The organism is Dielma fastidiosa, from assembly GCF_000313565.1.
Lineage (GTDB): Bacteria > Bacillota_I > Bacilli_A > Erysipelotrichales > Erysipelotrichaceae > Dielma > Dielma fastidiosa.
On record NZ_HE578925.1, the window covers coordinates 57,672 to 115,342 of the forward strand.

A 57,671-nucleotide genomic window follows, 5' to 3' on the forward strand; every position below is an offset into this window, starting at 1 on the left:
GTTTTCGTGGATACGAAAAGGAACCGTGGCACAGTCGAGGTCTGCGCATCATGCCTGTAGATAATTACTGTGTGTTTTACATTCCAGATGCAGAGTATGCTGTCATTACCATAATTCGTGTAATGTATGGTGGTCGAGATATTGACGCACAGTTAAAAAAGTATACAAATCAGAAGTTATAAGGAGAAGTGAAAACAAATTGTTTACCAAATTAATTTTTCAAAATGGAAGAAAAAGAATCATATTTTAAGTATCAAATGGATGGATTTAATGATCCAGATTTAGAAAAGTTTCAATTTTATCCTATTCACCTGTGATTAAAAAGGAATTTGTACGCAGTAAATCGGAGGAAGAATATATCGATTTATATATTGAAGCGGCAAAAATAATAGCAGAGAATAGTAGGGTTCAAAATACTGTTATAAAGTTTTATTTTACAAATTTATTCTGACAGTTAAGTTGTTTCATTTAATAATCACTTCCAAAGGCCATACATTACCAACGCATGTATACACTTCATATAAAAATGAGGATTAATTATTGTATCCTCATTTTTTGATTTATTGGCTCTATAACTTTTTTAGGGGTCAACCCACTACCTATAACTTTAGCGGGGTTGTTCAAAAATCCCTTTAACTCTATGCACAAACTTTATGAGCATATAGGAAGCCGAATGCAGAATGATGATTGGGTATGCTTTTTAGGTATTAATTCATAGAGAAAATAGGCATTAGACATAGACGACGGCTGTAATTATAATAGAAGCAATGATTGTAGATGACGAAAGAAGGTTTTGGTAAAGAAGGGTTGATGCGTATGTGAATTACATTGAGAATAGAATGTTCTGAATACATTTAAAAATGTAGAAAAATTTGTTTAGGTCTGCAAGCCTATCAACTTGAAATTAAAATTAAAAGGGGGGTAAATCAAATGAAAAACAATCTTAAGAATTTAACAATTACGGCAATGCTTTTTGCGCTAGGTATGGTGCTGCCGTTCTTTACCGGGCAAATACCGCAGATTGGCGGTATGCTGCTTCCAATGCATTTGCCAGTATTTTTATGCGCATTAATCTGCGGCTGGCAGTATGGCCTTCCTATGGCTTTTCTATTACCACTGCTGCGTTCAATGTTTTTTGGGATGCCGCCAATTTATCCAACAGCGCTTGCAATGGCTTTTGAATTAGCTGCTTATGCGTTTGTATCTGGCTATTTATATGAAAATTCTAAATGGCAGTGTGTTAAAGCATTATATAAATGTCTATGTGTATCAATGATTATAGGCCGTATCGTTTGGGGTATTGCGCAAATACTGCTGCTAAGTATTTCCGGTACAGCATTCACTTTTCAGGCATTTATTACCGGTGCCTTGCTGAATGCTGTTCCTGGTATCGCACTGCAGCTTATGCTAATTCCTGCCGTGATGGCGGCCTTGAATCGTGCTAAGGTAGTACCGTTTAAGCATGAGATAAAACAAACAGCAGGCTCAATGGCTAATTAATGAGTGAAGCAGGGTTAAAAATCCTTTTTAGCTTAAACGAAAAGGAGGTGAATCAATGATTGTCAGCATGATGCGTGAATGAATCTATCTTTATTTATGAAAGCTTGAAGATATCATGCTTTTTGATCTTTTGGTCAGTATAAATTAGGTATCACTGCCAGCATTTCTGGGATTTTCTCGCCATAATGTATGGTGCAATTCCTATTACTGCTTCATTTTATAATAGCGGAATTAAGGAAGATCATTTAATGGAGCAGGTTCAAAGATTAAGTATTATATCAATTAAATAAAAAAGACTTGCGCTGGAGTTAACTCCAAGGTGTATAACTATGATGAAGGAGAATCTTTTAAAAACTTCAAAATTCAAAATCTTATTGTTATATTAAAAGTTTAATTTAAGCAAATTTGAAAGGGGACGCGTTATGAAAGCAAAAGTTTATTTTACACCAGAAATTACAGCAGCCAGTTTGATTAAAATCTATGAGGCATTAGGCAGAAAGCTTCATGGAAAAGTAGCCGTAAAAATTTCAACCGGTGAACCGGGCGGCCATCATTTTCTGAATCCATTATTAATTAAGGACTTGGTAAAGCAGCTTGATGGTACAATTGTTGAATGTTGTACGGCTTACGAGGGAAAACGCATGGATCCAAAGGATCACTGGGAAGCTATTAAACAGCATGGATTCAGTGAAATTGCGCCTTGTGATATTATGGATGAAAAGGGTGAGATGGAAATACCGGTTAATGGCGGTTTCCATTTGACTAAAAATATTGTCGGTGAGCATTTTAAGGACTATGATTCATGGCTGATTCTTTCTCACTTTAAAGGTCATGCTATGGGCGGTTTTGGCGGCGCACTTAAAAATATGAGTATAGGGATCGCATCGACCGATGGAAAGACAAATATCCACACGGCTGGCAAAACATCTGATCACACAAAGTTATGGGAGAATCTGCCTGAACAGGATGCCTTCTTAGAATCGATGGCTGATGCTTGCAAAGGTGTTGTTGATGCTGTCGGTGAAGAAAATATTGTCTACATCAGTGTGGCTAATAATCTGTCTGTGGATTGTGATTGCGATGCTCATCCACATGCACCTGAAATGGCGGATCTTGGTATTTTTGCTTCATTAGATCCGGTCGCCTTGGATCAGGCTTGTTATGATGCTGTCATTAATTCGCCGGATTCAGGCAAGGCTGCGCTGATTGAAAGGATGAACAGCCGTCATGGTATTCATACTGTTGAAGCGGCCGCCGATTTAAAGCTAGGCAGCCGTGACTATGAAATTATCAATTTATAAATAGGATAAGGTGAAATATATGGAATATCGAAGACTTCCCCACGGTGATGAACAAATCAGTGTTATAGGTCTGGGTACCAGCTCATTAGGTGAATCGGACGAATCGGAAATTATTGGTGTTATTGAACATGCGATGCAAAACGGCATCAACTATATTGATTTGGCAGCCGGCCATGCGAAAACATTTGAAGCAGTAGGCAAGGCTATCAAAGGTAAACGTGATCAGGTCTATCTTCAGATTCATTTTGGCGCTTTATATGATTCCGGAGCGTATGGCTGGAGTACAGATCCTAAGGCAATAAAAAAATCAATCGCCTGGCAGTTAGAGAAATTAGGGACTAACACGATCGATTTTGGTTTTATACATTGTCTTGATGAAGCGGCTGATCTTGAGGCATTTAAGCGTCATGGCATTATCGAACTGCTGCTTTCGTTAAAGGAACAGGGTATTGTAAAGCATTTAGGCTTATCTTCACATACACCAGCCTTAGTTCATAAAGTGTTGGATATGAACTTAATCGATATGGTTATGTTCAGTATTAATCCGGCCTATGATAATCAATATGGTGATTATGCAATCGGTGAAAACAATGAACGAATGAATTTATATCGCCGCTGTGAAAAGGAAGGGGTGGCTATTTCAGTCATGAAGCCATTCTGCGGCGGGCAGCTGCTGGATGCTAAAAAGTCACCTTTCCATCATGCTTTAAGTGAAGTTCAATGTATTCAATACGCCTTGGATAAACCAGCGGTTGTTACAGTGTTGCCGGGGGTGCGTAATTTGCGTGATCTGCAAAGCATTTTAAACTATTTGAATGCTTCTGATGAAGCGCGTGATTATTCTGTACTCGGCTCATTTGAGGCCATCAAGCAGCAAGGCAAATGTGTCTATTGCAAGCACTGCCATCCTTGTCCTGCCGGCCTAGATATTGCGTTAATTAATAAGTATTATGATTTAGCTTTACTGGATGATGAGCTGGCTAAGGATCATTATCATCATCTGGCGAAAAAAGCCAGCGATTGTATACAGTGCGCTCATTGTAATACCCGCTGCCCGTTCAGGGTGAATCAGATGGATAGGATGAAAGAAATATCAGCCTATTTTGGTGAGTAAGATAAGTTCTAATCAATTGTATCTTCGATTTAAATGTGTTATTCTACATTTAGAAAGTGAGGTACATTTATGGATAAAACAAGCTTAGATTTTGTGATTGAAAAAACGCATGAGTTAATGAAGGCATCAACTTGCTGCAATGAATTGAAAGCGGCTGCGCAGGCATGGCTTGATGCTTTAGGAACTGATCATGAGGCAGCTGAAACAGTACGGTATTTTGATGTATTGGCAGAAGATATTGAAACTATTGATAATTTAATCGCTTTTGCTGGATCAGACGCTGGTGTACAGTATTTTGGCGCTGAATTGGCCCATAATATTGTTGCTCACGGTAAAGAAATCAAAGCGGAAGGGGCTGTATATTGTGACTGCCCGGCTTGCGCGGCTGCTGAATTGATTTTAGCAAAGAAGGATAGCTTGCTTAAATAATGAATACGGAAACACTGATCGTTAAGATTGGTGTTTTTGTTATAATGCGTTCAGAATCCTCAACATGTGATTGCCAGTTATACAAAATAGTTATTATAAATAATAATATAAGGCGAAATTTAAGAGATATTTAGTTGCAAAACAAAGCCTATATCAGTAATTTGATAGTTAAATTCAGAAAGGATAAATGTGTGTGCGCATGGCTACAATCATAGATGTAATGCTGTCAATTAAAAGAGAAAGAACCATTCTGTTTTATCATAAGGATACAAATCAATTTGATAATTATCCAATATCAAAGACTGAAATGGAGAATCTGACTGATGATGCTTTAATTCCTGAATATGACTATAATAATTTTAGACTGCCATCATACGAAGAGATTGGTCACAAGGAAATTATGCGTTTGTATGTGAAAGATTGCGTGGAAGATAAAGTAATGAGAACTGCATTATTTAATATTTTAAGAAGAGATGATTATGTGGATGCTTTCTTAGAGAAACTACAAGAATTAGCTTTATATGATGATTTTTTAACAATTTGCGGTGATATTTATAATCAAATCTTTGAAGAATGGGCATCCAAAAATGATTTGCATTTTAGCTAAGAATTTATTAACATGAAATGGATATGCAGTTTAGATATTAAGTCACTGAGGAAGGTTTGATTGAAATAGTTAATATTTTACAATTAATTGGAGATGTTTATGACATTTACATAGATTTTGTATTCTTTAAGCATAAGCTTTTTAGCAACTTCCTGTATAATTACATATGATAAAAACAAGAAAAGGACAAATGAAAACCAGCCTGCAAGGACTAAATTTTTCTTAGGTTTTTTAATGAATATTTCTGTAATCAAACTATTGACAGGCAAATTACACGGTGCTAGAATGATAGCGTATACAAAATATAGATAGGACTGTCACTTCTTTAGAAGGCATAACCTTAATAGCTATTTAGTTATTTTTTAGGGCGCCGTAAAGAAGTTTTTTTTATAAGGTGGTGAGTGAATGCTTGTTAAAAAAAAGATAAACAATAATTTTGCTATTTGTCTAGACTCAAATGGTCAAGAAATTATTGCTTACGGCAAGGGGATAGGTTTTGGTAAAATGCCTTATCAGCTTGAAGATTTAAGCTTAGTAGAACGTACTTTTTATGATATTGATAATCATATGGTATTACTTGCTAATCAAATACCTGAAAAAACATTTGAAGTTGCAACGAAAATAGTGGATATTGCGAATCTTTATCTAAATAACAGCTTCTCTTCAAATTTGATATTTTCTTTGGCGGACCATATCACATTTGCAATTGATAGACTCAATAAAGGTATATTTATAGCAAATCCTTTAGGAAAAGATATTAACTTTTTATATGAAAAGGAACTGCAAGTAGGTCGGATAGCACTTAATATAGTTGAAAATGAGTTAGGTGTTCGACTTCCAGATAAAGAGGTTACAAATATTGCCATTCATTTTATTGAGGCAGAAGTATATTCAAGCAATACTGCTGAATTTCAAAGTAAAGAACAAGTGATAACTGAAATAATGGATTTGCTTGAGAAAGAGATGGAGATATCAATAGATAAAAATGATGCAACTTATATAAGATTTGTCACTCATCTGGAATATCTGTTGAAAAGAAGTCCATCTAAAGTGGAAACATCAAGTAAGAATATGCAGTTGTTTGAGCAGTCAAAAGCAGAATTTACAGAAGCTTATCAGGGGGCTATGTTAATTAGTGATTATATTTATGCAAATCTAAAATGGTTGCCAAACGAAGAAGAGTTACTGTATTTAATTATACACATTAATAGACTTTGTTCAAAAGCGGATTGTCACCTTTAAGGGCATCACCGGCATATAAAATTCAACTGGATTTTTTATGTCGGTTTTATTTTGAAACAATATGTTTCATTTTACAAGTATGGAAGCTCTCTCTGAAATATGTTTAAGTATTTTAACAAATCTAAATGAATTTAAATATATCTGATGGCCGTGAGGTATATTTTGAAAGGAACGGCAAGAAAGGAATTTATCAATTATCCTATATTGATAAAAATAAGAACAGTATGAATAGAATTAATGATAACTATCAAAATCTATGTGAAAATATTCTGACTAATATTGGCGGCAAAGATAATATTTTGTCGGTAACCCATTGTGCAACGCGTCTACGATTCACATTAAAGGATATTGGTCTTGTGAAGCAGGAAACGATTAAGAAACTGAAAGGTGTGATTGGTACGCAAGTTTCAGCGGGTCAGTTTCAGATTATCATTGGTCAACATGTTCCTGATGTATATGATGTGTTTATAACATTAGCAGGAATCTCAAAGGCAGAGCCGATTAACGAAAATTTAGATGCGAATCTCAATAAATTATCATTTAAAAATATTCTAAATAGAATATTTGAAACAATATCTAGTTGTGTTATTCCAATTTTCCCAATTTTTATTGGTGCAGGGTTAATCAAGATGCTTGTTGCAATTTTAGGCCCAGGTTTACTCAATGTGTTTTCAGATACGAGCGATGTTATGGTCCTATTAACATTTGTCGGCGATGCTGGATTTTATTATTTCCCAATATTTGCTGCATGGTCTGCTGCTAAGCGGTTTGATGTAAGTATTCCAATTGCATTATTCTTGGCTGCAATTCTGGTCCATCCTACATTAGTGGGTATTGTGGCTAATGGTGAACCATTCACCGTGTATGGTATTCCTATGACACTAGTGAATTATTCAAGTCAATTTATTCCTGTAATTCTAATGGTTTGGGTATTATCGTATGTACAGCGATTCGTCGATCGGATTTGTCCGGTTGTCATTAAAGTAGCATTCCTTCCACTTCTTTGCGTTTTGATTATGCTGCCTATTACTTTATGTGTACTTGGCCCGATTGGTACATATTGTGGCATTTTGATTGAAAATATCGCGAACCTATTAGCCTCTACAGTTGGACCTTTAGCGGTCGGTTTAATTGGTGGAGCTTGGTACTTCTTGGTTGCTTTGGGTATGGATAAAGCTTTAGTTCCTGTGATTTTAAATTCTTTTGCTTCACAGGGCTATGATAATTTGTTCTGGCTCAGCGCTGTTGTTGCTACATATGCTTTAATTGGTGTTGCTTTTGCATATTTCATTCGCTGTAAAAAAGAGGATCGAGCAATGGCAGGCTCCAATGCAATCACAATAGCTTTAGGTGGAGTTAGTGAGCCAACCATTTATGGATGTATTTTTAGATTTAAAAGAGCAATGATTTATCTGTTTACTGGTGGCTGTGTAGGTGGTATCCTTGCTTCACTTTTACAAGTAAAAGCATATACACTAGGCGCTGGTAACATTCTATTCTTTACCATTTTTGCAGGAGGGGATGGTAAAAGTCTAATTCCTGGTATTATTTGCTGTATTGTAGCTTTTGCTATAAGCTTTGGACTTGGACTTGTTTTTGGCTTTCCCACAAATAAATCTGCCGAATAACTATAGCCTAGAGTATTAAAATAATAGAAAGAGGTAATAACAAATGAAAATATTGATAGCGCATATGACATCCGAATGCAATGAACATATTTCACATACAGTAGATCTAGATGAGTTTTTACTATTATATGGAAATGACTGTATTAACGCCATGCACATACAAGATGTTTTTGAAGCAGAAAATATAGAAATCATCCCTTCAATTTATGCAAGCTTACATCCGAATGGGATGATAAAAAGAGAAGCCTATGAATTTATCGCAGATAAAATACTGGAAACGATAAAAGCAAATTTAAAAGAGATTGATGGTATCTATTTACAACTGCATGGTGCAAGTGGAATTGTAGATTTAGAGGGTGTATCAGGTGAACACGCTTTGATTTTACGGATTCGTAGGCTTGTAGGGGAATATATGCCTATAGCGGTTGTGATGGATCCTCATGGCAATTTAACAAAGACATTTGCTGATAATGTTAACATTGTCCGATGTTACCGTGAATCACCGCATAGTGATCAGATAGCTACAGAAAGACTCGTCGCTGAAAAATTAGTTCATTTATTAAAGCACCGTAGAGGCATGCATCCTATTCTGCGCAAATTGCCAATTATGGTTGGCGGTGAACGAAGTGTATCAGCTAAGGAGCCTGTTCGCACAATCAATCAATTAATGGATGAGGCTGAAAAAGATTCAAGAGTATTTTCATGCTCTTATCATGTTGGATATATTCGACATGACGATGATAAACTAGGTGCTGCAGTAGTAGTAATCCCTAATACGGAAAAAGACATTGAGTATTGTTCTAAAATTGCCGACAAAATATCTCATTATGCTTGGAATCATCGTATGGAATTCAAGTTCAGTGGAAATTTTGCAGAACCTGTTGAAGCAGTTGCTCAAGCCATTAAATATTGTGAAAGTAATAAAGAAGAAAAAGGGACTGTTGTTATTACAGATTCTGGCGATAATTGCGGTGCGGGAGGTTACGGACAAAATACAATTATGCTGCAAGAACTTCTAAATGGAGATTTGAAAAAGCATAGAATACTTATTGCAGGGATTAATGATAAATATGCCCATGAATACTTAGCAAATAAAAAAATCGGGGAGAATGTTAAGTTTGAATTGGGTATAAATGAAGATGAGTTTTCAAAGCCAGTGAAAATACAAGGTACTTTGCTCAGTATTGGTGATGCGGTCTATGGCTTAACGCATGAACATGTTGTTGGAAAAAACTACACGGTACGATTAAGCGATAAACCTATTGATATCATTGTCCTTGATCATAATATTCAATACGGTAATATGGGTCAGTTTGAAAAAGCTGGTCTGCATTTTCATGATTATGATGTGGTTGTCGTAAAAATGGGTTATTTGGACACTTATCTGATTCCAGAAACTGCTTATCATATTATGGCATTAAGTGATGGCCCGACTAATCAGAGGACTGAAAATATTTCTTTCAAAAAAATCGCACGGCCAATGTGGCCCATTGATGATTTTGATGAATTATATTATCTATAATTAAACATCTAATCGATTGAAATTTGAAAGCAAGTAGCTGCATTATACCTAAGTTGTAGTTACTTGCTTTTATTATAAAATTATGAAGGAAAGCGAATAATCGTTTAGTTGTTGATAACGGTTGGCTAAAATGGTAAAATTTGAACACATGTAAATGTATCTGAATTTGATAGCGATGCAAAATAGAAGGAGATTGTTATGCAAAGAAATTATCCCAAGGTAGTTATTTCAAAAGAAGGTGAAGAATGGCTGAATAAAGGGCAGATGTGGATGTACCGCAATAATGCTGTAAATCTTGATGAAACAATAGAGAATGGCTCGGTGGTAGATATTGTAACGACCCAGGGCGATTATATGGGGACAGGTTTTGTATCTATGGACAGTCATATTACAGTGCGGATTCTTTCTAAAGATTTGCATGATGTATTTGACCGTGCTTTTTTTAAGCAAAGAATTCAATTTGCCTATGCTTTTCGTAAGACTTTGGAAGCAGAAAATCTCACCAACTGCCGATTGATTTTTGGTGAAGCAGATCAGCTGCCGGGATTAACCGTGGATCGCTATAATGATATTTTGGTTGCGCAAATCAGCTCTTTTGGTATGGATAAAATCAAGGATATGCTTTATGAAGTATTACTTGAGGTATTAAAAGAAGATGGACAGGATGTGAAGGGAATCTATGAGCGCAACGATATTAAGGTTCGCACGAAAGAAGGACTGCCTTTAGAAAAAGGGTATTGGCGGCAGGCTCAATTACCTACTAAGACAGTTATTAATGAGAATGGTTTATTGCTGAATGTTGATGTGGAAAATGGTCAGAAGACTGGTTACTTTTTAGATCAGAAATCGAATCGTGTCTTGCTGCGCAAAATGGCACATGGTAAAAGAGTGATGGATTGCTTTACACATACGGGTGGCTTCGCTTTAAATGCGGCTTATGGGCAGGCATTGGAAGTTGTAGCGGTGGATGTTTCACAGACGGCGCTGGATCAGGCGTATGAGAATGCTAAGCTGAATCATTTGGAAGATCGGATGTCATTTGTTAAGGCGGATGTCTTTGATTATTTAGATGAATGTGAAAGTGGATGTTTTGATATCATTGTTTTAGATCCGCCGGCGTTTACCAAATCAAGAAGAACTATTGATCATGCATACAGCGGTTATAAAAAAATTAATATGAAGGCCATGAAGCTGTTAGGTAAGGGCGGCTATTTAATCACTTGCAGCTGTTCACGCTTTATGGAAATTGATAATTTTGAAAAGATGCTGAGAGAGGCTGCTCATGAATCAGGTGTAACGCTGAAGCAGGTTTCGGTTACTCAGCAGAACCATGATCATCCTATTTTATGGACCATGGAAGAGACATCGTATTTGAAGTTTTACATCTTTCAGATAATATAAGTTTTTTGAGTGTTAGAGGGCTGCGTGGCTCTCTTTTTTGATGAAACCTCAATCATGAAGTTGGATAAATCTGAATATTCATCAAGTAAAGGATAGCTGGATTTGTTCTTCCTTTATGAAGATTTTGTATCTGCTCCATTCAAAGTTTTAGGATGTGGTATAATATAAATATATGTGGGAATTATATTCTGTTAACCATATAAATGAGTGCAGTGCGAATGTGAAGCAAACATGAAATCTCTGGAGGATTCGCACTAAAAATTAACGAATAATAGTGAAATATAGGTGGTTGATAACTAAAAATAAAGAGTATGAATGTGATTTAATGATAATTTTGTTGGATTATTGGTAAAATAATTATTTTTTATATATTATTTTGCTGTCGAGAGTCACATGGCTCTCGTGGATTGAAATAAGCAGCGCAGAAGATACGCCTTGATTTTTTGCGGTCGAGAGTCACATGGCTCTCGTGGATTGAAATTTATTTATTTGAAGCAGAGGTTACAACCAAAAAGGTCGAGAGTCACATGGCTCTCGTGGATTGAAATCATTTTGTATATTGGTGTTGTCATGAAAACACAGTCGAGAGTCACATGGCTCTCGTGGATTGAAATCTAACATACAGACAACGATCCATGACAATCGCTGCGTCGAGAGTCACATGGCTCTCGTGGATTGAAATTTAAGCGTATTAGCGCCGTATGCGTTCCCCCGGCGTCGAGAGTCACATGGCTCTCGTGGATTGAAATACCATTTACCTTAACATTCATGCCCTCATAATCTGTCGAGAGTCACATGGCTCTCGTGGATTGAAATTAAACTTATCAAATGGCAGTCTTATAATTGAAAGTCGAGAGTCACATGGCTCTCGTGGATTGAAATCTTTATTATGAATAAGATGCAGTCACCTGGAGGTGTCGAGAGTCACATGGCTCTCGTGGATTGAAATTTGACACATCAGATGCCCATTGATGCCCTTACAGTCGAGAGTCACATGGCTCTTGTGGATTGAAATTTCTGATTATGAAGATGTGAGTGCGTAATTGATTGTCGAGAGTCACAGGACTCTCGTGAATTCAAATTAAATACCAGTGGACATATAATAGTCAAAGGCTGGTCGAGAGTCGTAAGACTCTTTTTAATATAATTGTCATATTTTATATGGAATCTAATCATGTTAAAATGATTTCAGGAGGGAAGTATATGAACAATAATGAAATCAATGCAGCATGGTTTATTTATAAATACCATTGCAATCCAGAATCAATCAAAGTGGTTATGATAAATGAGGTTGTCCCTGAGGATGAAAACGATGATTTTTATGTACCTAATTCATCCTATTCTCAGTCAATCATTGGATTGTTCAGCAATGCTGGAATGTTGTGTGATATGCAGGAGCTGCTTGAAAAGGGAATCTATGTATGTAATGCTGTTAAAACACCTAAAGAGCAATCTGTTATACCTATACTTCAAATAAAAGATTCATTGGATGAGCTGGAAGCTGAACTTGCCCTTTTTGATAATTTAAAGGTTATCATGCTGATGGGAGATGTTGCACGCAAAGCTTTTAATAAGATTGCAAAAAAACAGACAGGGAAAAATGTCATACCTTCAGGGTCAACATACAAGCTGCGTCATAATGAATATTATTATCATGATATCAGGGTGATGCTCTCTTATATTTGTACAGGCGGTAATTTATTGATTGAGAAAAGCAAGGTAACTATGATTAGTGAAGATATACAGCTTATGTTGAGTATCATTGGTGATTGTCATGAGTGAAAAAGCTAAAATGATTCATGGTGAGCCTTACAATCCTATTGATCCAATGCTTGTTCTTGAGCGTGACCGTGCCAGCCGTATCTGTGCGCGTTATAATAGAAAAACATATCATGAATACGACATGCGTAATCGATTAATGCGAAAATTAATCAATACCAATGGGAATTTCTGGGTTAAACCGCCCTTTCACTGTGACTATGGGTATAATATTACGCTAGGACAAGATGTAATGATCAATTATGGCTGTGTATTTCTTGATGTTTGTCCGATCGTAATTAAAGACAAAACTTTAATTGGGCCAAACGTCCAGATTTATACGGCTTGTCATGCGACCGATCCAAAACAGCGCTTAGCAGGAGTTGAGTTTGGGAAATCTGTGACTATTGGTTCTAATGTTTGGATTGGCGGCGGCAGCGTCATTTGCCCGGGTGTAGAAATTGGCGATAATACAGTAATCGGGGCAGGAAGTGTCGTAGTGAAAAGTATCCCTGCGAATGTAATGGCCTGCGGTAATCCTTGCGTAGTAAAAAAATCATTAAGTAATGACTAACATAAGAATGGTTGTAAATTATTAAGATAATATTGAGAAGTGCGGGTGATTAGGATCATCGGCATTTTTTATAAGCAATTGTGGTTGGTAAGCGGTGTTTACAAGCATTGTTGTTGACAAAGTTAAATGTATCTGATAAAGTTACAGTATAAAGTGTAACAGGTTAAGTTACAGATAGGTAGAAATGCCTATGGAAAGGGTTAAACTATGAAAAATTATACTGATGTTATCATTGGCTTTGGCAAGGGCGGAAAAACGCTGGCGGGAAAATTGGTAGCTTCAGGCCATCAGGTCGCATTGATAGAAGCATCTAAGAGGATGTATGGCGGCACTTGTATCAATGTAGCCTGTATTCCTTCTAAATTTTTAGAGAATAATGCCCGTCTTTCAATGGCAAAAGGCGGCAGCTTTGAAGAAAAAGCAGCTTTCTACAAACAGGTTATCGCCGAAAAGAAACAGCTTATTGCGGCGCTTCGTGAAAAGAATTATCAGAAAATTGCCGGCAGTGTAGATGTGATTGACGGCCATGCATCATTTATTGACAGCCATACAATTCAAGTTGAAAGCAGTGAAGGAACGGAAGAAATCAAAGCCGATCGTTTCTATATTAATACTGGCGCGCGCCCGTTTGTACCGCCGATTAAAGGGCTGAAAGAAAGCCGTTATGCTTATTTGAGTGAAACCATGATGGATAATGATCGGCTGCCAAAAGAATTAGTAATTATAGGCGGTGGTTATATCGGGGTTGAGTTTGCTTCTTATTATGCTAATTTTGGTTCTTCAGTAACTGTACTTTTAGATGGCAAAGACTTTTTGCCAAGGGAAGATCAAGAGGTTGTCGCATTAGTTGAACAATCATTTGAAAAACGGGGTATAAAGCTGCTTCGTGAAGCAAAGGCTGAAGAAATTATAGATGAAGAGCAGCATGCTTTGGTTAAAGTAAATGTCAAAGGTGAAGAAATTGTTTTATCTGCTGATGCTATTTTAACCGCGACTGGCCGCCGGCCTAATGTTGAAGGATTAAGGCTTGAAAATGCCGGTGTTGAATTGACGGAAAGAAAAGCTGTAAAGGTTGATCAGACATTAAAAACAACCGCTGAAAATATTTGGGCAATGGGAGATGTTACCGGCGGTCTGCAATTTACTTATATCTCACTCGATGATTCGCGGATTGTGGCTTCTCAGCTGATGGGTGATCATCAGCGTACAACCGAAAACCGCGGCAATATACCAACCAGCATTTTTATCGATCCGCCATTCTCAAGAGTGGGACTGAGCGAAAAAGAGGCATTGGCCGCTGGTTATAAAATTAAGGCTGCCCGTATGCAGGCAATGGCAATTCCTAAAGCTAAAGTGCTGAAAAAAACGGACGGTATGCTGAAAATGATTATTAACGCTGAAACAGATCAGATTTTAGGCGCTCATTTCTTCTGTGCTGAATCACATGAATTAATCAATCTAGTCAAGCTTGCGATGGATTCAGGTTTACCTTATCAGACACTTCGTGATAATATATATACACATCCGACAATGAGTGAGGGACTGAATGACTTATTGTCCAATGTGCAATAATTAAAAGGAGTGAATTGCATGACAGGTGAATTAAATGTAGCCGTTCACGCACTGGTCTATCTTTATCACAAGGATACACTGCTGCCAAGTGATGGTTTGGCAGCCAATGTTTGTACTAATCCTGCACGTATCAGAAAAATCATGGCTAAAATGAAAAAAGCTGGTTTTGTTGATACCAAAGAAGGGATCAGCGGCGGTTATTTTCTGATTCGCAGCGGTGAAGAAATCACAATTAGGGATGTCTGTGAAGCACTGTCTGACAGAATTGTCAAATCGGCATGGTCAAGCGGTGATCCTTCAATGGAATGTCAGGTAGCATCTGGCATGGCTAAGGTTATGGATAATATCTATAATCAGCTGAATGAGCACTGCCTGAACATGCTTGCAGAAATTACGATTAAGGATATCAATGATCAATTATTTAATTAGCAGATAATAAGCAGAGTAATATGAAGCCGGCACTTGTTCCGGCTTTCTTTTTCTTCGTTTCAATGCTAGAATAAGAAGGGTTTAAAAGTGAGGTACTTATGAGAGAAAAAGCGAAAGCTCAGGCGGGAATGCTTTATGATGCTAATTTTGACGAAGAATTGTTAAAAGAGCGGGCGGCGGCAAAGGAATTGCTGTATGAAATTAATCATCTGCGTCCAAGCCAGCACTCAGATAAGGATCGCCTGTATAAAAAGCTGATTGGAAAGCTTGGTGAACGTTTCTTAATTGAATCACCCTTTCATTGTGATTATGGCTATAATATCGAAATTGGTGATGATTTTTATGCAAATGTCAATCTTGTCATTCTTGATGGTGCCAAAGTTAAAATCGGCAATCATGTGTTTATTGCACCGAATGTCGGCTTATACACAGCCGGTCACCCGCTGAATATAGCAAAGCGCAATGCAGGCCTTGAATATGCCTATCCCATTACGATTGGCAATAATGTCTGGATTGGCGCGGGTGTCAGCGTATTGCCTAATGTTGTCATCGGTGATAATTGTGTAATCGGCGCCGGCAGTGTAGTGACCCATAGTATCCCGCCAAATTCATTGGCAGTGGGAAATCCATGCCGGGTGATTCGTACATTAAATGAGGAGGAAAGCGAATGAAAGCAGCAGTTACAACGGAAAATCAGGAAGTATTTCAGCATTTTGGAAAATGCCAGACGTTTACTTTGGCAGTTATTGAAAACAATCAGATTCTATCAAAAAGTATGCTTGATGCACAGGGCAATGGTCATTCAGCATTAGTTGGTTTATTACAGGCACAAGGCGTAGATACATTAGTCTGCGGCGGCATCGGTCAGGGAGCCGTTGATGCTTTATCGGCGGCCGGTATTCAAGTGATCCGCGGCTGTCAGGGCAGAGTATCAATGATTCTAGAACTGTTGGCCCAAGGTTTATTAAAAGATAATCCTTCACAGGTTTGTGATCATCATGATCATGATTGTAAAGAACATACTTGTTAGGAAGTTACAATAAATATTAAATGGAGAGGTAGATTTATGAGTGTAAAGAAAGTATGTTTAATTAATGATATTGCCGGTTATGGCCGTGTTGCATCAACAGCGATGATACCCGTTTTATGCTCACAAAACATTATGAGCAGCATCCTGCCAACCGCTTTAGTCAGCAATGTGCTTGATTATGGTAAATTTCATATTGAAGATTTAAAAGAAGTGATGGCTAAAACCATTGATGTATGGAATCAGCTGGATTTTCATTTTGACGCAATTGCGACCGGTTTTGTAAATTCTGACGGGGAATTTGAGCTGATTGAGAATTATTTGCGTCAGCAGCAAAATACATTGATTTTAGTTGATCCTACGGTGGGTGATGACGGTCATCTCTATCCCGGGCTTGATCCGCATATCGTTGACCGCATGCGCTCTCTGATTGCCTGTGGTCATGTAATTACACCTAATATGACGGAAGCGGCTTTATTGTTAGGTGAGGATTTAAGGGACATTGATGAATCAAAAATCGATCAATGGGTAGAGCGCCTAAGGGAAATGGGGGCTGAATCAGTCGTGATTACCAGTGTGTTTTTGAAGGATGATCCAAGGGGTTATATGTTTGGGTATGATCATGATACACAAAAGCCTTTCAAATTAACATTTACACCTATTGATGCACGTTTCCCCGGCACTGGCGATGTTTTTGCCGCCGTGCTTTTAAGTAAACTGCTCAGCGGGCATTCATTGAAGGAGGCATGTCAGATTGCTTCAGATTTCATTTATGACTGCATCAATGACAGCATGCTGGCAGACTATGATCATATCGAGGGCATGCTGGTAGAAAAAAATCTCTATCGCATCATGGAGCTTGATCATGTCAAGGGCTAAGATTCGTTTAACGCTGATTAAAAAACTGGGTAATGGTCAATGCCATTATAATCATCAGGTTGGTGACTGTTTTGATTTCGATACGGATCGGGGCAAGCTTTGTCCAATGGCAATGCATGTTGCCTTTCCTTATGTAGATATTTTACGGTATGGCGGTCAAATTCCCGGGAATCCGCATAACGAATGTGTATTTTCATGTCCGGATGTCGATATTCTGAATGTTTTTAAAATCGAAAAGATTGATGAATAAGGTTCACCATTGCTGGGTATCTTAAGGGTGGAGGAAATGAACCTATGAAACAAAAATCTTTAATTTTTATACTCAGCAGTATGCTTGTTTTCACATTAAGCGGCTGTTCATGGTTTGATCGTAAAGATTCTTCAGCTAATAACAATAATACGACCAACAATGCATCCGAAAATGACGCTTCTAAGAATGATGCGAATAAGAATAACGCGTCAAATAATGATGCCGATAAGACAGCAAAAACGATTCAGGATATGATGAACAGCTTTGAATCATCTGGTGTCACTTTCGGTAATGTCACACCGATTGACAACATGGATTTTGCTGCTCATGAAGGCAGAATGTTTGATGTTAATGGTGAGCGTGTTTACATTTACCGCATGAACCTTGAAGATGCTCAGATGAATGAGCTGATGCAGAAAGCAATGGCCGATAAACGGGTGACCGTAAACCGCAACGGGGTAGATGAAGAATACAATGCCTTAGTAAATAATGACTATTTATTGGTCTATGGCAGCAATGCTTCAATCGCACCGCTGGATGAGTTATTTACGCAGTATCGTTAAAGTAAACCGAGAAATCGGTTTATTTTTCTTTGTGAATGTGCTATATTATTAAAACAATCTGAGGTGATTTTTATGATAGGGAATTTTATTCTGAAGCACTGTGCAAAGGGTGCGGAAGTAAAGAGCAATGAGGTTAGAACTAAGGTCGGCAATTTAAGCAGCATCATCGGTATTGGTATCAATTTGGTGCTTTGTACAAGCAAAATAGCCATCGGTACACTTTTTGGCAGTGTTTCAATCAGTGCTGACGGCATTAACAATCTATCCGATGCCGGCAATTCAATTATTTCACTTGTCAGCTTCAAGCTGAGTTCACGCCCAGCGGATAAGGAGCATCCGTTTGGTCATGCACGTTATGAATATATTGCGGCGATGATTGTCGCTATGTCGATTTTAATTTTAGGAGTAGAAATGATCAGAAGCTCAATCGATAAAATCATCAATCCCGAACCTGTTAATTTTTCGTGGCTGGCGGTTGGTGTTCTGATTTTTTCCATCCTAGCGAAAGGCTGGATGTATTTCTTTAATTCCGGTGTCGGTAAGGCAATAGAATCAACCGTGATGCAGGCAACAGCGGCTGACTCGCTTTCAGATTCTGTGGCTACTACGGTAGTTTTAATATCATTGTTTATCTCTACCTTTTTTCATATTCAGCTCGATGGTTTTATGGGGATCATCGTGGCCTGTTTTATTATGTTTACAGCCTTTAATATATTAAGAGAAACCTTGGATAATCTTTTAGGAACAGTGCCTGAATTAGCCTTTGTCCAGCATATTGAAAATAAAGTGAAAGGCTATCCGGGAATTTTAGGTATCCATGATTTGATGATTCATAATTACGGTCCTAACCGCTGCTTCGCAAGTGTACATGCGGAAGTGGCCAGCAATGTAGACATATTAAAAAGCCACGATCTGATTGACAATATTGAACGTGACTTTCTGAACGAGGATAATATCCATTTAGTGATTCACTTAGATCCGATTGTTATTGACAATCCGCATATCAATGAACTGTATGATTTTATGAAGCAGGCAGTTTATGAAATTGATCCTGAGCTTCAGATTCATGATTTCAGAGCTGTCCTGGGTGACAGTCATAGCAATATGATCTTTGATTTAGTCATGCCATATAGCTGTAAGCTTTCTCAAAGTGAGATTCAGGAACAAATCAATGCCAAGCTGGCAGTGCGTCCTGAGAAATTATATACAGTCATTACCTTTGAACGGCCTTTTAATTAAAGCCGTTTTTATTTATACAATAGTTTTTCTTTCTTTTCATGCATTGTTCAGGGTTCGACAAAATTACTTAAGGGAAGATAATCTGAAGCGTTTTTAATCAGCAGCGGATATTCATGAATCAGGGTAAATTCATCCAGCTTTGTGTATGCGTCATAAAGGGAATAAAAAGTAGTGATGGACAAATTGGTTCTTACCAGCTGAATCGCTTTTAGAATATCCACTAGATTTTTATTAGCCGCTAGTGTCTTCAGATCCTCAATACCTAATTGATTTTGAAGATCCACATAGCTGTCAAGGTTTAGCTGAAATGCATTGTTCAGGGAATTCATCAGACATTTTGGTGATGCGGAGAAGTTGATTTTTCGCAATGGCATTGCTTCATTATTCATACAGGCAATGGGTATGCGGGTATTTTCATTCAAATGACGGACATGAATTGTATCTAATGAATCAGTATATTCTACAAGGTAAAAGGTATCTGTTTTAACATTAAATATTACGGCTTCATGTGTTGTCTTTGGCGTGTTTGGCTGCATCAGCAGCAGACAGACTATCAGTAATTTTTTCATTGGCGGCACCTCGCAGTTAGTTTAAACCATTGAGCCATGTTTATGCAGCTTCATGTTTTTTTAAGTAAAATTAATAAAACATGATATAATAAATAAGGGTTTGACACATCATTACACTTTTAAAGTGTTACTATAAGGAGAATTGTATGCGTGATTTTGATCTGCGGGCGTTGCAGCTGAAAGAGCTGGAATGCCTGAAGGAAATTGATCGGCTGTGCCGTAAGCATAAGATTGAGTATTTTCTTTCATGGGGCAGCGCCATCGGCGCCATCCGTCACAAAGGATTCATTCCATGGGATGATGATATTGATGTATCGATGAAAATGGATGATTACCTGCGTTTTAAAGAAGTATGCGCGCAAGAATTAGATGCGAAATATTTCTATCAGGATTGGGAAAGCGATCCTTATTATTATTCAAGCTGGGCTAAAATAAGAATCAATGATACAACCTCTGTAATGGCTGATATGGTAGATTATCCAACCCATAATGGAATTTGTATCGATATTTTTCCATTGCTGCCATATCCATATGCCAAGCTGGATAAGAGAGATGCATGGCTGGCTAAGCTGGTAACTTTCTTTTCATCTAAGCGGTTGAATGAGTATCATTTGGGTAAGTATTTTTATGAAAATGATAAGCTGAAATATTTCCCGAGTGCTTTTTGTGATTTTGTAAGAGATCATGCTTATGCGAAATTAATTCATTCACATAAGCATGAGGAATGTAACTATTATTTATGCAATGGCTGTCATATTTATGATGTCAGCTTTCCTAAGGCAATCTATGAGGAAAGTATTGAAGTTCCTTTTGAGGATGCCATGTTTATGATCAATAAGGAATATGATGCTTGTCTGCGCAGCTATTATGGTGATTATATGCAGCTGCCGCCAATGGAACAGCGCGGTGGTCATGGCAATATCCTTGTTGATTTAGAAAGGGATTATAAAACATACCGGAGTGAAAGGAGCAGCCATGCGAACGAAAAGAGCGCTTTATAACTTTCTGACTGATTTCTTTCCGCTGATTTTAATTACCTTGATTGGCTTGCTGAAGCTGAAACTGATCAATGTTAATTTAGGCGAAGAATTATCAGGAATGAATACCCTTTATGTAAATATTATGACCTATCTTTCAATTATGGATGGCGGTCTGGCCTCGGCTTTGATCTTTAGGCTTTATAAACCCATTGCCGATAGTGATACGGATAAAATCAGCGCCCTTGTAAGCGGCGGTAAACGTATATTTAATTTGATTGGTGCGGCGATGCTGGTCATTGGCATCGTTGTTTCTTTCTTCGTATTCTTTTTCTTTAAGCGGGAAGCTGGATCAACGATTACCTATGGCTATATGCAGACTACTTTTCTGATTTATTTAATCAGCTCAGTGATTCCATATTTGGTGGTTGTCAATAAATCGTTATTTGAGGCAGGCCAGCGAAAATATGTCACAAATATGGTCTTGCAGAGCTTTATGATTTTTAAGAGTATCGTGGAAATAATTCTGCTGATGAATGGCTATGGTTTGATTGAAATGTATTTACTATTAGCTTTCTGTAATATTGCTTCTTCAATCATTATCTATTTTTTAAGTAAAAGAGCTTATCCTGAGATTAATTTCAAAGCAGAAAATAAAGATTATGAAATGCTGGGCGATGTAAAGAATCTGCTGATCCATAAGATTGGTACGATGGTTGCTTATAATATTGATTCGATGATTATCGGTGTTGTGTTAGGGATGGCGGTGGTGCCGTTTTATACCGCTTATCAATATATTACCGATAATCTAATGACGATGATTGGTAAGATTACATACAGTGTGACGGCGGGTGTCGGTGATTTGCTGGCACGGGATAAAAAACGGGCATTTGAAGTATTTAATGAATTAAATAATCTGTCTTTCTTTATTGCAAGCATTGTTTGTGTACCGCTTGTATTAGTAATTAATCAGTTTATTGACGTCTGGCAGCCAGGCTTATTTAATACGAATTGGGCCATGGCAATCTGTTTTGTGCTGCAGCTGTTTTATTATGTAATTCGTATGCCGCTGACAACCTATACGAACGCGGCGGGTCTGTTTAAGGAAACCCGTTTGTGTCCGATTATTGAGTGCGCGGTCAATCTTACTTTATCTTTAACATTGATTAATATTATCGGCTTGCCGGGTGTATTGATTGCGACTTTTATCGCTTATCTGGTATCTGATTATTTTATCAAGCCAAGAATCATTTATCATCAAGTATTTGATGAAAAAGTTATGCCATACTATGGTAAGAATCTGTTATTTATCGCATTAATTATTATTCTGTCTCTGGGCTTTGTGAATGTACTGCCTTTCTTTGATTTCAGCGGTTATCTGAGCTGGTTTGTCAGTTCATGTATTCTGTTTATACTGAATTTTGTGATTGTTTTTGCGGTCTATAAAATCAGCGGACAAGCAAACTTTATGAATCGTGTATTCGATATGATTAAAAGAAGGGTGGGTAAGGCATGAAGCTGAGTATCTTAATTACGGCTTATAATGCGGAGTCTACCTTAAAGCGCTGTATTGACTCACTGATTCCTTCATTAAATGAAGAGATTGAGATTATTGTGGTGGATGACGGCAGTCAGGATAAGACAGCGCAGATTCTGTTGGAGTATGAGCAGATTAAAGTCATACATCAGCAAAACGGCGGTGTTTCTAAAGCCCGCAATACAGCCTTGGATGCAGCTGCAGGTGAATATATCACCTATCTTGATTCTGATGATTTTGCGGTGGCAAAGGCTTATCCAAATCTGCTGCAGCAGGCGGTGGATACGAAGAGTGATATTCTTCTTTATGATGCTTATTTTGACTGGGGATCACATCAGGAATATTTTGACATGGGTCATCATTTTCCTGCCGGTTCCTTAACGCCGGCCCAATATGTGCTTTGTGATCCATGTCCATGGAATAAACTGATGAAGCGTTCATTATTTACAGATCATCAACTGCATTTTGCAGAGGGGATGATTTATGAGGATTATGCGCTGATTCCGCAGCTGGCAAACTGGGCTGAAACGATTACCTATGTTAAAAAGCCATATATTCATTATTGGCAGTCAGCATGTTCAATTATGCGCGGTGAAGGTTACCGTGAAAAAAGCAAAGATATTTTAAAGGCCTCAGAGTTATTGATTAATGGTCTTGAACTGCAGCGTTTTCATGATGAAGCAGAAGCGGTGGTTTATGAACATATGCTGCAAAACAGCAGCCGCTATTTTCTTGAACATGATCATTTAGAAGTGATCGATGAGATTGCTGACTTAATGAAGCAGTATTTTCCTCAGTGGCATAAGAATCCGTATATTGCTCAGCGTTCAAAAAAGGAACGGCTGATTGGTTGGTTATTTTATAAGCATCAGGCAAAACTGGTAAAGAAACTGGTAGCCTCAAAACAGAAAATTAGGAGTGAAGTGAATGATTAAGAAGCTGAATAATCTTAAATTTGAAAAATATCTAATGTTTGTGCTGATACTGCAGCCGCTGTTAGATATATACCGTACTTTTTTTCAGGACAGCATCAGTGTTGCCGGTTTCGCAATCGAAGAACTGATTAATATCGGTTTAATTGGCTTTGTTGCCCTTATGGCGCTGCTTCATTTGATTGAAGCTAAGGATAAAAAGCATCTGCTGATGTATGGCGCCTACTTTGCTGTACTGGCTGTTTATTTGGGTTTGCATGTCATAAATACCGGAAAATTTGATGTTTCCATAATTCCTGAATTAGCGAAGGATAAGAGCTGGCTGCGTGATGTTTATTACATTATGCGAGCCTATGTCATGCCAATCACATTGATGATTTCGATATTTACTTTAGGCATGGATAATAATTCATTTATGAATGCGATTAAGATGGTATCATTGATCATGTCAGCGGTGATTGTGATTACTAATGTTACCGGCATTTCCTTAGTCTCTTACAGCACTGAAAATGAACGCATATTAGGCGGTATCTTTTCGTGGGGTTCTCTGCATGCCGATTCAGAGTTTGAGCTATATTCATCCCGAGGCTTTTTCTATTCTGCCAATCAGATAAGCTCATTGATGTTTGCGATGATGCCGCTGATTGTTGCGGAATGTATCGCAAAGTTCAATTGGAAGAATTTTGGCTTAGTGATTCTGCAGTCATTGGCAATGCTGATGATCGGCACAAAAACAGCCGCCCAGGGGACATTGATCATCTTGGCTGTAATGATAGCGGGTACCTTGGTGCTGCATCTGCTGAAATTTGAAAAAATCAAGAATAAAAAGGTATTGCCCTTATTAGTTGTGGTACTGGTGGCTTCCTTTGGCTTATATACGAAATCACCATCTAAGCTAAGAATTGACTATATGAAATATCTCGATTTGAATCCGGATCGTGAGGAAAAAGAAGAATTACCGCCGATGAGTGACAATGAAATGGTTAATTACATCAATCATGAATATTGGTTCTATTATGTTAATGGTGAATATCTTGAACAATATCCGGTAGCGGATAATCTCGATTTCTGGGTAAAGGTCATCACTCGTGACCGTCGTCTGAACCGTGATAACCGTAATTTTAAAACTTTTATGATTAATGATATCATTGCTAAAAATGATAATCCAATGGATAAATATTTGGGTATCGGTTATACATCCGGCGTTCCTTATACAGAAAGAGATTATGTCTTTGAATATTACATTTTTGGCATCGGCGGTGTAGTGCTGCTGATACTGCCGTTTATCGGGGTTGTTCTGCTGGCCTTAATTCGAATTCTAAAAGACATGAAGCATCATGCGAATGGATTGAATCTGGCGCTTGGGGTGGCACTCTGTGCTTATTTTGTGACCGCTTATATTGCCGGTCATACCTTTGGCAAGCTGTTGAATATGATTTTTATGGCATATTATGGGGCCATGCTTTTATTGAATACAAAGCGGGAGGGATAGCATGAAACTATTGTTTCTCCAGAATGTTTATGATGCCATGGGCGGTTCTTTTATGGTTAACTGCTCACTGGCCAGAAAATTTCTTCATGAGGGTCATGAAGTCTTTTTCGTATCGTTACGTTCCAGCGGCCGCAGTGATTTGCTGCCATATCCCAACACGGCCAAAAAGCTTGTGATAAATGCGGATGAAATATGGGATACACCGCTGTTGAGCGATGCGCTGAAAATGTTTAAGGGAGGCCATTTATTGCGGGGGATGAGGCAGGTTAAAGACCGCCGTCATTTTGATCTTTCCCTAAAGCTGGACTTTGAAAAGTGTAAGCTGGAGATTGGCAAAATAGATCCTGATTTTATTATCTGTTCACATTATGAATGCTTAGAAGCGGTACCGACGGCTTATTTGAAAAAGACGATCAATCACTATCATACGACGTTTAATCAGGTCGAAGCGCACCGTACCCAGCTGCCGTTTTTTAAAAAGTACAATGATCGTGTCGGCCGTCTGCTTTGGCTGAGTGACGCGACTTGCAAGCGGGCTAAAGCGGCCGGTTTATCGAATTCTTCCTATATCTATAATCCGATTAATTTTGAATCATTAGAAGAAAGTACATGCATGAGCAATCATGCGTTGTTTATCGGACGCTTTTCATCAGAGAAGCGCGTAGATTTATTGGTCAAGCTGTTTGATGAAACGATCCGCGAATACAAGATTAATTACTGGGAGCTTGATTTAGTAGGCATGGGTGAATTAAGTGATGAAGTTAAAGAAGTCATGCAGCGCAATCCACATATTCATTATCTGGGACCTACCGCTGACCCTAAATCGGCATATCTGAATAGTTCATTGCTATTGCTGGCCTCGGAGTATGAAGGCTTTGCTTTGGTCGTGCTGGAAGCAAATGAATGCGGTGTGCCTTGTCTGGCCTTTGATTTTGGTGAAGCCGCGAAGGAAGAAATCATCCATGGTGAAACTGGATATTTAATTGTTCAAAATGATGTTGAGGCTTATAAAAAAGCCATGGCACAAATCATGATTGATGAAGCACTGCGTCTTAAACTGGGCAGTGCCAGTAAAGAATTTGCAAAGCAATTTCATATGTCAGCCATCTATCAGCAATGGCTTGAATTGTTTGATGAATTAAAGGAGAGCAACGGATGAAAAAGCTAAGTCTGGTGATACCGGTATATAATGTAGAAGCCTATCTGCGTGAGTGCTTAGATTCAGTGTTATCACAAAAGAACGTTGAGATGGAAGTAATATTAGTGAATGATGGCTCAACCGATGGCTCTAAGTTAATTCTGGAAGAATATGTCAGTAAATATCCTGAATTATTCATTCTCGTTGATAAACAAAATGGCGGATTGGGGGATGCCCGCAACTGCGGTGCTGCCAAGGCACAGGGTGAGTATCTTGCCTTTCTTGACAGTGACGATTTTTATGAGCCTGACGTACTGTCCAAATTAATTGAATTTGCGGACGTTCAGCAAGCGGATTTGGTTAATTTTGATTACTATGAATATTATAGTGAGGATCATAAAGAAAAACGTGGTGCGCTGCCTAAAGAATTTGACGCAATGACTTCTAAAACATACTTATTAGCTAATCCATGCGCTTGGAATAAGCTAATTAAACGTTCATGCTATGAAGCGAATCAGACAATGTTTCCAGCTAGAATCTGGTACGAAGATATTGCGACAACTCCCGCTTATGTTAAGGTTTGCAAGCATATTATCCATTATCCAAAACCATTAGTTAATTATCGCCAGCGTACTGATTCCATTACATCTAAAAGTACCTTTTCTGTCCGCACTTTGGAAATTATCCAGGCTATGCAGCGGACGATCGATGCTTTTCAAGACAGCGTCTATCTGACAGAAATTGAATATCTGTCAATCTATCAGCTCTGTTATATCGCATCCTATCGTTTTCTGGCATTTAATAAATATACTGAATTTAAAGAATGTTTAAACACCCTTAAAAGCAATTTTCCTAATTGGCAGCATAATGCCTATTATCAGGCGAAGCCATTTGCTTTCAGATTATATTGTGAAAGTCTGATGAAAGGGCATTTTACCTTTGCAAAGCTGTTGATTAAGCTGCGCGGATAGGAGGAGTTATGAAATTAAGTGTTATTGTACCGGTTTATAATACTGAACGATATTTAAGAAAATGTCTTGATTCAATTTTAGCACAGACATTTACCGATTATGAAATCATAATTGTGAATGATGCAAGTCCGGATCAATCACAGGTGATTATTGATGAATATATGCAGGTGCATTCTTGTATTACTTGTATTAAGAAACCCAACGGCGGTATATCAGATGCCCGCAATGCTGGGTTGAAGATTGCCGGCGGTGAATATATCAGTTTTATTGACAGTGATGATTATATCCGCGAAGATATGTTTGAAAAGATGATTAAAAAAGCTGAAAGTGAAGATTTTGATTTAGTATGCTGCGACATGGACTATATTTTTGAGAATGGCAAGACAAAAACAGTATCCAGTCATATTGAAAGCGATCTGCATGATTTTGAAGCAATCAAGGAAAGCATGACACGTATTTATCCCGCACCTTGGAATAAAATTTATCATCGCCGTTTGTTTGACCATGGCGTGCGTTTTACCAAGGGTGTCTGGTATGAGGATATGGAATTCATTTATCGGCTGTATCCTTATATAAAATCAATTGGAACCGTAAAGGAGCCTTTTAATCAATACGTTCAGCATCCAGGTGCTATTACTTATACTTATGATGAGCGGCTGTTTGATTACATCAAGAATTGGCAGCATATTCTTTCTGATTATGAAAAGCTTGGCTTGATGGCAAGCTATCATGATGAGTTGGAATTCAGCTGTGTCAGGTATTTGTATGCGACCTTCATTAAGCGGGCAGCCAATTATTCTGATAAGAAGCTATTTGATCAAGCTGTAGACAAAGCGATGGCAATGATCCATGAACGCTTTCCTGATTATAAGAAAAATAAATATTTTAAAGGTGCCGGTCTTAAAGGCCTGTATCTGCTGACATTTAATCGCTTGACTGCTAATCTGGTTTATTACAAGACAGTCAATAAATTGGGGTAAAGGTTATGAAACACAAAGTTTTATTTATTTCCAGCACCGGCGGTCATTTGAATGAATTGCTGCAGCTGAAGGCATTGTTTGATGATACGGATTTTCATTTGATTACTGAGAAAACAAAGAGCAATATGAAGCTAAAGGAACAGTATCCCGGCCGTGTAGATTATCTGGTCTATGGCAGCAAGGATCATTTATTAGCCTATTGTTTTAAATTTCCGTATAATATTTTGAAAAGCTTCTGCTTCTGGCTCAAGCTGCGTCCGGAATTCATTGTCAGCACCGGCGCTCATACAGCAGTGCCAATGTGCTATATCGGGAAGCTGTTTGGCAGTAAGATCATCTATCTTGAGACTTTTGCTAATATTAAGACTAAGTCATTATCTGGAAAATTAGTCTATCCCATTGCGGATCTGTTTTTAGTACAGTGGGAAAGCATGCTGGAATGCTATCCAAAGGCAGTGTATGTTGGAGGTGTTTATTGATGATTTTAGTAATACTTGGAACACAGGATAAACCCTTTACACGGCTTCTGCAAGCCTTGGATGAACAAAAAAAAAGCCATCTAATCAACGATGAATTAATTGTTCAGGCAGGCTGTACGAAGCTTGATACCGATTCGATGAAATTGTTTGATTTATTGCCGATCGACGAGTTTGACCGGCTGATCAATGAGGCTGATGTTGTGATTACACATGCCGGCGTCGGTTCCATTCTTTCCGCATTAAAAAAGGGAAAGAAGGTTATCGCATGTGCGAGACTGTCAAAATACGGTGAGCATACAAATGATCATCAGTTACAGATTCAGGAAGAGTTTGCCAGACAGGGATATCTGATCAGCTGCAATGATTTCAGTAAAATTCATGAAATTCTTGATAAACTTGATGAATTTACACCAAATCCATATATTTCAACGACAGAAAATGTAGTAAATGCGATAAGAGACTTTATTCAAAAGGATTAAGTGTGTTATAATAAGCAATGCAATTTGCATTGTTTTTTATTTTTTTAAAACTATTCACCTGATTTTCACAAGGGTTTGTTAAAATTCCATCAGGTATTATAAAGTTAGAGGGTGTTTTATGCGTTCGAAATGCTTATTCATATTTAATAAATTAACAGCTCTGATACAGTGGCTGCTGCCAATGCTTTTTATGTTTGTTGGCTTTTTCAGCACCGATATCATTTTGCGTTATTATACTTCGGATATCGGTTTTTATGATATTCGTCATTTAGCGCCAATGCTTTTTACTGTATGCTGGTGCTGCTTTTTAATTCTGCTGGTATATTCATTACCGCGCAAAATCGGCCGTATTGTATATTTTATAATAGCGGTGGTATTTACATTATATGGCTGTGCCCAATATATCTATTATCAATTATTCCAAAGCTTTATTTGGTTTAATGATTTGGCGATGGCAGGGGAAGGCAGCGATTATCTAAGCTTTGTGCTGGGCTTAATCGATAACCGGCTGCTTTCAATCTTACTGACAGGCTTAATCTGTATGGTGTTTGCGTTGATTTTCTTTCCTAAAAAGAAGAATACATTGTTTTCGCTGAGTGTTCATTCAATAATATTTGGTTTTGTGCTGATATTTTACAGTACAATTCCAGATATGATAGGAATCCAACAGACTGAAGCACGATGGGATTCATGGCGAGATCCTCGTAATGTTTATGATCAATTCTCAAATCAGGCGTGGATGATGCAAGTATCTGGTTTCTATGAATATATTAACCGTGATTTTTATATGACATATATTAAAACGAATTCGGTGGATCAGGCTGATTATGATTCAATCAATGAATATTTAGATGCAAAGCCGGAAATTGAATCGAATGATATGACCGGTGTCTTTAAGGATAAGAATGTTATTTTAGTGCTGATGGAGAGCATTGATGACTGGTTAATTTCTGATAAGTATACACCGACTATAGAATATATGATGGCTAATGGTCTGAACTTTACCGATCATTATGCGCCGATCTTTTCATCAGGGGCAACATTTAATTCTGAATTTGCGGCCAATACGGGTACTTACTCACCGAATGGCGGTAATGCGGCTTATTCGTTCAGTAAGAATACGTTCTCACAAAGCTTGCCTAATTTATTTAAGAATGCCGGTTATTCTGTGAAATCGTTCCATTATAATGTACCTGAATTTTATAATCGAGCGATCATGCATAAGAATTTTGGCTATGATGAATATGTATCTTTCACTGATTTATTGGGTGGTGATTATACTGCAGCATCGATTGATACTATTATTACTCAGAATGAGGAGATTTACAGCAAACTGACTGAGGGTGAGAAGTTCTTTGATTTTATTATTACTTATTCAGCCCATCTGCCTTACAGTACATATGCGGATATGTGTGCTTATCAGGTTGAAAATGAACCGGAGCTTTGGGATTATGATATGAATAATGAGACCAACTGTATCTATATGCAGGCAAAGATCACGGATAATTTCTTTAAGGAGCTGCTGGAAAGACTCAATGAAGACGGTTTGTTGGAAGATACGGTAATCATAGGGTATACCGATCATTATACTTATGGATACAGTGATACGGAGGCATTGCAGGCTTATACAGAAGCGGCCGGTTCGCCGCTAGTCGATAAGGTGCCGTTCTTTGTCTATAACTATGGCAGTGAAGAATTAGCTCAGGAAGTAACAAAGGCTAATTCAACGATTGATATTTTACCAACAGTTGCCAATTTGTTAGGTCTTGATTACGGCAATACCTATGTTGGTTATGATATCTTTGATGATCGTTACCGCGGCTACGCTTATTTTAAAGATTATTCATGGTATGACGGTCATACTTATTATAAAGATGGGGAAGTTGTATTTACTGATGACAGCGGTTTGACAAATATTGATGAAATGAATCGAATTGTTTCAGATAATATTAAATTTGGTGAAATGATTGTGACAGACGATTATTTTGCTTATCTGAAGAAGCATGGAAATGAGTAGATAATCTAATTAGACTATGACTTTAAAGAAATATAATTTCTGATAAGGTTGTAGTCTTTTTTTGAGCATAAAAGAAAAAGCATCTTTAAGCGCAGGTTTGACCTTGCAGCTAAAGATGCCTTTTGCTAATAATAAATCTTTTACAAAATAATTATTACAATCCACAGAGTAAATTACTCTATAAATAAGATAACATAAAAATTGTATTATTCAATTAATTACATATTATAATTTAATTGAATATTCAATTAAGTTGTTAAAGAATTATATTGACAGCGCTTACATTTCGAATTAGTATAAAAGCAGATAAAAGAAAAGGAGGGAAAGTAATGATTGAGAAAGCGTATCCGATAGCCTTTGAAATAGCAGGACCGTCTGCAATGTTCGCACGACCAGATACTGGTTCTTCACCAGTCTCTTATGCCGTGCCAACCAAGTCAGCGCTGAAAAGCATGTTTGAATGTGTTGTCATGTCAAAGGATGCTTATTTTGAGCCGCAGCGAGTTGAGATCTGTTCACCGATTATTTATCACAAGTATGTGAACAATTATCAAGGCCCATTGAAAAAGAGCGGAACTGTAAATTATCAGATATTTGCTACGGTATTAGAAAATGTCTGTTACAAGGTGTACGGTGTGATTAAAGCATATAGTGCACCTGAACATAAATATAACGCACAGCATCAGCTGCAAGAAGTATTTATGCGGCGTTTAAAGTCTGGACAATTCTATTCAACGGCATTTTTAGGATGGAAGGAATTTACACCAAGCTATTTTGGGCCTTTAAGAGAGTCAACGAAAGCGGATAAAACCCTGAATCTCATCATCCCATCAATGTTAATTTCGATGTATGATCGACCAACAAATGGTCATGTTTCACCATCATTTGTTCAAATGATTGAAGTGCGGGAAGGTGTGGTCAGATATGATTAATGAGCTCTACGGATTAAGCTTAGCTTTGGAAAAGCATCATTTGCTGCAATCGACGACGCACCCTAATGTGACGCAAGTTGGGAAAAGTGATGTGATAATTGTGGAGGTTAATGCAAAAGGTGAGCCAAAAGGTCTGCGTTTTATTCAAAAAGCAAAGATGCCTGAACTTTGGAAGCATAGTAAGGGGAATCATAATAGCTTTCCGGCAATTCGTATCCAAAAACCATTATTAGCTATATCTGAAAGTAAAAAGATTGATGAAGCAAGTTGGAAAAAAGCAAAATTGACTGAAAAAATAAATCTTCTCTTATCACTTGATTTTAATGCCATGAATGCGAATTCAAATGAAATAATGATCTCAGAGTGGTCTTTGAATGAGTTAAAACCAGTCATCGAAAGTGATTTACCAGAACTTGCTGCATTAAAAGATTTACTTAATGCGTTTCCGTCGAATCAAGCAAGCCAGCATGAATTTTTAAGCCATCTTTTACAGCTAATGCATGATAAAATTGTAGACTGCAATGATGAAATGATGCTTAACAGTTTAAAACTAGTATTAGTAGGTCAGAAAGAATCAAATGGCCGCTATAAATCAGGAATCATGACTTATTATGACGCGTATGGAATGCTTAAGTATGAGAATTATGTGTTTTCAAAGGATACGCAAAAAGTATTGGTTCAATTATTAAACAGCTTTGAAAATCGTGAAGATGTACAAGAGAAGGCAGCAATAAAATCACCATTAAGTGGTAAGCAGACAGTAGGTGTCGGTGCTAAATATCCTAACCCTAACCTGCCGCTGCTTGGCCTTACCTACTTATACTCTAAAAAAGCTGATACCCCGTGTCTTTCTCGTTATCAGTTAACGGGTGCAAAAGCATATCAAGCAGGTAAATCAGAGATTAATAAAATCAATGATGCGATCTCCTTTTTAACGCAGCCAGATAATGAGAATAAGACTTGGCGTGCTGTCAGCGACAGTAATAGCGATAAGCAAAATTTGCTGCTAGCTTATATACCAGATGAACCTCAAAATGATGCTTTTTTGGCAAAAATACTAAGTAATCCATTCAGTTATGAAGATAATAAAGAATTTTCAAGGGTGCACGCTGAAAGTGCTTATAAAGCTATTTGTGAGAAAGTTCTTAAGGATATGGAGGGTATTTTAAATAGAAATAAGGAGGCCAAGGTTTGTTTGATACTTTTAGGAACATTAGATCCAGGCCGCAAACAGGTTATTTATGAAAGTGCTTTTAGCGTTGAACAATTAACTGAAAATATGCGATTATGGGACAGTGCTTTAAAGAACTACCCGCCTTATGAAATTAAGATTTGGAATAAAAAGGAAATAGCCAATTATGAATTCAATTGTCTTGGACCGGACATGCTATGCCGATTATTCAAAACGAATTATAATCGGTCAGGGAAAAATAATACGCTGCCGCAGAGTGATGTCACTTTACAAGAGATATATAATCTCTATATGCCAAGCTCATTAGAAATAAGAAATGAAGAACTAATTGATCATTTCTTACAATTATCTGTAAATAAAGCTAAATATTTACTTAGCGATATTGGTCAACAGTTGACTTTAGATCATATTTTATCATCTTCAATGAAGACACAGGCTGAGAATGCCGCAGCATTTATGTCCCTTTATTCAGTTTTATTATATCTGAAAGGGATTAGAAAGGAGAATTACATGTTAGATGCACCATTCAATATAGGTCAACTTTTGAAATTGGCTGATATGTTGCATAAAGAATACACAATACAGGTACGAAACAATGGCAGCAAAACTGCATCTTTACCGCCACAGTTAATGGGAAATGAGTTATTGCCAATTGTTTCGGAAAAACCTTTAGAAGGCTTAGTCAGGCTGAAGGATCGTATCCGCATTTATCAAGCGTGGGCTTATACGGCTATGGGTGAAAACAGTCGTAAGGCAAAATGGATACTCGCTCGTTTTGAAGAGATCTGTTTGAAAATTGCTGAAAATGAAATACCTGAAAATTTTACAACTGCTCAGCAAGCTCAGGTTTTACTTGGTTATTTAGCAGTTATTCCTAATGAAAAAAAGAAAGAAGCCAATAATGGCAAGATGGAGGAAATTACAAATGAATGAATTTATTAATCGAGGTACGGGGCTTTTACTTATTGATGTGACAAATTCTAATCCTAATGGTGATCCTGATCGTGAAAGTGATCCGAGAATCAGACAAGATGGCTGTGGTGAAATATCACCGGTTTCTTTTAAGAGAAAACTTCGTGATTTAGTAGAAGCAAAGGATTCTCCGCTTTGGCAAGAACTCGCAGAAGAATTGGATTTACCTAAAGAAGGTTTTGATATTATGGAAAGTAAAAAGACAAGACGAGCTGATGTTAATAAGCTTTCTTTGCAAGAATTACTTGATAAATATTGGGATGTACGTGTATTTGGGTCTACTTTCTTAGAAAATGATAAAAATGAAAATGAATCATTTATTGCTTCGGGGGTAGTGCAATTTGGTTTAGGTGTTTCTTTAGATCCAATAAGAATCGAACGAATGACAACCACTAAGGTAATGCCGGTAGAAGAAGGCAAAAGTAAAGGGATGGCACCGCTTGCTTATCGTATCGTTTCATATGGCTTATATGCAATGCCTTTCTTTGTGAATGCTACGGCAGCGCATAAAACACAATGCACAAAAAAAGATATTGAATTACTTTTACGTTTAATTCCTCATGTATATAAAGAAACTGCTTCTTATATTCGCTCACAAGTTGATATTCGTTATGCTTTTTATGTAGAACATAATCGTGCACGGGGTACTTATAATGATTTTCGGATTATAGAAGCGTTAACACCAAAGCGTATAACGGGTATGAGTGGACCTGCAACTTCATGGCATGATTATGATGAAGCAGTGCTGATGCAAAGTCTTGATGAGTTAAATGTGAAACTTATTGGCAAAACAGCGCCAGTTATTGATTTGATGGAGCAATTATGAGCCTGCTTGCTAGAAGTGCAGGGGATAGAAATCAGGAACAAACGTACTCTGATCATATTCGAGAAGTCGTGACAAAATCACTTGATAACTTACATGCCTTGGCCTTCTATGTTGGTGAGGATCGAACAGAACTTTATGAAGAGATTTTATGGAATGCTGCTGAGTATCATGATTTGGGAAAATTGAACGCTCAAAATCAAGAGGTCTTGCATGAGAAAAACAGAGCGAAAAAATTACCGATTAATCATCGTGATGCAGGTTTGAAGTTTTTACTTGATAAAGATTCAGAAAGAATTGAGGCAACCTTAGTATATGCCCATCATCGGCCAGGATTGCCTGATCTTGTGAGAGAAGAAGTAAAGGACTCACCATTTCGTTTTACGGATTGTATGTCTGATAGTGAAGCTCATTTAGAAGAATATTTGCAAATGCATAATCAGGAATTAGGCAATTCTATATTGAAAACAAAGAAAACAAAGAGATCAAAAACAAAGAGATCATCAATGGAATACAGAATGCTATTGAGTTGTCTTGTTGACGGTGATTATACAAGTGCTCAAGGGTATGTTGAACCACTGAGCGTTTCAACTCGCTGGAGTGAAAGAATTGGAAAGCTGGATCAGTATATTACGAATTTGTCAAATGAAAAAGAAAATAATCAGAGAAATCAAATGCGTAAAAATATGTATTATGCATGCAGAGATGCAGATACGGACAATCCGATAGAATATTGTGGCAGTCCAGTTGGAACAGGAAAAACAACGGCGGTAATGGCACATATGTTAAAAGTTGCGGAAAAGTACAAGCTACGGCATATTATTGTAGTATTGCCGTATACCAATATCATTACTCAGACGGTAAAAACTTTAAGAGATGCTGTTGTTTTAGAGGATGAACAGGGTAAAGAGCAAGAAGTAGTGGCTGAATTGCATCATCAAGTAGATTTTGATAATTCTAAATACAAGTATTTAGCAACCACATGGCGAGCGCCAATAATCGTAACGACCGCAGTTGAATTTTTTGAGACACTTGCGAGTAATCAACCAGCTAAATTACGTAAATTACATCAATTGACAGGCAGCGCGATAATTCTCGATGAATATCACACGATGCTTCCACTTAAATTAATGCTCCCCGCTTGGCAGTGGCTGAACGATTTAACATCTGAATGGGGATGTCATATTTGTATGAGTTCAGCGACACCTATTGAATTCTGGAAGATTAAGAAATTCAAAAAAAAATCTAATCAGTCAGTATCATCTCTGCTGCCGCCTGAAATTAATAAGCAATTATCCGAATTTGAACGCAAGAGAGTCACTCATAATATTCTTAGTGAGAAACTATCTCTCTATAAGAGCGTCATGGAATTGAAAGAACATGTAGAGAAATTTTATGGCAGCAAAATAGTATTATTTAATACTATACAAAATGCTGCATATTTTGCTAATTATTTGAAAGCAAATGGTTGTGATGTATTACATTTGTCAACTGCGCTTAAACCTGAAGATCAAAAAGAGATTATCAAAGAAGTTAAGCATCGATTAGAGAATAAAGTTGAGTATCAAAATTGGTATCTTGTGGTTACAAGTGGTGTTGAGTGTGGATTAGATATCTCATTTCATTATGGTTTTTGTGAGTTAAACTCTTTACAGAATTTGCTTCAGTTGCTAGGAAGAATATGTCGGGAGAGTGACTTTGAAGATAGTTTTTTAGAAGTATTCAAAATAAGTGATGATCATTTTGTGCCTAATTCATCATTTGAAATATCAATTGAAATTTATGAAGAGATGATGAAGTTAGATGAATTAAAGGATTGTTCTGATAATGAGTTAGTGTCAATTGCATTTAAGGAAGAATGTAAAAAGAGTGATGAATTATCGGAAGAAATTTGTGATGGAGATCTTTCTTGTGAATTTGAAACAGTAGCATCAAAATTTAAAGTGATTGATGAAGATACAGTCACTGTTCTAGCTGATAAAAAGCTTGCAGAAAAAATACGATCAGGTAAATTTGTTTCAGCAACGGAACTTCAAATGGGTAGCGTTAATATGAGAAGAAGTGTTCAGAAGAAATTAGGGCTGCGGGATAATGACATAATGTTTTTATCGGATAAGCAGTATGATAATTTTATTGGCTACATGAAAAGCTTAGTTTGATATTATTAAATTATTGAGTGCGAATGTGAAGTGAACATGAATTTCCTGGGGGATTCGCACTTAAAATAGAGGTGAAACATTCAGAAAGAATGAATATTTAAGATTGTTTTGAGCCTTTGAAATTGAAAACTTAAAGAAAAAGCTTCTTTTTTAGTAAAATCATTACTAATTTGGTAATATTTTGCTGTCGAGAGTCGCAGGACTCTTGTGGATTGAAATCAAAATGCTCAAGCCAATCGTTGATCTTTGATTTTGTCGAGAGTCGCAGGACTCTTGTGGATTGAAATGTTTTTAAGACCATGTATAGATCCTTATCAGATAGTCGAGAGTCGCAGGACTCTTGTGGATTGAAATACGTTTTTGCTCAAAGTCATTGGTTGCATCATAGCGTCGAGAGTCGCAGGACTCTTGTGGATTGAAATACGTTTTTGCTCAAAGTCATTGGTTGCATCATAGCGTCGAGAGTCGCAGGACTCTTGTGGATTGAAATTAATTATTTTGAATAATTAATTAAAGCAAAAAGCGTCGAGAGTCGCAGGACTCTTGTGGATTGAAATTGCTGTTTAGCACTGACTGTCTACCAGCCTCATAGTCGAGAGTCGCAGGAATCTCGTGGATATTACAATACAACAAAAAAATACATCAGCACAGATGTATTTTCTTTATGGTATGTCAAGCAGTGCATAAATCTTGGTGGTGCAAGTCCACTATGGGGCATGCATCGCAATCGTCAACCATTAGCCGTAAATGTGGCGGATATATGGGGAGAAGGATACATAACCTTATCTCGGGAGGTATTGTTAGTGAGAAGTAGAGATACTCTCGTAGTAACAATGAATGGCAAGAAGCATAGTAAGTAAGCCGAATGTTATAAAATACCCAGGCTTTAGTTTCTACAAGGACAACCAGACACAAAATTACAAAGTAAGACTATATGAAGTATTCATTGCAAAACCAAAAGAGAAACTGAAACAACGTACATTAAGAAGCTGTTGAGTATATGTTTATTAATGATAAAAACAGTTAATTACAGGAAGATAAATTATTGGTAAAATTAGGGGTAGAATTTCACAAAGTACAACCATGGGCATACTCAAGAAAGATTTACACAAGATGTGCAAATAGTTTTCTGCAAGTGGTTATTCGCAATATAGCGTTAAAGAAAAGAGGTCTAGTATTATTACTAGACCAGTATCAGTTGATACATATTTAGAATAAATCCGAACCGCTGTATGCCGAACGACACATACGATGGTGTGAGAGGACGATAATTGAAATAATAAATTATCTCCTACTCGATTATATTTATTTATACAAATGAATCAAACCATTATCGTTTAGATTTATTACAATAATCAGCAGCATTGGCATTAGGAAGATACCTAGAAAGCCAAATAATCGAGCGCCTAAGTACATACATAACAGCATCAGCAGTGGATGCATGCCTAATTGTTTACCTACAATTTTTGGTTCTACCACATTACGAATTAAAGTAATGATTAAATAAACAATTAATAATCCCACCGCAAGCTTTGTTTGCTTCACAAAGAATACATAGATAATCCATGGGATCATGATGCCACCTGTGCCGAATACGGGTAATAAATCAAAGAGTGCGATTAAGAATGCAATAATAATCGCGTTATCAATCTTAAGCAGACTTAAACCAATGGTTAATTCAATAAAAGTAAGCAGCATCAGTTTCATATAAGCAATTAGCATAGAGGAAGCTGACCCAGTGATATACGATTTTATACTCAACAGCAAATGTTTGGATTTATCACTTAGTTGCCGCATTAGAAAATTTGTGATTTTTCGATAATCGAAACTGAAAAAGAAAGAGGATAAAATTGTAAAGAAGAAACTAATGACTCCGTTAGGGACTGAGCCAGCAAAATTGGTCAGCATATTTAAGAATCCCTTTGATGCTGATGTGATGATACTTGATAAGGTTTCATTAAAATTCATTAGTAAATTTTGTACGGTTTCCCATATATCTGGATGTACCTCACCTAATGTTGACTCAAGAGAGGCAAACGCGGCAGTTAATGATGGTTCAAACTGAGTCTGATATAGGTCAGGAATGCGGATGATAAAATCTTTAGCAAATCCATAACCCTTAAAGCAAAGGTAAGCTACACAAGTGCCAATCGTTGCATAGAAAAGTATAAATACAACAGCAGCGCATAATTTATTTGGTAAATGTGTTCTTTTAATCAACGAGCGAATCATTGGCTGCAGCATAAATGCAATTGTAAATCCCAGGATAAAGGGCATGATCCAATAAATTACATATCTTAGAAAAACATAAATTAAAAATAAAACGATGGCATAATAGAAGAAATGAATTATAAAAGCTCGCTGTTTTTCAAGATCCAAAATTATTCACCCCACTTTTCAAGCTTTTTCTTAATTACTTCAGCTGAATTACGAATGTTGCGCAGCCGCTCTGAGACAATCTGGTTAGGGAATGCCTTGTTCAGACGCAGTTCAGTATAAGGCTGATGTGCCTGCATGGCTTTGAATTTAGCATTAACACGTTCTAATACTTGCTTCAAACGTTCATCGGCATCTGTACTATCAAACATTGCTTGCAGCTGTACAGAAAGCGGTTCTTCATCATTATAGCTGAAATCATGGATAACCTGCCGCAATTCCAAAAGACAATCTTCAATCTCTGCAATATCTTTATTCTTGCGTAACTGAGCTTTTATTGTATTAAACAGATCATAGGCGAATAATAAGAACAGAATGAGTGAAACCCATGCCTGATAATGCAATGGAATTAAATTAATTAAATCACTCACTTGTGGATGCAGAACATAGATTACAAATAAAGACATAATCCCGAATAAGGTTGAGTTTAGCAAACATACACGACCATTGATATTAAACTTGTAATGTGAATAATCCCACCATTTTTTATTAAATAGCTTTTCCATTACAAAGCTTGTGACATATTCAAGCAGACTGGTCAGCATCATGCCAAGAAAGAAGACTAATACAGGATTATTCAGATATCCGTCCAGAAGTACCGTAACTATCAAAGCACCAAATCCATAGATTGGACAATATGGGCCGTATAAGAAACCGCGGTTGATAAATTTCTTAGCTGGAACAGAGCAATAGATACACTCACAAATCCAACCTCCGAAACTGTAAATGAAAAAATATAGAAAATAATTTAAGAAATTACTCAAGAACTTCACCTTCTTTCAGAACGTTATCGAAGAATTGATTCAATAGCTGTAATCCTTTTAATACGCAGCTTTGATCCTCCTGGCTGAATGCCTCCCATGACAGCTGGCACCGTTTTAGCATTAATGTTTCAATAGAATTAATGATAACAGCACTTTTCTCGGTCAGGGCCAGCTGAACGACACGCTCATCATTGATACTGCGAACCTTCTTCAGCAATGCCTTCTGTTCTAATTTTTTACAATAGGCGGATACATTGCCAGCATCCAATGCCATGACTTTAGCAAGCTTTCCCACGGTAATTTGTCGAACTTGCTGAACTTGGCGTAATAATTGAAATTGTAGGAAAGTCAGGTTGTATTTTCCCAGATAAGGATTTAATAATTCTTGCTGAGATTCATTGATTTGACGGCTTAATGTTTCAATCGTTGTATGATAGGATAAAAAATCCATAATTAACCTCCTTTATATGTATATTACATATTATATGATTCACATATAAGAAGGTCAATGGTTTCTTGTATAAACACATACTTTCGCATATTTGAACTTTGGTCAATGAAGATAATAGAAAATAAAAATACATCAAGGTGAATGTATTTTTATTTTGAATGATGATGTTTTTATTTTATACTTTTGATTCAAATAATCCACAAGAGTCCTGTGACTCTCGACATGGTTTCAGTCAAAGATGCTGTTACATAATAAGTCATTTCAATCCACAAGAGTCCTGCGACTCTCGACCTCGTCGCGGTCATCAAGCTCATAAATAAGTGGCAAATTTCAATCCACGAGAGTCCTGCGACTCTCGACCTAATGTGCTGCTGCCGGCATTTGGCGAAGAAGTAATTTCAATCCACGAGAGTCCTGCGACTCTCGACGCACCGTTATGCGTAACTACTCAAACGGCATATATTTCAATCCACGAGAGTCCTGCGACTCTCGACATTTCAAGCCGATGATGATTTGTTAGAATTAGCTATTTCAATCCACGAGAGTCCTGCAACTCTCGACGAAACAGAAATAAAAAGCAGGCTTATACGGCTATTATTTCAATCCACGAGAGTCCTGCGACTCTCGACCTAGAAAGAAGTGAGGTGAGCGATAAATGATATTTATTTCAATCCACGAGAGTCCTGCGACTCTCGACCCCATTGCGTCTGCATCAATGTCTAACTTGGCAAATTTCAATCCACGAGAGTCCTGCGACTCTCGACAGCAAAATATTACCAAATTAGTAATAATTTTACTATAAAAGAAGCTTTTTCTTTAAGCTTTTAATTTCAAAGACTCAAAACAATCTTAAATATTCATTCTTTCTGAATGTTTCATCTCTATTTTAAGTGCGAATCCCCCAGGAAATTCATGTTCACTTCACATTCGCACTTATTGATTTTTTTAAAGACATGCTTTCACATGTCTTATATTGAATATTATACGATACCTTGTGCCTGCATGGCTTCTGCAACCTTTACGAAACCAGCAATATTTGCACCAGCAACATAATTACCTTCAGCGCCAAATTCACGGGCTGTCTCATCGACTGTCTTAAAGATTGAAGTCATGATTGATTTAAGCTTATCATCAACTTCTTCAAAGGTCCAGCTGTAACGCATTGAATTTTGTGACATTTCTAAACCTGAGCATGCAACACCGCCGGCATTGCTGGCCTTACCTGGCGCATAGAGTACGCCCTTTGATTGAAGCATATGAATTGCATCAGGTGTTGTTGGCATATTTGCCCCCTCAGCAACTGCAAAACAGCCATTTTTAATTAATGTCTCAGCACTCTCCTTATTCAGTTCGTTCTGGGTAGCACATGGCAGTGCAATATCACAAGGAATTGTCCAAATAGCTGCACAGCCCTCCAAATATTCTGCATTCGGATGAGTTTCTAAATATTCTTTGATCCGTCCGCGGCGAACCTCTTTTATATCCTTCACCAAGGCTAAATCAATACCATTAGCATCATGAATCACACCATTTGAATCAGACATAGCAACTACCTTAGCACCTAACTGCGTAGCTTTTTCACATGCATAGATGGCAACATTGCCGCTGCCTGATACGAGTACCGTCTTACCTTCAAAACTTTTACCGTTTTGTTTCAGCATCGCATCAACGAAATAGCACAAGCCATAACCGGTAGCTTGAGTACGAGCCAATGAACCGCCCCATTTTAAACCTTTGCCGGTTAATGTACCAGTAAATTCATTTTGGATGCGTTTATACTGTCCAAACAGATAACCGATCTCTCTTGCTCCAACGCCGATATCCCCAGCTGGAACATCTGTATCAGGTCCAATATGACGATATAATTCGCTCATGAAGCTCTGACAGAAGCGCATTACTTCACCATCTGATTTACCTTTAGGATCAAAATCACTGCCGCCTTTACCGCCGCCGATTGGCAGGGTAGTAAGAGCATTTTTGAAAATCTGTTCAAAACCAAGGAATTTGATAATACTTAAATTCACCGATGGATGAAAGCGTAAACCACCTTTATAGGGGCCGATAGCAGAATTAAACTGCACACGGAATCCGCGGTTAACCTGTACATTTCCCTGATCATCTACCCAAGGAACTCTAAACAATATCTGACGTTCAGGTTCTATTAAACGTTCCAGCAAACTATCTTTTAATAGCTCAGGGCGTTTTTCTTCGACTAATTCCAATGATTCCAGCACTTCTTCAACAGCTTGCAGAAATTCTGGATCATTAGGATTGCGGGTGATAAGCAATGCTTTGGCTTTTTCTATTTGTTTCATAACGATACCTCCGATATAATCATTATAAACAGTTTTTGAAGAATGAAAAGAAAAAAATTATTTTCTGACAAAATTCTATCATTTTCATGAAAAGTATTCATTAGAATAAAGCTGGTGATAAAAATGACAGCTTCCGAATTAAAAATCAATCAGCGGGCAATAATCAGTAAACTTCATTTAAAGCTTAGTGATCGCCGCCGCTGTTTTAATATGGGAATCTATGAGGGTGTCAGTATTACATTGATAAAGAAGGCTCCCTTTAAAGATCCCTATCTTTTTTCAGTCAACGGGAATGAAATCTGCATGCGGCAACAAGACGCAAAAAGAATTGAAGTGATTCTTTCATGAATTATACCGTAGCCTTTGTAGGCAATCCCAATGTGGGGAAGAGCGCGTGGATCAATGCCCTCAGCAATGCGCATTTTCAGGTTGGCAATTGGCCGGGTGTAACGATTGAACGCAAAGAGGCAGTGATTGATTTTGCTGGTGACAGCTATCATCTGATTGATCTGCCCGGTGTTTACAGCCTTGATGAACAGACCAATGAGGAAGCGGTAACCAGCCGCTTTCTTGCGGAAGAAAAGATAGACTGCATTGTAAATGTTGTTGATGCAAGCAATCTTTCCCGCAATCTGATGCTGACTGTAAAGCTTAGAGAACTGAATATCAGCATGGTTTTATTATTTAATTTCATGGATGAGGTAAAGAAGCAGAACATTGTAATTGATCAGGCGGCAATCAGTCATCGCTTAGGTTTGCCGATCTATGCCGGCAGTGCTTTTGATCATCAGCGTGAACCGTTAATGAAGCAGATCCAACAGGCATGCCGAAATCAGTCCTTTTACCATCCTTTATTAGATGCGGAAAGCGACCGTTATTTTGTTTACTTGTTTGATTTAATTCATCAAGCGATGCCAGAGCTGGATGATCGTCAGGCAGCACAAGCGGTTTATGCGTGTTTTGAAGGCAAGGCACAAGCTTTGAAACAGCTGATGGATCAGGGGCTGAAACTTGAAAGCTTGAATCAGATGACCATGGAACGGCTAGAGAAAAATCAGATTGAAGCGGTTGCTTCCTGTATGCGTTATGTGAGTCAGCGTGATGAGAAACGTTATCACATGACACATAAAATTGACGCTGTGCTGCTGAATCGCTGGCTGTCCTATCCGTTGCTGATTTTATTCTTTGTTTTGTTATTAATGATTGTTTTTAATGGTTCACGCCCTTATATTGATTTTATAAATCAGTTTTTTAATGAATTTCTCGCTAATTATATTCGCTTCTATTTAGATTTTCTGCCTGTTTCAATTCTTGATTTAATAATCAGCGGTGTGCTCGGCGGGGTGGGCGGTGTTTTGTCCTTTCTGCCGTTGATGGCCTTATTGTTTTTCTTTCTCGGCATTTTGGAAGAGAGCGGATATATGGCCAGAGTAGCGTTTCTTTTAGATAAAGCCATGCGTGCCTTTCATCTTTCCGGCAAAGCCTTTTTGACATTGCTGATCGGTTTTGGCTGTAATGTGCCGGCAATTTATGCGACAAGAACACTGGATAATCAAAAACAGAAGGAATTGTGTGCGACCCTGATCCCTTTTATGAGCTGCAGTGCCAGACTGCCCGTATATATGCTTTTTGCATCGGCATTTTTTCCGGATCATACCGGTGCCGCCATCATCACTGTCATTGGCTTTGGTATTTTAATGGCATTGATTTTAGCACTGGTGGTAGCGCATTTTAAGGGTCATCAGGAAACGACGATATTTTTGCTTGAACTGCCGGTTTATCGTATGCCGCGCTTATCGGTATTGCTGCAAAAGGTAGTGCGGGAAGTAAAGAGCTTCATTCATAAAGCATTCACGGCTGTCTTATTGACAATGATGTTGCTATGGGCGCTTAGTTATTTTCCTAACGGCGATGTAAAAACCTCCTACATTGCAGATTTCTCCCGTCATGCAGCTGTATTGTTTGAACCGCTTGGTTTTGGCACCAGCTGGGAAGCGGTCGCTTCTTTACCGGCGGGAATCAGCGCCAAGGAAAGTGTGGTAGGCTTTTTATCGCAATGCCTGCTTGATGAAGAACCTGAAAGGATTGAACCTGAAATTGGCCGTGATTTGAGGGAGCAGGGAAAGCTGCTGTTAAATGCCGTAAAAGAGAGCACAATGCAGTTGTTTACGGTTGAAAAGCAAGAGGGGAATAAGGCGCTGAATACATCGATTCAGCAATTATTCACTGATCGTTATGCACCGCTTAGAGCCTTTAGCTTTATGGTTTATATATGCTTAACAATTCCTTGTATCATGGCAATGAACGCATTATATCAGGAATATGGCTGGAAGCTGCTGCTGCGTTCAATCATTATTATGCTGATTGTGCCATATGTTGTCTGTCTATTGCTTTTTCAGGGACTAAGTCTTTTGCTGTAAGGATTTTTGATTGAAACAAAGGTTTAGCTGTGATAAACTTAAACCAGTTGTTGACACTGGAGGTAAAATCATGGATTGGAATGAAGAAGCAAAGAAATTAGAAGTTTATCAGGAAGCCTTTAAATTGTTTAACGGCATACAGAATAATGCGGCTGAGCTGTTGATGGAATGCCAAATGAATTATGCAGGTTTTCTTGATAACCATCCTGAATTTAAGCCATGTTTTGCTTATGCCGGTGCAAATATGTTTGTTGGCTTGTATCAGCATTTTTTGGAAAGCGCCGGTTATGTCGCTACGATTGACTGGAAAGCGACAGCAGGTCTGTGCGTTTATGCGCTGGCTCGCTGCGGTCTGCCGGAAGCTGAATACCGCAAGCTGGATTTAGACGCGTTAGCGCCTTATGATACACAGGCAATTTTGGCTCGCATCGGCTTGCAGCTGACAGACAGTGATGTACGTCTGTTTCAGATTGCCCCGGAATTTGATGATGTCTTTGTGGCCGGCATCGCGCCTGCCAATGTCATACCGTCATTGATTCAAACCGCCGGTAAAGCTGGGGTTCATATTGTCTGCATCGACCAGGCTTATATCAATGAAAAGAAGATTGATCTTAATCAGGTCTGTGATAAGGCCGATCGTCTAGGCATTGATGCAATTTATCAAAAGGAAGAGAACAATGAAAAACATTATCTGTTTTCAGATGTCCGCTACTCAGAAACCGGCCGTATTCAATTTGAAAAAACACCTTTTGGTGAGCGCTTGAGTCCTGAATGGCTGCATGCGGTGCTGGCTGAACAGCCGGAATTGTTGAAGGCATATCATGAGGGCAAGACGGAGGTTGTCTTAAGCGTTGTCTATGATCCTAATGAAAAGCCTTTGATCTTTAATGATCCTTATTCACGTTTTCATCAATAACCACTGAACACTTCTCAAGCGGAAGTGTTTTTCTTTTATCGAAAGTTGGATGACAATCAATTAAGGGTATGCTACAATGCCATTAAATCAGGTTTACGCAGGAGGCATTTATGATATCATATACATTAACCAAACAGCAGGCCCGAACTTTTTTGTTATTAAAGCATGGTCTGATCGGTGCTTACCGATTTAAAGGCAAAGATGGAATTATAGAATTTATCAAACAAGCTGGCTGCATACAATATGATCCGATTGATGTCTGCGGACGCAGCCCTGAATTAGTCTTATTATCAAGAATCAAGGGTTATAAAAAACAGATGCTTTATGATTTACTTTATAAAGAACGCAGGCTAATTGATTATTTTGACAAAAATCTGGCAATCTTTTTAACTGAGGACTGGAATTATTTCTATTCTGAGCGTCAGCGGCATCGTGCTAAAAATTACGCACAGCCTGAGATTTTTGAAGCATGTGATAAAATAAAAGCTGAAATTGATCGGCGGGGAGCTGTTTGTGCCAATGATTTAAAGATGAATGAAAAGGTTGACTGGTATTGGAGTAAAACTTCACTGGCCAGAGCGGCCTTAGAACATCTGTATTTTATCGGTGATCTTTGTATTCATCATAAGCGGGGCATTTTAAAATACTATGATTTAAGCAATCGCTGCCTGCCAATGTCATTGCTTAATGAACAGACACCATTTAATTCTGAGTATGAGCGTCATAAATGGCTGGTGCTGCGGCGGATTTATTCAGTGGGAATGATGTGGAATCGGGCCAGTGATGCCTGGCTTGGAATTTATGGCCTAAAGGCACCTGAACGCAGTCAAATCTTTAATGAACTTATAAAGGAAGATCAATTGATTGAACTGCGAATTCAGAATATGGAGACTTGTTACTGCGGGGCTGAGGATGCTGAATTAATTGAATATGTGCTGAAGTCACCGCGTTTGCGAAAACGCTGTGAATTTATCGCCCCCTTGGATAATCTGCTGTGGGATCGTAAGCTGATTCATGCGCTGTTTGATTTTGATTATAAATGGGAAATCTACACACCCCAATCAGAGCGCAAATATGGCTATTATGTACTGCCGATTCTTTACGGTATTGATTTTGTCGGCCGTATTGAAGCAGTTTATGATAAAGCAAAACAAGAGCTTACGGTTCATCACATCTGGCTTGAACCTAATGTTCATGACACCCCAGCGCTTCAAGCAGCGATTCAAAAGCAAGTGAGCTTGCTGACACAGTTTAATCAGCAGATGGTAAAAGAATTATAAGTACGGTATTTAAATTTTCAAAAAGGGTACCCAATTCCTATGCTTTTATGGGCGCAGCTTTAGCATGGAAACAAATACACTGAGGTAAATAGATATGGAACAATATTTAAGAGAAACACCTTTATTGGATTTTTCAGCCGCCAATATACAGCGTTTAATAAATGATAAACTTTGGAAACAAGCTGATGAATATCATCGTATCAAGCTAATATATAACTATGTTCGTGATGAAATCTTGTTTGGTTACAATATAGATGATGGTATTCCAGCGTCGAAAGTGTTGGCTGATGGATATGGACAATGTAATACAAAAGGCATTTTGTTCATGGCATTGCTCCGGGGTGTGAATATTCCATGTCGTGTACATGGGTTTATGATTGATAAGAAACTGCAAAAGGGTGCAATGACAGGTATTATATATCGAAATGCTCCCCAAAATATTATCCACAGTTGGGTAGAGGTCTGCTTGGATGGAATATGGTATGAATTAGAGGCATTTATATTAGACAAAGGTTATCTCTCACAATTACAAAATATAAATTCAACTTGTTCAGGTACATTTTGTGGGTATGGTGTAGCTGTTAAGGACTTTCATAATCCGATCATTGATTTTGAGCGAAATAATACCTACATTCAAAGTGAAGGTATAACTCAAGATTTTGGGATTTTTGATTGCCCTGATGATTTGCTTAAAAATTATCATCAAGAAATGTCGCCCTTTAAAGCTTTTCTATATAGAAATTTTGGCAGACACTTAATGAATCACAACATCAGTAAAATAAGAAATGGCAAATGATAAATTCTAATCTGTCAGGCTGAATTAGCTTCACCTTATTGGTATAAGGTGTTATAAACGAGGCAAATGATTTAAGCTCTATTTTAGCTTGCAGGCAACAAAATTAGTGTTTAATTTTGATCTAATAGTGTAAATATTGAAAGAATGCATAAATATCGACTTTTAAGGTTTTGTATATTCTGTGTTTTTGCGCAACCAATGCGGTTTGATGCTTTTTGACACTCATGCGTTATGAGAATTTGAAGATAATTATTTTTTAGAGTAGTTTAACCAGTTTTTATTTTTAACTGTCCTACTTTAAAGGTGTGGTATTATTAAAGCAGTATTAAGTTATGTCCGTGAGCAATAATCAAAATGCGATTTGTATTTTCAACAGAGTGCTCAATATGAATTAAGGAGTGGCCGATGAATATAAAAAAGATGATTGATAACAATTTTAGAGGTAATGTATATATTGTTCAAGACAAAGAGATTTTGTGTGAAAGCTCGACAGGTTTTGCTGATTTAGCAAATGAAGTTCCCAATTCATTAGAAACTAAATTTGCCAGTGCATCAGCAGGCAAGGTGTTTGTCGCAGTAGGCATATTACAATTAATTGATCAAGGGAAAATTAAGTTTGACGATACTTTAGGGAGGCTTCTTGATATTGAATTAAATAATATTGATGTAGATGTAACCGTAAAGCAATTGTTGAATCATACTTCAGGAGTTCCTGATTATTTTGATGAAACTATTATGGAAGATTATGAAGAATTATGGATAGATTATCCTAATTATAAAATTAGGCATAATAGCGATTTGCTTCCGCTTTTTATAGACAAACCCATGATGTATTCTAAAGGTGAGAAATTTCAATATAATAATTCAGGTTATGTATTGCTTGCTATGATAATTGAAAAAGTAACGGGAATGGATTTTGATCAATACCTAAAAATAAATGTTTTTGATGTGTGTGATATGAAATCAACAGGTTATTATGAATTAGACAGATTACCAGCAAAATGTGCATATAATTATATTTATTGTGCAGATACAAATGATTTCCGCACAAATATCTTTTCTGTTGATGTAAAGGGAACAGGAGCGGGCGGAGCTTTTATCACTGTAAAAGATATTATCAATTTTTGGCTTGGTTTATTAAACGAAAAGCTGATTTCAAAAGAATTAGTATCTGAGATGCTTAACAAACAAAGCGGGAACGGCATGGACACAGAAGAAGGCTTTTATGGCTATGGTGTATGGATTATTGATAATCCAAAGGGGAAGGATCTTGCGTATTTTCAAGGCTGTGACCCGGGAGTAAGCTTTCTTTCTGAATATAATCCCAACAATGGAATTATTTCTGTTTTGGTAAGCAACTATGGTGATAATGTTTGGCAAGAAATGCGAAAAGTTAGAGAAAAGCTTTATGAATAACCGTTTGTTTTAGGCAGTTAAGCAAGCAAAACCAAAATTTTACTTAAATTTCATTATTCTGTTATAATAATTTAAAGAACAATTTTTATAAATAGAATCAGTAAAAAATAAGAAAGCGGAGGAAAAAGTATGGGATTATTTAAACGATTCAAAAAGGCAGCCCCTCAAATCGATACACAGCTGTATACAGAAGCTGAAGTAAACGAATTGGAAGCTTATATCAATCAGCATTTTGGCGAATTTGATCAGGTTTTTCATGAGCTTGTATCACCAGATATTCATGTCGATATAGCGATTATTCCGCCAAATGCTGATAGAAATTATTATCGGCTGATTACAATGGGAATGGGGGCACATCGGATGAATGTTCCTTCTGCCCTTGATGAATATGAATTAAATTATGCTGAACTGATGATTGATTTACCGCCGGATTGGCTTGTTCAGGATGATGATGAAAATAATTACTGGCCGATTCGCTGGCTGAAAATCTTGGCGCGCCTGCCAATCGATTCAGACACTTGGCTGGGTTATGGGCATACGATAGCGGCGGGTGAAAATCATGAAACCTTATCGGATAACAATCAGTTTGAGGGTGTAGGCTTGATCAACGCGATGGATGAAAACGGGAAAGAGGCTGTTTTAAGAATGAAAAATAAAAAACTGGTTCATTTTTACCGCATGATTCCGCTTTATGGCGCTGAAATGGATTTTAAACTGCAATGTGAAGATATTGAACCTTTACTGAAACGTTTTGATACAGCAGATCAATCGCATATTGTAAATATTCATCGCAAAAATTATGGACTGCTGTCTGCAAAATAAATTTTCAAATACATATAAAAATAAACAGCTGAGGATACACGTTCTCAGCTTTCTTTTACTAATTTTCGTCAATTTAATTGGATAAAAGAAATCAGGAGCGCTTCATAGATATCGCAGATAAGCTATGTTATCATTCTATCAAAATGTAATAAAGTGAAATCGTAACATTAGTTAATCAAATTTATCAATGCCAATTTCTTCACATATTATGTTAAAATAGAATTAAATAATCGTTGATGAAGATTGTTGAGGTGCAAATGATGAAAAAGAAACTATATGCGGGATTAGCTGGTTTGTTTTGTGTCTTTTATTCGTCGCTCTTCAATTGGTATGTATGGCAGAAATTTATTCATGATTTCTTTTATAATACATTCCATATTGAACAATTTTTAGGACTGCGGATGGATTCGATTATTTTAATCCTGTGTGCTGTTTTAATGTGTGTGTTTGGTGTTTTGGGATATGACAATAAATACATTAAGAAAAAATATGGTATTCCTGTGATCATTGCTTTTGGTTTCTTGCTGTGTATATTGGCATGTGCGAGATAAGGGGGAATCAGTGGGGGATTAGGATTATTCTGTTAAGATAAGGAGCGCTGGTTATGAAAGTGAATGATTTTTCAAAACGTTTAGGTATCGGCAGCAGCAAGGTGCGTTATTATGACCGCATTGGTTTAATTAAAAGCGGCCGCTGCGAAGCGAATAATTATCGTGATTTTACTGATCTTGATGCGCTGAATATTTATCATGCTCAGATGCTGAGGAGCTTTGATATGAGCGTTCAGGAATCTTTGGCAGCTAAGCAGAAGGGGCTGACGCAGATCAGTGGCTGGGTTGAAGAGCATGCGTTAGAGCTTGAAGAATTAATTCGGCAGGAAGAGATGCGGCTTTTTCGTCTGCGGGAAATGCAGGACTATTTCACAATGATTCAAGAATCAAAGAGCTTGCTTACAGAGCATTTGCTTGATGATAATTATAATGTTTTTAATTTTGGCAGCTGTGCGAAACCAGATGCAGTTACCTTAAAGGCGATTGAACAGCTTGCGGAGGCAATGCCGTTTTCTTATATCGCAATTAAAGTATCAAAAGCGAGCTTATTTGATGAACAGCAGCCATTGGCGGTCAGCATCGGGCTTGGTATTTTAGAGCGTAATCGTAAAAAGCTGGGTTTAGAGCTGCCATCTCAGATTGAGAAGACAAGAAGCCGTAAAATCTTGCAGATTTTGATTTTGAGCGCTGATCCTTTTCATCTGCAAAGGCATGAGCTGGCCCCTTTGCTTGAAGAGGTTAAACGCCGCGGGATTGCTGTGAGTGATGATATTGTCGGCAGAATTTATATCAGCTATCAGGAGAATGGCACTTTTATACATGGTATTGGCTTGAGCGTACCTATTGATAATGAAAAATAAATCATTCACAATTCCCTTGACCTGTTAGCTGCTAACAGGTTTAAAATACAATTATTCCAAAGGGAGGAATAGAAATGAAAAAGTTACTGCTTTCTGTAACACTGGCTTTAGGCATGGTTGTCAGCCTAGCTGGATGTTCCAACACAACAGGCAATGAAACGAAGGATAATACTTCGGTTTCAGGTGTGTTTACTGGTACTTCTACTGGTATGCAGGGTCCTGTTACGGTTGAAATGACAATCGAAGAAGGTAAGATTACCAAGGTTGAATTGACTGAATGTCATGAGACTGCTGGTCTTGCCGATGTTGCTCTTGAGCGTATTCCCGCACAGATCGTCGAGCATCAGACAACGACATTGGATACTGTGACAGGTGCTACACTGGCGAGCAACGCAATTATGCGGGCAGCGAATGAAGCTGCTAAAGCAGCTGGTTTAGATACTGATACACTGGCTGCCAATGCATATCACGCACAAGCAGGTGAAGATGAAAAATGGAGTGCTGACGTTGTTGTTGTCGGCGGCGGCGGTGCCGGTTTAAGTGCAGCCATTTCGGCGGCACAGCAGGGCGCTAAGGTTATCCTTGTTGAAAAAAGCTCATTCTTGGGCGGTGACACAATGATGGCCGGCGGTGCTTTCAATGCGGTTGATACAGTTGCTCAAGGTGAACGTGTATTATCTGAAGCACAAAAGCACACAATGGATTCTTATCTTGAATTATCAGCAAGTGATGAAGCTCTGCATTTTGATCAGTTCCCAGAATGGGCTGAAGTATTAGCACAGCTGCAAAGTGATATCAATGATTTCTATGCAGCGAATGCAGGCAAGACAGCCGGTGTCGATATGCCTGGCTTTGACAGCATCTCATTACATATGTGGCATATTTATGTAGGCGGTCTGCGTCAGATGAATGACGGCACATGGATTGCTTCTGACATTGATTTAGCCCGCACATTAGCTGAAAGTGCACTTGATTCTTATGACTGGGCAGGTTCTTTAGGTGTAGGTACTGCATCTCATGAGGGTGCCGGTGAAACACTGTATACCGTATTAGGCGCCATGTGGCCAAGAACGCATGCTTATACAGCCGGTGTTCCTTTGATTCAAGTATTGAAGGATGCAGCTGAAGCTGAGGGTGTTACCATTTATACAGAAACTGAAGCAACTAAACTGCTGACTGATGAAAATGGCAAGGTAAACGGTATTGAAGCTGAAAAAGCGGACGGTACTAAGGTTACGATTGATGCTGCGAATGGTGTTGTACTTGCCAGCGGCGGTTATTGCGCAAATCCTAAGATGGTTAAAGAATATGATAATTATTGGGGTGATGATCTGACTGATCACACTTTGACTACTAATGTCGGCACCAATACTGGTGATGGTATTGTCATGGCAATGGAAATCGGCGCGGCTACGGTTGATTTAGGTGTATCTCAGCTGATGCCTTCATCTTCACCAATTAAGGGTACGATGACAGACGGTATCTGGGCTGATGCTTCAGAACAAATCTGGATTGACGGCAACGGCAAACGTTTTGTTAACGAATATGCTGAACGTGACGTTTTAGCTAAGGCTTCACTTGAATTAGATAACGGTATTTTCTATATCATTTATGCAGGCAGCGGCACACAGGAAGCGGATGGCTTATGCAAGGGTACATCACTGGATGCGGGTCTGTTTGGTACAACGGTTCAATCAATGGTTGACAATGGACATGTATGGTATGGTTCTACTTTAGCTGAATTGGCTGAGGCTACGAAGAATGCAGCCGGCGGTGCAACGCCAGCATTCACTGAAGAACAGCTGCGTGAAGTAATTGAAACTTATAACAGTTATGTAGCAAATCAAAGTGATCCTGATTTCGGTAAGGAAGTATTAGCAGGGGCTATCGATCTTGAAACAATTGAAAATGATCCAAGTGTTGGTATCGTTATCTCTCCTCGTAAGGCATCTTTACATCATACAATGGGCGGTGTTGTAATCAATACAAGCGCTGAAGTATTAAATGAAGAAGGCAACGTCATCGAAGGCTTATGGGCTGCCGGTGAAGTTACAGGCGGCGTTCATGCGGGTAACCGTTTGGGCGGCAATGCAATTGCTGATATCTTCACATTTGGTCAGATTGCCGGTGAACATGCCGGTGCTGCAAAATAGCATATGAAATAAACCTCTCTGTCATGGAGAGGTTTTCTAATCCTTGACAGTTAAGCTGATTTAGCTTAATATTAAAGTCAAGTGACTGAGATTGAAAACTAATGCAAAAAAATGTTGACTTTAGTTATCAGCTCATGTATACTTAACAAGTAAAGATTACGTGGAAAGTAGAAGCACCCCTTCTCACCTGATGGCTGAAGTCATAGGTCAATGCGACGAACGATCAAAAGAGATCAATGTTGATAGCGGGTGCAGACTGTACCCGCTTTTCTTTTGTACACTAAAATGGAGGTGTCGGTTATTAATAAAAAAGTGATTCCCAATAATGTGAACGATGATTTAGTTAATGAGAAGATCAAATTTAAAGAAGTTCTGGTTATTGGCCCTGAAGGTGAACAACTTGGAATTAAACTACGTCGTGAAGCATTAGAAATAGCTTATGACAAGGAATTAGATTTGCTATGTGTTTCGCCTAATTCTGTTCCACCGGTTTGTAAGATTGTAAACTATGGTCGTTACCGTTTCGAACAACAGAAGAAGACTAAAGAAGCAAAGAAAAAACAGCATGTTACAGAAGTAAAACCTTTACGTCTGTCACCGGTTATTGACAAACATGACTTTGAAACCAAACTGCGTCAGGCACGCGGCTGGCTGGAAGACGGCATGAAGGTCAAGATTGACATGCGTTTCCGCGGCCGTCTAATTACGCGTCTAGAAGTTGGTAAAAAGATCATGGACAGCTTTGTAGAAGAATGTCAGGATATTGCCAATATCGAAAAGAAGCCATTGCTGGAAGGAAACACAATGTCAACCGTATTGGCACCGAAAAAGAAATAAATACTAGGAGGGTTATTGATATGCCAAAAATGAAAACACACAGAGGACTTGCAAAACGTGTAAAAATGACAGGTTCTGGTAAATTGAAAAGAAGTCATGCTTTTACATCTCACCGTTTCCACGGAAAAACTAAAAAGCAAAGACGTCAATTAGCTAAGTCAGGATTGATCAACAAGACTGATTACAAGCGCATTAAGTTAATGCTGATTAAATAAGGTAAATAGGAGGAATAAAAGATGGCAAGAGTTAAAGGCGGAATCGTATCACGCAACAGAAGAAAAAGAACATTAAAATTAGCTAAGGGCTATTTTGGTTCAAAACATTTATTATACAGAACTGCACATGAACAGGTAATGCGTTCACTGCGCTATGCATACAGAGACAGAAAACAATTGAAGCGTGAAATGCGTAAATTATGGATTGCACGTATCAATGCTGGTGCTCGTTTAAATGATATGAGCTATTCTACATTAATGCATGGTTTAAAAGTGGCTGGTATCACAATCAACCGTAAGATGCTTTCTGAAATCGCTATTCATGATCCTAAGGGATTCACAGCAATCTGCGATAAAGCTAAAAAAGCATTAGAAAAATAAATCCTTTAACCTCTGAGCAATCAGAGGTTTTTTCTTTATGGTAAATGATAAATTTTATAACTGCATCAACCTTTTTAGCCAACTGTTTGAGAACGTGGTATAATATTTATAAAGAAGAGGTTCAAAACCATGAATGGAGGAAGATTTATGGACAAAAAGATCATTATTACGATTGCCAGAGAATATGGCAGCGGCGGCCGTGAGATTGGCAAAAAAATCGCCGATAAGCTTAAAATTCCTTTTTATGATAAAGAATTGATTACGATGGCAGCTAAAGAGAGCGGCTTCAAGCAAGAAATGTTTGAAAAGAATGATGAGCAGGTAGATTACAGCAATAATTATTTGACTGCCATCGGTTATGTGCTGGGTTCTCCGATAGCTGGTTTAACGGATATTTCAATGAATGATGAGCTGCATCAGATTCAGGCAAATGTAATCCGTCAGCTGGCAGAGAAGGGAAGCTGTGTGATTGTCGGCCGCTGTGCAAATTATGTGCTGCGCAATGATCCATCACTGGTATCCTTGTTTATTACCGGTAAAACGGAAGATAAGATTCTGCGGGTTGTGAATGATTATCATACGGCGTCTTTGGAGGATGCGGAAAAGCTGATGGAAAAGACGGATAAACGCCGTGGCAATTATTATAATTATTATACGAATCAGGATTGGAAGGATGCCCAGCATTATGATTTATGTGTAAATAGTTCTGTGCTGGGAATTGATAAAACGGTTGATTTGATTTGTGAGTTTATTAATTTAAAAGCATAAAATAATGAGAACAGGCTGATTTTAAGGCCTGTTTCTTGCTTTATCTGCTGTATAAATGAGTGATGTAAGCGGTTTACAAGAAAGTTTTTTCATAAATTTACTGAAAAGAGTTGACAAATGCTTCACTTCAGCATAAGATAGGGACATACAAAAAACGTATAGAGGCAGCGATGCATCAGAGTAATCAGCGGAGTCGGCGGACTGTGAAGCTGGTGAAAGGTAACCATCGCCGAAAGAGAGCTTTGGCAAAGGCTTGTCTTGGGGTTATAGGGAATACCTATAACACTCCTTCAGCAATGAAGAGGAGCTATTAGTACTCGATCGGTAATTAGAGTCGTGCTAATAGCGCGGCTTTTGTATTTTAGAAAGAGGGACAAAAACATGAAAAAATTATTAAGCGTATTTATGGCAGCAATGCTGCTGGCTGGCTGCAGCTCAACACCAGCAGACAACAATCAAGGGGATGCAAAGGATACCTTTACTGTAGGTATGGAATGTAACTATGCACCATTTAACTGGACAGATCCTCAGGCTAGTGATTTCAATGTCGCAATCAGCGACGGCGGTTATTGTGATGGTTATGATGTTCAGATTGCCAAAGCGGTGGCAGAGAGCTTAGGTAAAGAATTAGTCATTGCGAAGCTGGATTGGGATGCACTTGAACCATCATTAAATTCAGGTATTATCGATGCGATTATCGCCGGTATGACAGATACTGCGGAACGCCGTCAGAATGCTGATTTCACAGAACCTTATTATCAGTCACAGATGGTTATGGTTGTCTTGAAGGATGGCGCTTATGCGAATGCATCAACACTTGACGACTTTGCCGGTTCAACCATTCTTGGTCAGATGAATACAATGTATGATACAGTTATCGATCAAATCAAAGATGTTAAGCATGCGACACCGTTAGAATCATATCCATATATGATCATGTCATTATTAAATGGAGAGGTTGACGGTATTACTGCTGAAACACCGGTAGGACAAGGCGCTGTAGCGGCACATCCTGAGCTTGCGTTGGTTGAATTTGATGAAGGCAAGGGCTTCAATATTGATTTAAGTGATACAGCTGTATCCGTTGCCGTTAAAAAAGGGAATACTGAATTACTTGAAGGAATCCAAAAAGCATTAGATGGTATCAGTGAAGAAGATCGTTCATTGATGATGGAAGCAGCGACAACGCGTCAGCCTGCTAACGAATAAGATAGAAAGAGGACGGTACGAATATGAATTTGATAGAAGTTATATCAGTGACTAACCCAAATATGATCGTTGATGCCTGGAATGTATTTATCAAATATAAATCATTGCTTCTCATTGGTGTAAGAAATACACTGATCGTTGCGCTGATAGGTACGCTGGTGGGTTTGCTGATCGGGTTAGTGATTGGCGCCATTCGTGCCGTAACCCAGAATAAGGAGGCAAGTGATTCTGCCTTTATAAGGATTATTAAAAAAATTGGTTATCTGATTACCAGTATTTATGTATCCATCTTCCGAGGTACACCGATGATGGTACAGGCAATGTTTTTGTTTTATGCGCTGAAACCGATTTTGAACTGGAATCCGATCAGCGCGGCTTGTGTGATTATTTCAATCAA

55 protein-coding genes, 3 CRISPR repeat arrays, 1 riboswitch and 1 other annotated feature (2 of these 60 cut by a window edge) are annotated in these 57,671 nt (G+C 38.0%); of the genes, 50 read left to right on the top strand and 5 right to left on the bottom strand.

Annotated elements, in window-relative coordinates; genetic code table 11:
• From DAHG_RS05985 to DAHG_RS06080, 20 genes are all read left to right on the top strand, one after another.
• A protein-coding gene (locus tag DAHG_RS05985) for a type II toxin-antitoxin system RelE/ParE family toxin (RefSeq protein ID WP_022937433.1) crosses the window boundary here: on the top strand, positions 1-182 show its 3' portion. 154 nt of this gene lie to the left of the window's left edge; 182 of the gene's 336 nt are visible here — the last part of the coding sequence; its start codon lies beyond the left edge, outside the window; it ends in the stop codon at positions 180-182.
• Between the two features lie 748 nt (positions 183-930).
• Entirely contained in the window at positions 931-1,500 is a 570-nt protein-coding gene (locus tag DAHG_RS05990) for an ECF transporter S component (RefSeq protein WP_022937434.1), read from the top strand.
• A gap of 422 nt (positions 1,501-1,922) precedes the next feature.
• Complete coding sequence (locus tag DAHG_RS05995; protein WP_022937435.1) at positions 1,923-2,801, top strand: DUF362 domain-containing protein; 879 nt, start codon at positions 1,923-1,925, stop codon at positions 2,799-2,801.
• A 19-nt stretch (positions 2,802-2,820) separates the two neighbouring features.
• On the top strand, positions 2,821-3,915 hold the full coding sequence (locus DAHG_RS06000; protein ID WP_022937436.1) for an aldo/keto reductase: 1,095 nt from the start codon (positions 2,821-2,823) through the stop codon (positions 3,913-3,915).
• A 69-nt stretch (positions 3,916-3,984) separates the two neighbouring features.
• Entirely contained in the window at positions 3,985-4,344 is a 360-nt protein-coding gene (locus DAHG_RS06005; RefSeq protein ID WP_022937437.1) for a hypothetical protein, read from the top strand.
• 199 nt (positions 4,345-4,543) lie between these two features.
• Positions 4,544-4,951, top strand: coding sequence for a hypothetical protein (locus tag DAHG_RS06010; RefSeq protein WP_146211905.1), 408 nt, complete (start codon positions 4,544-4,546; stop codon positions 4,949-4,951).
• A gap of 405 nt (positions 4,952-5,356) precedes the next feature.
• Positions 5,357-6,193 (top strand): PRD domain-containing protein, encoded by an 837-nt coding sequence (locus DAHG_RS06015; RefSeq protein WP_022937439.1) that lies wholly within the window; start codon positions 5,357-5,359, stop codon positions 6,191-6,193.
• A gap of 125 nt (positions 6,194-6,318) precedes the next feature.
• Positions 6,319-7,821, top strand: coding sequence for a PTS transporter subunit EIIC (locus DAHG_RS18930; protein WP_022937440.1), 1,503 nt, complete (start codon positions 6,319-6,321; stop codon positions 7,819-7,821).
• A gap of 43 nt (positions 7,822-7,864) precedes the next feature.
• Positions 7,865-9,343, top strand: a complete 1,479-nt coding sequence (locus tag DAHG_RS06025; RefSeq protein WP_022937441.1) for a M81 family metallopeptidase — start codon at positions 7,865-7,867, stop codon at positions 9,341-9,343.
• Between the two features lie 198 nt (positions 9,344-9,541).
• Positions 9,542-10,744 carry a class I SAM-dependent rRNA methyltransferase gene (locus DAHG_RS06030; RefSeq protein ID WP_022937442.1) on the top strand — a complete coding sequence of 401 codons (1,203 nt, stop codon included), beginning with the start codon at positions 9,542-9,544 and terminating at the stop codon, positions 10,742-10,744.
• Between the two features lie 381 nt (positions 10,745-11,125).
• A CRISPR array of direct repeats spans positions 11,126-11,826; the repeat unit is 33 nt; unit sequence GTCGAGAGTCACATGGCTCTCGTGGATTGAAAT.
• A 121-nt stretch (positions 11,827-11,947) separates the two neighbouring features.
• A complete protein-coding gene (locus DAHG_RS06035) occupies positions 11,948-12,526 on the top strand; it encodes a uracil-DNA glycosylase family protein (RefSeq protein ID WP_022937443.1) in 579 nt (192 codons plus the stop codon).
• Positions 12,519-13,076 carry a sugar O-acetyltransferase gene (locus DAHG_RS06040; RefSeq protein ID WP_022937444.1) on the top strand — a complete coding sequence of 186 codons (558 nt, stop codon included), beginning with the start codon at positions 12,519-12,521 and terminating at the stop codon, positions 13,074-13,076. Before DAHG_RS06035 ends, DAHG_RS06040 begins: the two co-directional genes overlap by 8 nt.
• Positions 13,077-13,283: 207 nt before the next feature.
• Positions 13,284-14,648, top strand: a complete 1,365-nt coding sequence (locus tag DAHG_RS06045; RefSeq protein ID WP_022937445.1) for an FAD-dependent oxidoreductase — start codon at positions 13,284-13,286, stop codon at positions 14,646-14,648.
• 18 nt (positions 14,649-14,666) lie between these two features.
• Positions 14,667-15,077 (top strand): RrF2 family transcriptional regulator, encoded by a 411-nt coding sequence (locus tag DAHG_RS06050; protein ID WP_022937446.1) that lies wholly within the window; start codon positions 14,667-14,669, stop codon positions 15,075-15,077.
• Positions 15,078-15,175: 98 nt separating this feature from the next.
• Entirely contained in the window at positions 15,176-15,748 is a 573-nt protein-coding gene (locus DAHG_RS06055) for a sugar O-acetyltransferase (protein ID WP_022937447.1), read from the top strand.
• On the top strand, positions 15,745-16,107 hold the full coding sequence (locus DAHG_RS06060) for a NifB/NifX family molybdenum-iron cluster-binding protein (protein WP_022937448.1): 363 nt from the start codon (positions 15,745-15,747) through the stop codon (positions 16,105-16,107). The genes DAHG_RS06055 and DAHG_RS06060 overlap by 4 nt, the downstream gene beginning before the upstream one ends.
• Before the next feature lie 36 nt (positions 16,108-16,143).
• A complete protein-coding gene (locus tag DAHG_RS06065; protein WP_022937449.1) occupies positions 16,144-16,983 on the top strand; it encodes a pyridoxamine kinase in 840 nt (279 codons plus the stop codon).
• Positions 16,970-17,233, top strand: a complete 264-nt coding sequence (locus DAHG_RS06070; protein ID WP_022937450.1) for a TIGR04076 family protein — start codon at positions 16,970-16,972, stop codon at positions 17,231-17,233. The genes DAHG_RS06065 and DAHG_RS06070 overlap by 14 nt, the downstream gene beginning before the upstream one ends.
• 44 nt (positions 17,234-17,277) lie before the next feature.
• Positions 17,278-17,796 carry a hypothetical protein gene (locus tag DAHG_RS06075; RefSeq protein ID WP_022937451.1) on the top strand — a complete coding sequence of 173 codons (519 nt, stop codon included), beginning with the start codon at positions 17,278-17,280 and terminating at the stop codon, positions 17,794-17,796.
• Between the two features lie 72 nt (positions 17,797-17,868).
• Positions 17,869-19,035, top strand: coding sequence for a cation diffusion facilitator family transporter (locus tag DAHG_RS06080; protein ID WP_022937452.1), 1,167 nt, complete (start codon positions 17,869-17,871; stop codon positions 19,033-19,035).
• A gap of 47 nt (positions 19,036-19,082) precedes the next feature.
• Here the strand turns inward: DAHG_RS06080 and DAHG_RS06085 are convergent, their stop codons facing one another.
• Positions 19,083-19,604, bottom strand: coding sequence for a hypothetical protein (locus DAHG_RS06085; RefSeq protein ID WP_022937453.1), 522 nt, complete (start codon positions 19,602-19,604; stop codon positions 19,083-19,085).
• Between the two features lie 146 nt (positions 19,605-19,750).
• Here DAHG_RS06085 and DAHG_RS06090 point away from each other — a divergent pair, with 146 nt between their 5' ends.
• The 14 genes from DAHG_RS06090 to DAHG_RS06155 all read left to right on the top strand — a co-directional run bounded on the left by DAHG_RS06090 (position 19,751) and on the right by DAHG_RS06155 (position 36,684).
• A complete protein-coding gene (locus DAHG_RS06090) occupies positions 19,751-20,605 on the top strand; it encodes a LicD family protein (RefSeq protein ID WP_022937454.1) in 855 nt (284 codons plus the stop codon).
• The gene (locus DAHG_RS06095) at positions 20,580-22,097 is read left to right on the top strand and encodes a lipopolysaccharide biosynthesis protein (protein ID WP_022937455.1); all 1,518 of its coding nucleotides are present in this window, start codon (positions 20,580-20,582) and stop codon (positions 22,095-22,097) included. The genes DAHG_RS06090 and DAHG_RS06095 overlap by 26 nt, the downstream gene beginning before the upstream one ends.
• On the top strand, positions 22,094-23,053 hold the full coding sequence (locus DAHG_RS06100; protein WP_022937456.1) for a glycosyltransferase family 2 protein: 960 nt from the start codon (positions 22,094-22,096) through the stop codon (positions 23,051-23,053). Before DAHG_RS06095 ends, DAHG_RS06100 begins: the two co-directional genes overlap by 4 nt.
• Positions 23,046-24,542 carry an O-antigen ligase family protein gene (locus tag DAHG_RS06105; protein ID WP_022937457.1) on the top strand — a complete coding sequence of 499 codons (1,497 nt, stop codon included), beginning with the start codon at positions 23,046-23,048 and terminating at the stop codon, positions 24,540-24,542. Before DAHG_RS06100 ends, DAHG_RS06105 begins: the two co-directional genes overlap by 8 nt.
• Before the next feature lies 1 nt (position 24,543).
• A complete protein-coding gene (locus tag DAHG_RS06110; RefSeq protein ID WP_022937458.1) occupies positions 24,544-25,701 on the top strand; it encodes a glycosyltransferase in 1,158 nt (385 codons plus the stop codon).
• On the top strand, positions 25,698-26,651 hold the full coding sequence (locus tag DAHG_RS20480) for a glycosyltransferase family 2 protein (RefSeq protein WP_022937459.1): 954 nt from the start codon (positions 25,698-25,700) through the stop codon (positions 26,649-26,651). The genes DAHG_RS06110 and DAHG_RS20480 overlap by 4 nt, the downstream gene beginning before the upstream one ends.
• A gap of 8 nt (positions 26,652-26,659) precedes the next feature.
• Positions 26,660-27,631 carry a glycosyltransferase family 2 protein gene (locus tag DAHG_RS18940; RefSeq protein WP_022937460.1) on the top strand — a complete coding sequence of 324 codons (972 nt, stop codon included), beginning with the start codon at positions 26,660-26,662 and terminating at the stop codon, positions 27,629-27,631.
• Positions 27,632-27,636: 5 nt separating this feature from the next.
• Entirely contained in the window at positions 27,637-28,110 is a 474-nt protein-coding gene (gene pssD, locus DAHG_RS06125) for a PssD/Cps14F family polysaccharide biosynthesis glycosyltransferase (protein ID WP_022937461.1), read from the top strand.
• On the top strand, positions 28,110-28,589 hold the full coding sequence (pssE, locus tag DAHG_RS06130; RefSeq protein ID WP_022937462.1) for a PssE/Cps14G family polysaccharide biosynthesis glycosyltransferase: 480 nt from the start codon (positions 28,110-28,112) through the stop codon (positions 28,587-28,589). Before pssD ends, pssE begins: the two co-directional genes overlap by 1 nt.
• A gap of 118 nt (positions 28,590-28,707) precedes the next feature.
• Positions 28,708-30,606, top strand: coding sequence for an LTA synthase family protein (locus DAHG_RS06135; RefSeq protein WP_022937463.1), 1,899 nt, complete (start codon positions 28,708-28,710; stop codon positions 30,604-30,606).
• A 329-nt stretch (positions 30,607-30,935) separates the two neighbouring features.
• A complete protein-coding gene (gene cas5, locus DAHG_RS06140; protein ID WP_022937464.1) occupies positions 30,936-31,538 on the top strand; it encodes a CRISPR-associated protein Cas5 in 603 nt (200 codons plus the stop codon).
• Entirely contained in the window at positions 31,531-33,663 is a 2,133-nt protein-coding gene (locus tag DAHG_RS06145) for a hypothetical protein (RefSeq protein ID WP_022937465.1), read from the top strand. Before cas5 ends, DAHG_RS06145 begins: the two co-directional genes overlap by 8 nt.
• Complete coding sequence (locus DAHG_RS06150; protein WP_022937466.1) at positions 33,656-34,528, top strand: type I CRISPR-associated protein Cas7; 873 nt, start codon at positions 33,656-33,658, stop codon at positions 34,526-34,528. The genes DAHG_RS06145 and DAHG_RS06150 overlap by 8 nt, the downstream gene beginning before the upstream one ends.
• Positions 34,525-36,684, top strand: coding sequence for a CRISPR-associated helicase/endonuclease Cas3 (locus DAHG_RS06155; protein ID WP_022937467.1), 2,160 nt, complete (start codon positions 34,525-34,527; stop codon positions 36,682-36,684). The genes DAHG_RS06150 and DAHG_RS06155 overlap by 4 nt, the downstream gene beginning before the upstream one ends.
• A 186-nt stretch (positions 36,685-36,870) precedes the next feature.
• Positions 36,871-37,241: a CRISPR direct-repeat array (repeat unit 33 nt; unit sequence GTCGAGAGTCGCAGGACTCTTGTGGATTGAAAT).
• 748 nt (positions 37,242-37,989) lie between these two features.
• Here DAHG_RS06155 and ytvI read toward each other — a convergent pair.
• The 4 genes from ytvI to gdhA all read right to left on the bottom strand — a co-directional run bounded on the left by ytvI (position 37,990) and on the right by gdhA (position 42,650).
• Positions 37,990-39,063 carry a sporulation integral membrane protein YtvI gene (gene ytvI / locus DAHG_RS06160; RefSeq protein ID WP_022937468.1) on the bottom strand — a complete coding sequence of 358 codons (1,074 nt, stop codon included), beginning with the start codon at positions 39,061-39,063 and terminating at the stop codon, positions 37,990-37,992.
• Positions 39,064-39,065: 2 nt separating this feature from the next.
• Complete coding sequence (locus tag DAHG_RS06165; RefSeq protein WP_022937469.1) at positions 39,066-39,884, bottom strand: putative ABC transporter permease; 819 nt, start codon at positions 39,882-39,884, stop codon at positions 39,066-39,068.
• A complete protein-coding gene (locus DAHG_RS18945; RefSeq protein ID WP_022937470.1) occupies positions 39,877-40,335 on the bottom strand; it encodes a transcriptional regulator, SarA/Rot family in 459 nt (152 codons plus the stop codon). The genes DAHG_RS06165 and DAHG_RS18945 overlap by 8 nt, the downstream gene beginning before the upstream one ends.
• Positions 40,336-40,593: 258 nt before the next feature.
• Positions 40,594-41,099: a CRISPR direct-repeat array (repeat unit 33 nt; unit sequence ATTTCAATCCACGAGAGTCCTGCGACTCTCGAC).
• A gap of 216 nt (positions 41,100-41,315) precedes the next feature.
• Entirely contained in the window at positions 41,316-42,650 is a 1,335-nt protein-coding gene (gene gdhA, locus DAHG_RS06175) for an NADP-specific glutamate dehydrogenase (RefSeq protein ID WP_022937471.1), read from the bottom strand.
• 123 nt (positions 42,651-42,773) lie between these two features.
• On the opposite strand from gdhA, the gene DAHG_RS06180 reads away from it, so the two are divergent.
• From DAHG_RS06180 to DAHG_RS06255, 16 genes are all read left to right on the top strand, one after another.
• Positions 42,774-42,998 (top strand): FeoA family protein, encoded by a 225-nt coding sequence (locus DAHG_RS06180; RefSeq protein WP_022937472.1) that lies wholly within the window; start codon positions 42,774-42,776, stop codon positions 42,996-42,998.
• Entirely contained in the window at positions 42,995-45,070 is a 2,076-nt protein-coding gene (gene feoB / locus DAHG_RS06185) for a ferrous iron transport protein B (protein ID WP_022937473.1), read from the top strand. Before DAHG_RS06180 ends, feoB begins: the two co-directional genes overlap by 4 nt.
• Positions 45,071-45,140: 70 nt before the next feature.
• Positions 45,141-45,986, top strand: a complete 846-nt coding sequence (locus tag DAHG_RS06190; protein WP_022937474.1) for a DUF6630 family protein — start codon at positions 45,141-45,143, stop codon at positions 45,984-45,986.
• A 110-nt stretch (positions 45,987-46,096) separates the two neighbouring features.
• The gene (locus DAHG_RS18950) at positions 46,097-47,266 is read left to right on the top strand and encodes a winged helix-turn-helix domain-containing protein (protein WP_022937475.1); all 1,170 of its coding nucleotides are present in this window, start codon (positions 46,097-46,099) and stop codon (positions 47,264-47,266) included.
• A 94-nt stretch (positions 47,267-47,360) separates the two neighbouring features.
• Positions 47,361-48,062 (top strand): transglutaminase-like domain-containing protein, encoded by a 702-nt coding sequence (locus tag DAHG_RS06200; protein WP_022937476.1) that lies wholly within the window; start codon positions 47,361-47,363, stop codon positions 48,060-48,062.
• A gap of 405 nt (positions 48,063-48,467) precedes the next feature.
• A complete protein-coding gene (locus DAHG_RS06205) occupies positions 48,468-49,478 on the top strand; it encodes a serine hydrolase domain-containing protein (RefSeq protein WP_022937477.1) in 1,011 nt (336 codons plus the stop codon).
• A 129-nt stretch (positions 49,479-49,607) separates the two neighbouring features.
• The gene (locus tag DAHG_RS06210) at positions 49,608-50,300 is read left to right on the top strand and encodes a suppressor of fused domain protein (protein ID WP_022937478.1); all 693 of its coding nucleotides are present in this window, start codon (positions 49,608-49,610) and stop codon (positions 50,298-50,300) included.
• 257 nt (positions 50,301-50,557) lie between these two features.
• Positions 50,558-50,851 carry a hypothetical protein gene (locus DAHG_RS06215; RefSeq protein WP_146211906.1) on the top strand — a complete coding sequence of 98 codons (294 nt, stop codon included), beginning with the start codon at positions 50,558-50,560 and terminating at the stop codon, positions 50,849-50,851.
• A gap of 53 nt (positions 50,852-50,904) precedes the next feature.
• Positions 50,905-51,711 carry a MerR family transcriptional regulator gene (locus DAHG_RS06220; RefSeq protein ID WP_022937480.1) on the top strand — a complete coding sequence of 269 codons (807 nt, stop codon included), beginning with the start codon at positions 50,905-50,907 and terminating at the stop codon, positions 51,709-51,711.
• Between the two features lie 74 nt (positions 51,712-51,785).
• Positions 51,786-53,864, top strand: a complete 2,079-nt coding sequence (locus tag DAHG_RS06225; protein WP_022937481.1) for an FAD-dependent oxidoreductase — start codon at positions 51,786-51,788, stop codon at positions 53,862-53,864.
• A 159-nt stretch (positions 53,865-54,023) separates the two neighbouring features.
• Positions 54,024-54,144, top strand: a sequence feature (ribosomal protein L20 leader region).
• A gap of 5 nt (positions 54,145-54,149) precedes the next feature.
• Positions 54,150-54,701 (top strand): translation initiation factor IF-3, encoded by a 552-nt coding sequence (gene infC / locus DAHG_RS06230; protein WP_022937482.1) that lies wholly within the window; start codon positions 54,150-54,152, stop codon positions 54,699-54,701.
• Between the two features lie 20 nt (positions 54,702-54,721).
• On the top strand, positions 54,722-54,916 hold the full coding sequence (gene rpmI / locus DAHG_RS06235; RefSeq protein ID WP_022937483.1) for a 50S ribosomal protein L35: 195 nt from the start codon (positions 54,722-54,724) through the stop codon (positions 54,914-54,916).
• A gap of 21 nt (positions 54,917-54,937) precedes the next feature.
• On the top strand, positions 54,938-55,297 hold the full coding sequence (rplT, locus tag DAHG_RS06240; protein WP_022937484.1) for a 50S ribosomal protein L20: 360 nt from the start codon (positions 54,938-54,940) through the stop codon (positions 55,295-55,297).
• 147 nt (positions 55,298-55,444) lie between these two features.
• Positions 55,445-56,065, top strand: coding sequence for a cytidylate kinase-like family protein (locus DAHG_RS06245; RefSeq protein WP_022937485.1), 621 nt, complete (start codon positions 55,445-55,447; stop codon positions 56,063-56,065).
• A 151-nt stretch (positions 56,066-56,216) separates the two neighbouring features.
• A riboswitch (Lysine riboswitch) is annotated at positions 56,217-56,383 on the top strand.
• Positions 56,384-56,446: 63 nt separating this feature from the next.
• Entirely contained in the window at positions 56,447-57,274 is an 828-nt protein-coding gene (locus DAHG_RS06250; protein ID WP_022937486.1) for a transporter substrate-binding domain-containing protein, read from the top strand.
• Positions 57,275-57,297: 23 nt separating this feature from the next.
• On the top strand, positions 57,298-57,671 hold the 5' end (the start) of the coding sequence (locus DAHG_RS06255; RefSeq protein ID WP_022937487.1) for an amino acid ABC transporter permease. Its footprint extends 406 nt past the window's final position; 374 of the gene's 780 nt are visible here — the first part of the coding sequence; the start codon lies at positions 57,298-57,300; its stop codon lies off the right edge, out of view.

Bases quoted from the DNA above. Each gene is read 5' to 3' on its own strand.
- DAHG_RS06005 (WP_022937437.1), top strand. From the start codon at position 3,985: ATGGATAAAACAAGCTTAGATTTTGTGATTGAAAAAACGCATGAGTTA.
- DAHG_RS06090 (WP_022937454.1), top strand. From the start codon at position 19,751: ATGCGTGATTTTGATCTGCGGGCGTTGCAGCTGAAAGAGCTGGAATGC.
- rpmI (WP_022937483.1), top strand. From the start codon at position 54,722: ATGCCAAAAATGAAAACACACAGAGGACTTGCAAAACGTGTAAAAATG.
- DAHG_RS06100 (WP_022937456.1), top strand. From the start codon at position 22,094: ATGAAGCTGAGTATCTTAATTACGGCTTATAATGCGGAGTCTACCTTA.
- DAHG_RS06145 (WP_022937465.1), top strand. From the start codon at position 31,531: ATGATTAATGAGCTCTACGGATTAAGCTTAGCTTTGGAAAAGCATCAT.
- DAHG_RS06095 (WP_022937455.1), top strand. From the start codon at position 20,580: ATGCGAACGAAAAGAGCGCTTTATAACTTTCTGACTGATTTCTTTCCG.
- DAHG_RS06205 (WP_022937477.1), top strand. From the start codon at position 48,468: ATGAATATAAAAAAGATGATTGATAACAATTTTAGAGGTAATGTATAT.
- infC (WP_022937482.1), top strand. From the start codon at position 54,150: ATGGAGGTGTCGGTTATTAATAAAAAAGTGATTCCCAATAATGTGAAC.
- DAHG_RS06110 (WP_022937458.1), top strand. From the start codon at position 24,544: ATGAAACTATTGTTTCTCCAGAATGTTTATGATGCCATGGGCGGTTCT.
- DAHG_RS06250 (WP_022937486.1), top strand. From the start codon at position 56,447: ATGAAAAAATTATTAAGCGTATTTATGGCAGCAATGCTGCTGGCTGGC.
- DAHG_RS06065 (WP_022937449.1), top strand. From the start codon at position 16,144: ATGAGTGTAAAGAAAGTATGTTTAATTAATGATATTGCCGGTTATGGC.
- DAHG_RS06210 (WP_022937478.1), top strand. From the start codon at position 49,608: ATGGGATTATTTAAACGATTCAAAAAGGCAGCCCCTCAAATCGATACA.
- DAHG_RS06135 (WP_022937463.1), top strand. From the start codon at position 28,708: ATGCGTTCGAAATGCTTATTCATATTTAATAAATTAACAGCTCTGATA.
- DAHG_RS06245 (WP_022937485.1), top strand. From the start codon at position 55,445: ATGGACAAAAAGATCATTATTACGATTGCCAGAGAATATGGCAGCGGC.
- DAHG_RS06225 (WP_022937481.1), top strand. From the start codon at position 51,786: ATGAAAAAGTTACTGCTTTCTGTAACACTGGCTTTAGGCATGGTTGTC.
- DAHG_RS06215 (WP_146211906.1), top strand. From the start codon at position 50,558: ATGATGAAAAAGAAACTATATGCGGGATTAGCTGGTTTGTTTTGTGTC.
- DAHG_RS06035 (WP_022937443.1), top strand. From the start codon at position 11,948: ATGAACAATAATGAAATCAATGCAGCATGGTTTATTTATAAATACCAT.
- DAHG_RS18930 (WP_022937440.1), top strand. From the start codon at position 6,319: ATGAATTTAAATATATCTGATGGCCGTGAGGTATATTTTGAAAGGAAC.
- DAHG_RS05990 (WP_022937434.1), top strand. From the start codon at position 931: ATGAAAAACAATCTTAAGAATTTAACAATTACGGCAATGCTTTTTGCG.
- DAHG_RS06055 (WP_022937447.1), top strand. From the start codon at position 15,176: ATGAGAGAAAAAGCGAAAGCTCAGGCGGGAATGCTTTATGATGCTAAT.
- gdhA (WP_022937471.1), bottom strand. From the start codon at position 42,650: ATGAAACAAATAGAAAAAGCCAAAGCATTGCTTATCACCCGCAATCCT.
- DAHG_RS06045 (WP_022937445.1), top strand. From the start codon at position 13,284: ATGAAAAATTATACTGATGTTATCATTGGCTTTGGCAAGGGCGGAAAA.
- DAHG_RS06200 (WP_022937476.1), top strand. From the start codon at position 47,361: ATGGAACAATATTTAAGAGAAACACCTTTATTGGATTTTTCAGCCGCC.
- DAHG_RS06085 (WP_022937453.1), bottom strand. From the start codon at position 19,604: ATGAAAAAATTACTGATAGTCTGTCTGCTGCTGATGCAGCCAAACACG.
- DAHG_RS06190 (WP_022937474.1), top strand. From the start codon at position 45,141: ATGGATTGGAATGAAGAAGCAAAGAAATTAGAAGTTTATCAGGAAGCC.
- cas5 (WP_022937464.1), top strand. From the start codon at position 30,936: ATGATTGAGAAAGCGTATCCGATAGCCTTTGAAATAGCAGGACCGTCT.
- DAHG_RS06155 (WP_022937467.1), top strand. From the start codon at position 34,525: ATGAGCCTGCTTGCTAGAAGTGCAGGGGATAGAAATCAGGAACAAACG.
- DAHG_RS06105 (WP_022937457.1), top strand. From the start codon at position 23,046: ATGATTAAGAAGCTGAATAATCTTAAATTTGAAAAATATCTAATGTTT.
- pssE (WP_022937462.1), top strand. From the start codon at position 28,110: ATGATTTTAGTAATACTTGGAACACAGGATAAACCCTTTACACGGCTT.
- DAHG_RS06050 (WP_022937446.1), top strand. From the start codon at position 14,667: ATGACAGGTGAATTAAATGTAGCCGTTCACGCACTGGTCTATCTTTAT.
- DAHG_RS18945 (WP_022937470.1), bottom strand. From the start codon at position 40,335: ATGGATTTTTTATCCTATCATACAACGATTGAAACATTAAGCCGTCAA.
- DAHG_RS06220 (WP_022937480.1), top strand. From the start codon at position 50,905: ATGAAAGTGAATGATTTTTCAAAACGTTTAGGTATCGGCAGCAGCAAG.
- DAHG_RS18940 (WP_022937460.1), top strand. From the start codon at position 26,660: ATGAAATTAAGTGTTATTGTACCGGTTTATAATACTGAACGATATTTA.
- DAHG_RS18950 (WP_022937475.1), top strand. From the start codon at position 46,097: ATGATATCATATACATTAACCAAACAGCAGGCCCGAACTTTTTTGTTA.
- DAHG_RS06070 (WP_022937450.1), top strand. From the start codon at position 16,970: ATGTCAAGGGCTAAGATTCGTTTAACGCTGATTAAAAAACTGGGTAAT.
- DAHG_RS06075 (WP_022937451.1), top strand. From the start codon at position 17,278: ATGAAACAAAAATCTTTAATTTTTATACTCAGCAGTATGCTTGTTTTC.
- DAHG_RS06150 (WP_022937466.1), top strand. From the start codon at position 33,656: ATGAATGAATTTATTAATCGAGGTACGGGGCTTTTACTTATTGATGTG.
- feoB (WP_022937473.1), top strand. From the start codon at position 42,995: ATGAATTATACCGTAGCCTTTGTAGGCAATCCCAATGTGGGGAAGAGC.
- DAHG_RS06180 (WP_022937472.1), top strand. From the start codon at position 42,774: ATGACAGCTTCCGAATTAAAAATCAATCAGCGGGCAATAATCAGTAAA.
- pssD (WP_022937461.1), top strand. From the start codon at position 27,637: ATGAAACACAAAGTTTTATTTATTTCCAGCACCGGCGGTCATTTGAAT.
- DAHG_RS06000 (WP_022937436.1), top strand. From the start codon at position 2,821: ATGGAATATCGAAGACTTCCCCACGGTGATGAACAAATCAGTGTTATA.
- DAHG_RS06060 (WP_022937448.1), top strand. From the start codon at position 15,745: ATGAAAGCAGCAGTTACAACGGAAAATCAGGAAGTATTTCAGCATTTT.
- rplT (WP_022937484.1), top strand. From the start codon at position 54,938: ATGGCAAGAGTTAAAGGCGGAATCGTATCACGCAACAGAAGAAAAAGA.
- DAHG_RS06080 (WP_022937452.1), top strand. From the start codon at position 17,869: ATGATAGGGAATTTTATTCTGAAGCACTGTGCAAAGGGTGCGGAAGTA.
- DAHG_RS20480 (WP_022937459.1), top strand. From the start codon at position 25,698: ATGAAAAAGCTAAGTCTGGTGATACCGGTATATAATGTAGAAGCCTAT.
- DAHG_RS06040 (WP_022937444.1), top strand. From the start codon at position 12,519: ATGAGTGAAAAAGCTAAAATGATTCATGGTGAGCCTTACAATCCTATT.
- DAHG_RS05995 (WP_022937435.1), top strand. From the start codon at position 1,923: ATGAAAGCAAAAGTTTATTTTACACCAGAAATTACAGCAGCCAGTTTG.
- DAHG_RS06010 (WP_146211905.1), top strand. From the start codon at position 4,544: ATGGCTACAATCATAGATGTAATGCTGTCAATTAAAAGAGAAAGAACC.
- DAHG_RS06015 (WP_022937439.1), top strand. From the start codon at position 5,357: ATGCTTGTTAAAAAAAAGATAAACAATAATTTTGCTATTTGTCTAGAC.
- DAHG_RS06030 (WP_022937442.1), top strand. From the start codon at position 9,542: ATGCAAAGAAATTATCCCAAGGTAGTTATTTCAAAAGAAGGTGAAGAA.
- DAHG_RS06025 (WP_022937441.1), top strand. From the start codon at position 7,865: ATGAAAATATTGATAGCGCATATGACATCCGAATGCAATGAACATATT.